The sequence below is a fragment of the Spirosoma profusum genome (genome assembly GCF_014699005.1).
GTDB lineage: Bacteria > Bacteroidota > Bacteroidia > Cytophagales > Spirosomataceae > Spirosoma > Spirosoma profusum.
This window is the reverse complement of sequence record NZ_JACWZY010000029.1, coordinates 1-57,671: the sequence shown is the minus strand read 5'-3', so window position 1 is coordinate 57,671 and position 57,671 is coordinate 1. Positions and strand designations below refer to the sequence as shown.

47 protein-coding genes and 1 tRNA gene (1 of these 48 running past the window's edge) are annotated in these 57,671 nt (G+C 47.1%); 17 read left to right on the top strand and 31 right to left on the bottom strand.

The window, feature by feature from the left end:
* Positions 1-869, top strand: partial view of a PVC-type heme-binding CxxCH protein gene (locus IC229_RS26530; RefSeq protein WP_190890636.1) — the end only. Its footprint begins 2,962 nt before the window's first position; only the last 869 of its 3,831 coding nucleotides appear in the window; its start codon lies beyond the left edge, outside the window; its stop codon occupies positions 867-869.
* A gap of 228 nt (positions 870-1,097) precedes the next feature.
* Here IC229_RS26530 and IC229_RS26525 read toward each other — a convergent pair whose 3' ends face one another.
* Both IC229_RS26525 and IC229_RS26520 read right to left on the bottom strand, forming a co-directional pair.
* Positions 1,098-2,897 (bottom strand): M61 family metallopeptidase, encoded by a 1,800-nt coding sequence (locus IC229_RS26525; RefSeq protein ID WP_190890634.1) that lies wholly within the window; start codon positions 2,895-2,897, stop codon positions 1,098-1,100.
* Between the two features lie 32 nt (positions 2,898-2,929).
* Entirely contained in the window at positions 2,930-4,489 is a 1,560-nt protein-coding gene (locus tag IC229_RS26520; RefSeq protein WP_190890632.1) for a M28 family metallopeptidase, read from the bottom strand.
* Positions 4,490-4,747: 258 nt separating this feature from the next.
* Here IC229_RS26520 and IC229_RS26515 point away from each other — a divergent pair, with 258 nt between their 5' ends.
* Positions 4,748-5,296: an NUDIX domain-containing protein gene (locus IC229_RS26515; protein ID WP_190890630.1), complete on the top strand. Its 549-nt coding sequence runs from the start codon at positions 4,748-4,750 to the stop codon at positions 5,294-5,296.
* Between the two features lie 172 nt (positions 5,297-5,468).
* Positions 5,469-6,107, top strand: coding sequence for a LysE family translocator (locus IC229_RS26510; protein WP_190890628.1), 639 nt, complete (start codon positions 5,469-5,471; stop codon positions 6,105-6,107).
* 48 nt (positions 6,108-6,155) lie between these two features.
* On the opposite strand, the gene IC229_RS26505 is transcribed toward IC229_RS26510, so the two are convergent.
* The 3 genes from IC229_RS26505 to IC229_RS26495 all read right to left on the bottom strand — a co-directional run bounded on the left by IC229_RS26505 (position 6,156) and on the right by IC229_RS26495 (position 11,119).
* Positions 6,156-7,712 (bottom strand): GH3 family domain-containing protein, encoded by a 1,557-nt coding sequence (locus IC229_RS26505; RefSeq protein ID WP_190890627.1) that lies wholly within the window; start codon positions 7,710-7,712, stop codon positions 6,156-6,158.
* Between the two features lie 95 nt (positions 7,713-7,807).
* Positions 7,808-8,584 (bottom strand): 5'/3'-nucleotidase SurE, encoded by a 777-nt coding sequence (gene surE / locus IC229_RS26500; RefSeq protein WP_190890625.1) that lies wholly within the window; start codon positions 8,582-8,584, stop codon positions 7,808-7,810.
* 171 nt (positions 8,585-8,755) lie between these two features.
* Positions 8,756-11,119 (bottom strand): ABC transporter permease, encoded by a 2,364-nt coding sequence (locus IC229_RS26495; RefSeq protein WP_190890623.1) that lies wholly within the window; start codon positions 11,117-11,119, stop codon positions 8,756-8,758.
* A gap of 256 nt (positions 11,120-11,375) precedes the next feature.
* On the opposite strand from IC229_RS26495, the gene IC229_RS26490 reads away from it, so the two are divergent.
* The 3 genes from IC229_RS26490 to IC229_RS26480 all read left to right on the top strand — a co-directional run bounded on the left by IC229_RS26490 (position 11,376) and on the right by IC229_RS26480 (position 14,693).
* Complete coding sequence (locus IC229_RS26490; RefSeq protein ID WP_190890621.1) at positions 11,376-12,359, top strand: phytanoyl-CoA dioxygenase family protein; 984 nt, start codon at positions 11,376-11,378, stop codon at positions 12,357-12,359.
* 158 nt (positions 12,360-12,517) lie between these two features.
* On the top strand, positions 12,518-13,423 hold the full coding sequence (locus IC229_RS26485; RefSeq protein ID WP_190890619.1) for a LysR substrate-binding domain-containing protein: 906 nt from the start codon (positions 12,518-12,520) through the stop codon (positions 13,421-13,423).
* A gap of 64 nt (positions 13,424-13,487) precedes the next feature.
* The gene (locus IC229_RS26480) at positions 13,488-14,693 is read left to right on the top strand and encodes a threonine synthase (protein WP_190890617.1); all 1,206 of its coding nucleotides are present in this window, start codon (positions 13,488-13,490) and stop codon (positions 14,691-14,693) included.
* Here the strand turns inward: IC229_RS26480 and trhO are convergent.
* Positions 14,688-15,659: an oxygen-dependent tRNA uridine(34) hydroxylase TrhO gene (gene trhO / locus IC229_RS26475; RefSeq protein ID WP_190890616.1), complete on the bottom strand. Its 972-nt coding sequence runs from the start codon at positions 15,657-15,659 to the stop codon at positions 14,688-14,690. The two genes, IC229_RS26480 and trhO, sit on opposite strands and share 6 nt — an antisense overlap.
* A 243-nt stretch (positions 15,660-15,902) precedes the next feature.
* Here trhO and IC229_RS26470 point away from each other — a divergent pair, with 243 nt between their 5' ends.
* Both IC229_RS26470 and IC229_RS26465 read left to right on the top strand, forming a co-directional pair.
* Positions 15,903-16,541, top strand: coding sequence for a deoxynucleoside kinase (locus tag IC229_RS26470; protein WP_190890614.1), 639 nt, complete (start codon positions 15,903-15,905; stop codon positions 16,539-16,541).
* Positions 16,542-16,691: 150 nt separating this feature from the next.
* A complete protein-coding gene (locus IC229_RS26465; protein WP_190890612.1) occupies positions 16,692-18,368 on the top strand; it encodes a sensor histidine kinase in 1,677 nt (558 codons plus the stop codon).
* A 161-nt stretch (positions 18,369-18,529) separates the two neighbouring features.
* On the opposite strand, the gene IC229_RS26460 is transcribed toward IC229_RS26465, so the two are convergent.
* The 5 genes from IC229_RS26460 to IC229_RS26440 form a co-directional block, all read right to left on the bottom strand.
* On the bottom strand, positions 18,530-19,786 hold the full coding sequence (locus IC229_RS26460; RefSeq protein ID WP_190890611.1) for an exo-beta-N-acetylmuramidase NamZ family protein: 1,257 nt from the start codon (positions 19,784-19,786) through the stop codon (positions 18,530-18,532).
* Positions 19,768-20,340 carry a biliverdin-producing heme oxygenase gene (locus IC229_RS26455; RefSeq protein ID WP_190890609.1) on the bottom strand — a complete coding sequence of 191 codons (573 nt, stop codon included), beginning with the start codon at positions 20,338-20,340 and terminating at the stop codon, positions 19,768-19,770. Before IC229_RS26455 ends, IC229_RS26460 begins: the two co-directional genes overlap by 19 nt.
* Positions 20,337-20,762, bottom strand: coding sequence for a response regulator (locus IC229_RS26450; RefSeq protein ID WP_190890608.1), 426 nt, complete (start codon positions 20,760-20,762; stop codon positions 20,337-20,339). Before IC229_RS26450 ends, IC229_RS26455 begins: the two co-directional genes overlap by 4 nt.
* Before the next feature lie 114 nt (positions 20,763-20,876).
* The gene (locus IC229_RS26445) at positions 20,877-23,126 is read right to left on the bottom strand and encodes an ATP-binding protein (RefSeq protein WP_190890606.1); all 2,250 of its coding nucleotides are present in this window, start codon (positions 23,124-23,126) and stop codon (positions 20,877-20,879) included.
* A gap of 167 nt (positions 23,127-23,293) precedes the next feature.
* Complete coding sequence (locus IC229_RS26440; RefSeq protein WP_190890605.1) at positions 23,294-23,830, bottom strand: T9SS type A sorting domain-containing protein; 537 nt, start codon at positions 23,828-23,830, stop codon at positions 23,294-23,296.
* 456 nt (positions 23,831-24,286) lie between these two features.
* Between IC229_RS26440 and IC229_RS26435 the strand changes: the two genes are divergently transcribed.
* Positions 24,287-25,789 (top strand): helix-turn-helix domain-containing protein, encoded by a 1,503-nt coding sequence (locus IC229_RS26435; protein ID WP_190890603.1) that lies wholly within the window; start codon positions 24,287-24,289, stop codon positions 25,787-25,789.
* A 60-nt stretch (positions 25,790-25,849) separates the two neighbouring features.
* Here IC229_RS26435 and IC229_RS26430 read toward each other — a convergent pair whose 3' ends face one another.
* The 4 genes from IC229_RS26430 to IC229_RS26415 form a co-directional block, all read right to left on the bottom strand.
* Complete coding sequence (locus tag IC229_RS26430; RefSeq protein WP_190890602.1) at positions 25,850-27,304, bottom strand: TolC family protein; 1,455 nt, start codon at positions 27,302-27,304, stop codon at positions 25,850-25,852.
* Positions 27,279-30,470 carry an efflux RND transporter permease subunit gene (locus IC229_RS26425; protein WP_190890600.1) on the bottom strand — a complete coding sequence of 1,064 codons (3,192 nt, stop codon included), beginning with the start codon at positions 30,468-30,470 and terminating at the stop codon, positions 27,279-27,281. The genes IC229_RS26430 and IC229_RS26425 overlap by 26 nt, the downstream gene beginning before the upstream one ends.
* Before the next feature lie 102 nt (positions 30,471-30,572).
* Complete coding sequence (locus tag IC229_RS26420) at positions 30,573-31,712, bottom strand: efflux RND transporter periplasmic adaptor subunit (RefSeq protein ID WP_190890598.1); 1,140 nt, start codon at positions 31,710-31,712, stop codon at positions 30,573-30,575.
* 162 nt (positions 31,713-31,874) lie between these two features.
* Positions 31,875-32,228: a hypothetical protein gene (locus tag IC229_RS26415; protein ID WP_190890596.1), complete on the bottom strand. Its 354-nt coding sequence runs from the start codon at positions 32,226-32,228 to the stop codon at positions 31,875-31,877.
* Between the two features lie 184 nt (positions 32,229-32,412).
* Here IC229_RS26415 and IC229_RS26410 point away from each other — a divergent pair, with 184 nt between their 5' ends.
* On the top strand, positions 32,413-32,943 hold the full coding sequence (locus IC229_RS26410) for a GNAT family N-acetyltransferase (RefSeq protein WP_190890595.1): 531 nt from the start codon (positions 32,413-32,415) through the stop codon (positions 32,941-32,943).
* A 53-nt stretch (positions 32,944-32,996) separates the two neighbouring features.
* Here the strand turns inward: IC229_RS26410 and IC229_RS26405 are convergent, their stop codons facing one another.
* Positions 32,997-34,079: an alpha-hydroxy acid oxidase gene (locus IC229_RS26405; RefSeq protein ID WP_190890593.1), complete on the bottom strand. Its 1,083-nt coding sequence runs from the start codon at positions 34,077-34,079 to the stop codon at positions 32,997-32,999.
* Positions 34,080-34,904: 825 nt separating this feature from the next.
* Between IC229_RS26405 and IC229_RS26400 the strand changes: the two genes are divergently transcribed.
* Positions 34,905-35,219, top strand: a complete 315-nt coding sequence (locus IC229_RS26400) for a hypothetical protein (protein WP_190890591.1) — start codon at positions 34,905-34,907, stop codon at positions 35,217-35,219.
* Between the two features lie 102 nt (positions 35,220-35,321).
* Here the strand turns inward: IC229_RS26400 and IC229_RS26395 are convergent, their stop codons facing one another.
* Entirely contained in the window at positions 35,322-37,604 is a 2,283-nt protein-coding gene (locus tag IC229_RS26395; protein ID WP_190890589.1) for an aconitate hydratase, read from the bottom strand.
* Positions 37,605-37,901: 297 nt separating this feature from the next.
* Between IC229_RS26395 and IC229_RS26390 the strand changes: the two genes are divergently transcribed.
* Positions 37,902-38,375, top strand: coding sequence for a CHRD domain-containing protein (locus tag IC229_RS26390; protein WP_190890588.1), 474 nt, complete (start codon positions 37,902-37,904; stop codon positions 38,373-38,375).
* A 75-nt stretch (positions 38,376-38,450) separates the two neighbouring features.
* On the opposite strand, the gene IC229_RS26385 is transcribed toward IC229_RS26390, so the two are convergent.
* From IC229_RS26385 to allB, 6 genes are all read right to left on the bottom strand, one after another.
* The gene (locus IC229_RS26385) at positions 38,451-39,686 is read right to left on the bottom strand and encodes a M20 family metallo-hydrolase (RefSeq protein ID WP_190890586.1); all 1,236 of its coding nucleotides are present in this window, start codon (positions 39,684-39,686) and stop codon (positions 38,451-38,453) included.
* 96 nt (positions 39,687-39,782) lie between these two features.
* Positions 39,783-40,118 (bottom strand): hydroxyisourate hydrolase, encoded by a 336-nt coding sequence (gene uraH, locus IC229_RS26380; protein ID WP_190890584.1) that lies wholly within the window; start codon positions 40,116-40,118, stop codon positions 39,783-39,785.
* Positions 40,115-40,621 (bottom strand): 2-oxo-4-hydroxy-4-carboxy-5-ureidoimidazoline decarboxylase, encoded by a 507-nt coding sequence (uraD, locus tag IC229_RS26375; RefSeq protein WP_190890583.1) that lies wholly within the window; start codon positions 40,619-40,621, stop codon positions 40,115-40,117. The genes uraH and uraD overlap by 4 nt, the downstream gene beginning before the upstream one ends.
* Positions 40,618-41,364, bottom strand: a complete 747-nt coding sequence (gene allE, locus IC229_RS26370) for a (S)-ureidoglycine aminohydrolase (RefSeq protein WP_190890581.1) — start codon at positions 41,362-41,364, stop codon at positions 40,618-40,620. Before allE ends, uraD begins: the two co-directional genes overlap by 4 nt.
* 36 nt (positions 41,365-41,400) lie before the next feature.
* Positions 41,401-42,645 (bottom strand): allantoate amidohydrolase, encoded by a 1,245-nt coding sequence (locus tag IC229_RS26365; protein WP_190890580.1) that lies wholly within the window; start codon positions 42,643-42,645, stop codon positions 41,401-41,403.
* Between the two features lies 1 nt (position 42,646).
* Complete coding sequence (allB, locus tag IC229_RS26360; protein ID WP_190890578.1) at positions 42,647-43,984, bottom strand: allantoinase AllB; 1,338 nt, start codon at positions 43,982-43,984, stop codon at positions 42,647-42,649.
* A gap of 113 nt (positions 43,985-44,097) precedes the next feature.
* Here allB and pucL point away from each other — a divergent pair, with 113 nt between their 5' ends.
* Positions 44,098-44,943, top strand: a complete 846-nt coding sequence (gene pucL, locus IC229_RS26355; protein WP_190890576.1) for a factor-independent urate hydroxylase — start codon at positions 44,098-44,100, stop codon at positions 44,941-44,943.
* 133 nt (positions 44,944-45,076) lie between these two features.
* On the top strand, positions 45,077-46,237 hold the full coding sequence (lepB, locus tag IC229_RS26350) for a signal peptidase I (RefSeq protein ID WP_190890575.1): 1,161 nt from the start codon (positions 45,077-45,079) through the stop codon (positions 46,235-46,237).
* Between the two features lie 10 nt (positions 46,238-46,247).
* Here the strand turns inward: lepB and IC229_RS26345 are convergent, their stop codons facing one another.
* The 6 genes from IC229_RS26345 to IC229_RS26320 form a co-directional block, all read right to left on the bottom strand.
* Positions 46,248-47,114 (bottom strand): hypothetical protein, encoded by an 867-nt coding sequence (locus IC229_RS26345; protein ID WP_190890573.1) that lies wholly within the window; start codon positions 47,112-47,114, stop codon positions 46,248-46,250.
* A 184-nt stretch (positions 47,115-47,298) separates the two neighbouring features.
* The gene (locus tag IC229_RS26340; protein WP_009282104.1) at positions 47,299-48,162 is read right to left on the bottom strand and encodes a sigma-70 family RNA polymerase sigma factor; all 864 of its coding nucleotides are present in this window, start codon (positions 48,160-48,162) and stop codon (positions 47,299-47,301) included.
* Between the two features lie 75 nt (positions 48,163-48,237).
* Positions 48,238-50,364, bottom strand: a complete 2,127-nt coding sequence (pnp, locus tag IC229_RS26335) for a polyribonucleotide nucleotidyltransferase (protein ID WP_190890571.1) — start codon at positions 50,362-50,364, stop codon at positions 48,238-48,240.
* A 290-nt stretch (positions 50,365-50,654) separates the two neighbouring features.
* The gene (gene rpsO / locus IC229_RS26330; RefSeq protein WP_190890563.1) at positions 50,655-50,930 is read right to left on the bottom strand and encodes a 30S ribosomal protein S15; all 276 of its coding nucleotides are present in this window, start codon (positions 50,928-50,930) and stop codon (positions 50,655-50,657) included.
* 117 nt (positions 50,931-51,047) lie between these two features.
* On the bottom strand, positions 51,048-52,553 hold the full coding sequence (locus IC229_RS26325) for an LptF/LptG family permease (protein WP_190890555.1): 1,506 nt from the start codon (positions 52,551-52,553) through the stop codon (positions 51,048-51,050).
* 151 nt (positions 52,554-52,704) lie between these two features.
* The gene (locus tag IC229_RS26320) at positions 52,705-53,097 is read right to left on the bottom strand and encodes an START-like domain-containing protein (protein ID WP_190890553.1); all 393 of its coding nucleotides are present in this window, start codon (positions 53,095-53,097) and stop codon (positions 52,705-52,707) included.
* Positions 53,098-53,209: 112 nt separating this feature from the next.
* Here IC229_RS26320 and IC229_RS26315 point away from each other — a divergent pair.
* A tRNA-Met gene (locus IC229_RS26315) sits at positions 53,210-53,283 on the top strand.
* Positions 53,284-53,511: 228 nt separating this feature from the next.
* On the top strand, positions 53,512-54,237 hold the full coding sequence (locus IC229_RS26310) for a pirin family protein (RefSeq protein WP_190890551.1): 726 nt from the start codon (positions 53,512-53,514) through the stop codon (positions 54,235-54,237).
* A 31-nt stretch (positions 54,238-54,268) separates the two neighbouring features.
* Here the strand turns inward: IC229_RS26310 and IC229_RS26305 are convergent, their stop codons facing one another.
* On the bottom strand, positions 54,269-54,754 hold the full coding sequence (locus tag IC229_RS26305; protein ID WP_190890549.1) for a RidA family protein: 486 nt from the start codon (positions 54,752-54,754) through the stop codon (positions 54,269-54,271).
* Between the two features lie 110 nt (positions 54,755-54,864).
* The gene (locus tag IC229_RS26300) at positions 54,865-56,151 is read right to left on the bottom strand and encodes an MFS transporter (RefSeq protein WP_190890547.1); all 1,287 of its coding nucleotides are present in this window, start codon (positions 56,149-56,151) and stop codon (positions 54,865-54,867) included.
* A 222-nt stretch (positions 56,152-56,373) separates the two neighbouring features.
* Here IC229_RS26300 and IC229_RS26295 point away from each other — a divergent pair, with 222 nt between their 5' ends.
* Positions 56,374-57,555: an acyltransferase family protein gene (locus tag IC229_RS26295; RefSeq protein WP_190890545.1), complete on the top strand. Its 1,182-nt coding sequence runs from the start codon at positions 56,374-56,376 to the stop codon at positions 57,553-57,555.
* Positions 57,556-57,671 lie beyond the last annotated feature (116 nt).

The window sequence follows — 57,671 nt, the reverse complement described above, 5'->3', positions numbered from 1 at the left end:
TACTGAAAGACGCTAAAACACCTATTGAAAGTCGACGGAAAGCGTTGCAGTCGCTGGCTTTGCAGCAACGGCCAGAGTTAATAAAAGAATTGCCGGAATTGCTCAATAGCAACGATTTACGGCTCGATGCCATCCGAGCCATTGCCAGTTATGACCATGAGCCATTTGGTAAACTACTGCTCGACAGATATGTTGGTTTTACTACGTCCGAGAAAAGAGAAGCGATTCAGACGCTGGCTTCCCGCCCAAAATACGGCTGGCAATTGACCCAGGCAATCGCCAAAAATATTATCCCAAAACGGGACGTACCGACTTTCGTAGCTCGCCAGTTGCGTCGGGTAGTGGGGAGCGGATTCGTGGAAGTATGGGGGCCTATCGACCACGTAGCAATGGATGAAAAAGCGTACACCCGTTACCGAAATCTGCTGACAGATGAGGTAGTTGCCAGCGCTAACGTAGTGAAGGGGCGCCAGATTTTTCAGAATACCTGTGGCCCCTGCCACAAAATGTACGGTGAGGGTGGCATCATCGGACCTGAACTGACGGGCTCCAACCGGGCCAATCTGGACTATCTGCTGGGCAATATTCTGGACCCAAGCGCCGAAATTCAGGACGATTACAAAATGGTGGTCGTGACCACTCGTGATGGGCGAACCTACATCGGCAACGTAGCCAAGGAAAACGAGCGACAGTTAACGCTACGTATCGTTGGGCAGGAAGCGGTGACCATCAACAAGGCCGATATTCAATCTAGAGAAGTAAACCCTGCTTCGATGATGCCAACCGGTCTACTAGACCCACTTTCGGAAACTGAAGTCAAAGATTTAGTGGCATTCCTACGCACCACGACACAAGTGAAAACGAAGTGATGTATGATGTATGAGGTATGAGTTGCACCAGACTCTCATACAGTATACGATCCTGTTTAAACTTTTGTTTAGAGGAGACTTTTGTCATTCTGACGAAGGAAGAATCTTAACGATTCCTAGCACTCCAGTAAGGAATCGTTAAGATTCTTCCTTCGTCAGAATGACAAAAACGCCCATTTTTGACCTATTCTCGAAAGGGTAAATACATCCTATATCCTACATCATTTTTCATTTCCCTCCCAGCCAGTTGTTTCTAAACGTCTGCATGTCAGTTGTTGCGCTGTCATTTAATTGAACCAAAATCGCTGGGTTTTCGGCTAATGTAACGGAAGCGGTTTTTGCCTCGCCACGGTGCAGGTACGCTACCTGAATAACATCGCCGGGTTTATGCTGGCTGAGAATGTTAGCCATATCAGCGGATTTTGAAACGGCCTGACCATCAACTGACGTTACTACGTCGTCAATATCAAGACCGGCTTTGTATAGTGGAGTATCGCGAACGGTACTGGCAGTAATAATTAATCCTTGGTCGGATTCGGAATAGCGAATTGTTCCAAACCAGGCTTTGCCTTCCTGCGATTTTTTGATCGATAATCCCGCCTTCGCCAGCAACGTAGCATAGTCGATGGATTCGTGCCCGTAGATGTATTTGCTAAAAAACGAACGCGCAAAATCAGGTGATGTGACCTGAGCCAGAACCGTTCGCAAGCCATCGACGGTATATGGCTGCTCTGTCTTTCCAAATCGTTTCCAGACCGCCTGCATGTAGGCATCGAGCGAGATGTTTCGCTGGCGCAATTCCAGATCAAGCGCCAGAGCCACGGCGGCTCCATAGAAGTAATAGGACGTAAACATATTGGCGTAGTTAGTCCGGTCAATCGATACGCCGGCATCCACAAAAACGGCGTGGCAGCTTGCATCAATAGGCGAATAATACGTACCGCCGGGCGTTTGTTGTTTGCTGGTAATGATCCCGGTGAGGGTATACATATACTCATTGACTGGAGTGAGTCCAGCCCGAACCAGCAACAGTTCGCCATAATACTGCGTAAACCCTTCGGCAAACCAGAGTTCGTAACTCATATTGCTTTTCTCGAAGTTGAAGGGTTCCAGCGTTTTGGGCCGAATACGCTCTACGTTCCAGCAGTGAAAAAATTCGTGGGCAAACACGCCTAATACGCGCTCAGGCCCGGTAAAGGCAATAGGCACGGCAATCATGGTTGAGTTGCGATGCTCCATTCCATCCCCCCGAACGTAGGGATTCAGGTTAGCCAGAAACGTGTACGTACCGTAGTCATACGTCGGAAATTCACCGTAAACCGCTTTTGCCTGATCGACAATCCGGGCGATTTTTTTCGTGAAACCATCGGCGGTTGAATCTGCTACGTTCGCTTCCAGCGCAACCCGGAACGTAACGGGCTTCCCATCAGTGTTGTTACGTTTCCATTCTTTGATATTCAGTTTGCCAATTTTTGTCGGCGAATCCATGAAGTATTGCAGGTCAGGAGCGGTATACGTAAAGCGGTCTTCCGTCGAAACGAGCTGTGTGGCCACTACGCCCATATTCTCGCTCGGCAGGTTGAATTTAACCTCAATCGGCCGCTTGTCGAATCCTTTGACCCACATGAACGTAGCAGGCATATTGAGGTGAATGCTCTGCGGATCGATGCCCATGTACGTTCCGTCCGGATAATTTCCGAACAGGGTGTAGGTTAGCTTTACCGTTCCTTTGTGCGTTTGTACGGTATATATATCGCCATCGGTGCGGGTGAAAGTCAGCGGCTGGTTTAGTTCATCGGTGGCTGTTACGTTGTACACGTTCTTGCCGAACTCATGCGTCGCGTAACGCCCCGGCGACGAACGACTCATCCGAAAAACAGCCGCCTGTTTCGGTAACTGCGTCACGGTGAGGCTTATCTGTGCTTCGTGATGAATAGCGTTTGGGAAAGAGACTTCGTAACGAATCGGCTGAGCATCAGCTAGCTGAAATAGAATTAAGGATAGGAAAATGAAACCGGCAGTTCTCATGCTGACAAAATTTCGTTGAAAGTCAAAAACAATTACCGCGCGGCCTGAGCGGTCGCTGCTTTACGAGGCAGTTTTTCGTCGCGCATGGCCGCGTTGTACACGAAACTGGCCACAACTGTAGCCGCCTGTTTCAGGTCGTCGGGTTGCAGATGGTCGTAGGTGTCCATGTTGGTGTGGTGAGTTCGCGTGCTATATTCAATCGGGTCCTGGATGAACTGGAATCCCGGTAAACCTATGCGGTCGAACGAAAGGTGGTCAGTGCCACCCGTGTTACGTGGCGTAATGGTTGTTGCACCCAAGTCATTAAACGGTTTCAGCCATTGGGCGAAAATGGGGCCAACCGCCTGATTACCCTGCAAGTAAACACCCCGGATTTTCCCCGTTCCGTTATCGACGTTGAAGTAAGCCGCAATGTTGTCACCTTCCTTCGTCAACTTGTTCGATTTGTCAACGAGATGATTGTTGACGTAGTTTTTCGAGCCGTGTAAACCTTGTTCTTCACCACTCCACAGCGCAATCCGAATGGTACGTCGCGGACTGACACCGATGGTTTTCAGAATCCGAACGGCTTCCATCATTACTGCGCTCCCGGCGGCATTATCGGTGGCGCCTGTTGCAGCATGCCACGAATCGAAGTGGGCGCCCAGCATCACGACTTCGTCTTTCAGCTTAGGGTCAGTGCCTGGAATTTCGGCTAATACGTTATATCCTTTGGTATCGTCGGTGAAAAATTTCGTTTTTACGTCAACATCCAGTTTTACCGGCACACCGGCTTTCATCAATCGGCAAAGTGTTAAATAATCCTCAACGGCAATGTTCACATCGGCCAGATCGTCGGGCGTAGCGCCCAGTGCGGCATTCGCATAATCACCACTCACGAATAACGTACCGTCGATGCTGTTCTGGGTGGTACTGAGCATACCAACAGCGCCTTCCTGTTTGGCTAATTTCCTCATTTTCTGATTAAAGGCGTTCTGGGTACGCATGGCCCGTATCCGGCTTCGGAACGTAGTATCGCTATCTGCCCGCTGACTGGGTGCCGCTTCGTTAGCCATTTTCTGCAACTCTTCGTCGGTAAAACGTGCAGCATCGGCCTTAAAAGTAGGCGGAATTTTGTACGATTGCTCGATCAGAATAACCTTGTTTTTCAACTTGTTCCGATAGCTTTCCAACGCAGTCGTATCGCTGGAACTGATGTAAAGCACCTCGGCCGATTGCAATTTGTTGGTACTACCGCTCCAGGCTCGGGGCACCGCAATGATGGACTTGTAATAGGGAGCTGTCATGGACAGATAGCACCGCTCAACCGCCCAGCCTTTGCCCCATTCGCCCCAGGACTCCAGACGGGAATTCTGAAGTCCCCAGCCAGAAAGCTTATCTTTCGCCCAATTGGCGGCTTTCATAAATCCAGGTCCCTGTAAGCGAGGGCCGTTTACATCGGTTAAGAAAAAAGCGGTTTCCATGACCTGCGAACGTTGCAGACCTTCAGCCCTGATTTTCTGGATTGTAGCTATATCCAGTTTTTCATCCTGACCATTCGCGAGCAGCGCACTGACCACGAACAGATAAGTTAAGAATAGTTTGTTGTGCATGTATTTAAGTTAATTGGGGAAGAACTCGAAGATAACCGATGGATGCAGAGCAACGAACGTATCAGATGTCTCTTCTGATTAAAATTCAATTAAGTGTATTTTGAATACAATTGCGTCTATTCGAAAAATCCAAAAAGAGTAAGATCGTTACGTATCCCCGAAAGCGGCTAACTTTGCAGTTCTGAAAGAGTAAGATCGCTTTCGATGGAACGTAACAATTTATTTAATAAGGAATTTTCTGCGGAAACTTCCGACCGTATGAACACAACCGAAAACCCCTGGCAGACACTGAATTCATCGGTCAAATACGAAAATCCGTGGCTGGCTATTCGCCACGAGGACGTAGTGACTCCCGCTGGAACTCCCGGAATTTACGGTGTTGTCAGCTTTAAAAATAAGGCTATAGGCGTAATTCCGCTTGATGATGAGGGAAATACGTACCTAGTCGGACAATACCGCTACCCATTAAACGAGTATTCGTGGGAAATTCCGGAAGGCGGCTCACCCCTTGGCACTGATCCACTCGAATCGGCCAAACGTGAGTTGAAGGAAGAAACGGGCCTGGAAGCCCGAACCTGGACAAAAATTGCCCGTATACACACGTCCAACTCGGCCACCGACGAAGAAGGATTTCTGTACATTGCCGAAGGACTGGAACAGGGCGAGCACGCTCCCGAAGAAACTGAAGATCTACGGGTCTGGAAGCTTCCTTTATCCGAAGCTGTCGAGATGGTAATGAAGAGTCAAATTACTGACTCTCTGAGTGTTAGCGGCCTGTTGAAAGTTGCTCGATTACGGGGCATCTAACAGTTATAATGTTATATAGTTGTAAGGTTGTAGTGTTTTAAAGTTAAAAGGTTGTACAGTTGTGAAGTGATAGGTTGTCATGATCTATTTAGACAACACCCTTAACCGTACGACTGACAATACTATGACTTTATAACACTACAACCTTACAATTTTAGAACTTTACTATCCTGTGTTTTTACCTATTCTCTTTGGTTTTTTACTCGGAGTTGCGCTTTGCCTGACGTTTGGAACGGTGTTCTTTGCGCTGATTCAGAATAGTGTTGATAATGGATTTTGGTCGGGCTTTAAGATGGTGCTGGGTGTTATTGCCGGCGATATTATTTTCGTCATAGCAGCTCTGATCGGCACATCATTCATTCCTAAGGTTCAGGGTTTTGAAAATATTATGGCCGTTGTCGGGGTCATTTTTCTGGTGGCTCTCGGTATCGTGAATATCACGAAAGGAACGCCCCGGCTCGCATACCCTAAAACCAGCTTTGGTAATTTCGTATACTATTTCACAACAGGTTTTTTTCTGAACGCTCTCAATCCGGTCAATTTTGTAGCCTGGGTAGCTATTGTAGCCTACATTCGTTCGCATCTGCATTATTCCGACGTACAGCAATATGCCTTTATGATAATGGCTTTAGTAGGTATTTTCGTTACCGAAAACACGCTGGCTTATTACGCCAATCGACTGAAACGTTTATTCACGCCCCGCGTCGTTAAAATCTTCAACCGCACCACGGGAGTAGTTTTCCTCATCGGAGCCGCCAACATCGCCTACAACCGCTTGCTGGAGCCACTGTCGAAAGCAATGAATTGGTAATTCAAAGCGCCAAAGAGTGAAAGAGCGATAGCCATCCGGCAGGCACTTTCATTCTTTCGCGCTTTCACTCTTTAAAAAATTATTCCACTCCAGAATCAACCCTTTCTTCAATACTCTCGGGAATTTGTTTTGTCCACCCATTTTGCCGCGCGATTTCATCCAGTCGTAGAATGTTTTGACGGGTAGTACCGTCACCGTAATTTCTTTCAGCGCGTGTCGACGTTCAACGGCATAATCGTCATTCAATTCCTTGAGTTTGGCGTCGATGCGGTTGCGCAGATCCTTGGCATCTACTTTGTCGTCGGTTCCGATATACCAATTGTGCGCAAACAACGTATCATGCGAAACTCCCGCTACCGTAAATTCACGTATTGAAATGCCCAATTCATCAGAAACCAATTCGATGGCCTTGTTCATGTTGTCGACGGAAAGATGTTCACCACAAAGGCTCAGGAAATGTTTGGTACGTCCCGTGATGACAATTTCTGCCCGTTTTTTATCCACGAATCGAATCGTATCGCCAATCAGATAACGCCAGGCGCCTGAGCAGGTCGACAGGAGAAGAGCATATTCCTTGCCTTCTTCGACGTTGTCAATCATCAGTGTTTCAGGGCTTTCTGTAACTTCACCATCGGGTGAGAAGTTACGGTCGTTGAATGGGATGAATTCAAAAAACAGCCCGTTGTTGAGTACCAGTTGCATCCCTTCAGCATTCGGATGGGTTTGGTAGGCGATAAATCCTTCGGAAGCCAGATACGTCTCGATATACGTAATAGGGTGGGCGAGAAGCTTCTCAAAACCTGCCCGATACGGTTCGAACGATACCCCTCCATGGCAAAACACCATTAGATTCGGCCAGATGTCATGGATGGTTTTAACATTATAACGGGCAATGATTTTCTCCATCAGCAACTGAATCCAGGCCGGAACCCCCACTACGTAACCAATGTCCCAGCTAGCTGCCTGTTCCGTAATTTCATCCAGTTTTAAGGCCCAATCCTTCTCCTGAGCAATGTCGCGGCCGGGTTTGTAAAATCGCTCGAACCAAAGGGGAATTTTGCTGGCTGTAATGCCACTCAAATCGCCTTCGTAGTGGCCTTCGCGGGCGTTGAGGTCAGTACTGCCGCCGAGCATCAGGCATCCCTTTTCGTAGAGGGTTGGGGGGAGATTCTGGTATTTGCCCAGTGTCAGAATTTGCCGGACACCCGTGCGCTGAATGGCTTTGTACATCGCTTTGGTAACCGGAATGTACTTGGAGGCCGCTTCGGAGGTTCCCGAACTAAGCGCGAAATATTTTACCCGACCTGGCCACGTAACGTTACGTTCGTTGGCCAGGGTCCGTTTCCACCAACCCTCAAACATCTTATTGTAATCATGGATGGGGACGAACTCTTTATATTTTTCGTAGTATTCCTGTTCGGTGCCAAACTCGACGGCACGTAGTAAATCATTGAAACGATACGTTGTTCCAAAATCCGTAAACTGTGCTTTCTGAATTAGTTTACGGAATGCTTTACGTTGTTGACGAACAGGAGACGCTTTCCGCAATCGGACGGCGTTCGTCAGCCGAATTCCGTTTTTAAGCAAACTGCCTAAGAGAGCCATGTTTGAATGATGAATTATGAATGATGAATGATGAATGACGGCTGGAGCTATGGAATTCCATTCATCATTTATCACTCATCATTCATCATTAATAATTACAGTTTCCAGTTTTTCAATTCGTCTATCATGCTGTAGGCGGTCAGGTCGTATTGACAGGGGACAACAGATGTATAATTGTTTGCCAGAGCATATTCGTCGGTGTCTTCGGCGTGAGCGTCGAAATTAACGAAATCACCGGCCAGCCAGAAATAACGGCGGCCATGCGGGTCGCGTCGTTCGTCGAATACTTCCTGCCACTTGGCGTTGGCCTGCCGACAGATGCGAATACCTTGCAGTGGTTCAGCAGCCCGAGCCGGAAAATTTACGTTCAGCGCCGTTCCGGGTTTTATACCCTGTTCCAATACATTACGGGTAATGGACAGAATATGTTCGTGCGTATGCGAAAAATCAGGTTGCCGCGTGAAATCGCTCAGCGAAAAACCAATGGCAGGAATGCCTTCGATGGCTGCTTCAATAGCCGCCGACATCGTACCTGAATAGAGAATGCTTATTGACGAATTACTGCCGTGGTTGATACCACTTACCACCAAATCAGGGGCGCGGTCTTTGAGCACGTGATGTTTGGCTAATTTCACACAATCAGCCGGCGTGCCGGAGCATTCATAGGCGGGAATATCGCTGTAAATATCAGAGGGATAGAGCCGTATTGGATTGGCAATCGTGATGGCGTGCCCCATACCCGACTGAGGGCTGTTGGGGGCAACGACTACCACCGTACCCAGTTGCTGCATCAACGCTACGAGCGTTCGAATGCCATGGGCGGTAATACCATCATCATTCGTAACTAAAATCAGGGGTTTCTGATCAGACATAAAAAATTAGTCGATAGTCGTCAGTCGCTAGTCAACAGTCGTCTAACTTCTAATTGTTATTGATTGACGACTATCGACGAACAACTTTTCTTTGCAATACTACGCAATTCGCGGGAAGGCGTAGATGAAATTTGTGTTCACACTACCCGCTAGGGAAGATGACAATGGTTATTATTCGGCCTTCAGTATTCTGGCTGGATTGGTTTGAGCTGCTTTCCATGAAAAAAATCCCACGGCTCCAATGGCAACTCCAATAACGATTGCCAATAAAAAGGACAGTATTAAATAACCTATTCCATTGTTGAAAATAAAAAAACTATTCATGAAGTATCCTATAGCTATTCCTAATGGGATGGCTATAATTGTGGCAATTGCTAGTAATTTAATAAAATCATTGGACATCAATTTTATTACTTCGAACGTAGTGGCGCCAACTACTTTTCTTATACCAATTTCTTTGGTTCGTTTTTCTAAACTGTAAATAAGAATACCAATCAACCCTAATATAGCAATGACGAAAATAACTATACTCTCCATACCCATAAACTGCATGTCTTCGTAAGGGTAATAGCGTTCATATAGGTCGGAATCAAGCCACACCGTATTCATCTCCAGATATGGATTGTGTTTTGCCCAAAGACTTTTTATTGACGTTTCTAATAAGTCACGATCACGTACGGAACTTGCCCTTATGCACATTACTTTAAATAATGAAGGCTGGTACTGAAAAATAACTGGCTCAATTTTTTTTTCATAATCATAGTGACAAAAATTGCTAACGACTCCTATAATTGTCGCTGGAATAGAATCTTTAAGAAAGATAAGTTTTCCAATCGCTTCCTGATCTGTACCGAGATTTAATTTTTCAACAGTCTTTTGATTTACCACGACCAGAGGAGATGGTTGTTCTGAACTGCTGTTGACTAGATTTTTCCCTGCAACAAATTTTAAACCCATACTTTCGATAAAGCTATTATCTACTGCATAGTAAAATGCTGAATTTGGTGATAAATTTTTTGCATTTTTTATACTTACCTGTGTAGGCATATTGCCAAAACTAAGCGATGTATACCCTACGCTTTGTACATCTTTTAAGGTACTGATATCAGCAACAAGGGGTTGGTATTTACTATTCGGTAGATTTATGTTGAGTATATCATTACGATGAAAGTTTTCATTGTCATTAGCCATATACGTTATTTGATGGTAAGCATGTCCAATAAAAAAAATGTAGACCAACGCGATCACAAATTGAACAATAATTAAGGTTTTTCGGAAACCTATTTTACCAAAACTCGCTGGGGAAATAGCTCCCTTTAATACTTTTACAGGCTGATAAGAAGATAAAATAAGACTAGGAGATATCCCCGCAATTAATCCCAGAAATAGATTGAGAAGGAAAAATAATAGAAGCAGATAGCCCCAGTGATCAATATCCCAGGTGATCCAGGAAACATGAATCTGACTCTTTATAAACCATAGTAATAATAAACCAATACCGAGTGCTATATAGGAAATCAAAATCGACTCGATCAGAAATTGAAGAACAAGCTGAGATTTTGTTGCGCCAGCTACTTTTCTTACACCTACCTCACGGCCTCTATTGATTGCCCGTGCAAGTGTCAGATTGATGTAGTTTAAGGATGCGAGTAAAATAATAATCAATTGAAACCCAAAATTCAACGCAATACTTCTAATGTCCTGAACGTAAGGGTCGTTTTCTAAAATATCTTTCGACGGGGAGATATCAGCGAGGAATTGGGCTTTGAAATGCAGGCTTTTTCTACTGGAATCCGTTTCAAGCAATTTATTGATTTGTGTCGACGTATTTTCTAATTGTTTAGTAAGCCCGCTGGGTTCGCTCCCCTTTGCAACCTTTATAAATGTATGGGCAATTAGTGATGACCAGTCACTGGTTCTTCTATTGTTATTTTGATAATCAGTCAGAGGTATAAATACATCTGTTTTGAACTGCGTTTTTTCACCATTGAAAGGTTTTAGCACCCCAACAATTTTAAAACTCCCATATTTTGGATTTTCCAAAATACTCCCAATCGGATTGGCATCTCTGAAGAACCATTGGGCAGTTTCGTGAGTTAAAACAATTGTGTTAGGAGTAGTAGGGTACGACCCGATAGATAAGGGGAAATTAAATAACTCAAAAAATGATTGATCGGTATAAATTGTATTCAGATTTTTGGTTTTAATACCATTGCTTAATACCCAACGAGAATCTCTAATTACTGTTGTAGAATTTTCAATTCCTACAATATTGTCTTTAACATAGTTAGCTAAAGGAACTGGACTTGATGCCCAATTTGTAATTTTGCCATCAACCTGTTTTTCGTCAGTTATTAAACGTATTATTCGCTCGCCATCCTTGTGAGTCTTATCGAATTCATAATAATTTACAATCTGAATCAATCCCATCAAGGCCGAGGGAATAGCCAGGCTCAGACCAATTATATTAATGAATGAAAAAAGCTTGTGTTTTAGAAGATTTCTCCAGGCAATTTTGAGGTAGTTGAATAGCATAGCGGTATAGTGAAGTTGTTTAAGAATAAAAAACGGAGCAATATCTTCCTTAAAATCTAGTGCTCATTTAGTTCAGAAAGATTGATTTTATGAAGTGTGGCCGAAATTGTTTATAAATGGTAGGGACTCATATCTATTACGTTCAACCAAACACTTCGTAGTAAAATAAATAAAATCTAAACGGATACGTATTGGTATATAAATGGTCTGCTACGTTCGACTAACTTTGTTTAACTAGACGAAACCCTCTAAACCTATGGAAATGAAGCAACCTACGATGGCTCCGACCATGATTCCTGATAATGCCCACAAAGATATTCCAGGAAATCCTTCGACGGCTACAAGTAGCAAAATTAGCCTAAACGACCGCTCAAATAACAAACCGCTACGTTTATTATCGGAAGAAGACTGGCAGTTTTGGAAACATAATGGTTACATCATTATTAAGCAGGCTGTTCCTAAAGAGCAGGCCAAACGATTGGCTGATTTTCTGTGGGAGTTTGAGGAAAAAGACCCTAACGATCCCACCACCTGGTATGCGCCACCTCGGGCTGAAATCCAGATGAAAGAGCTGACTAACAGCGGCATGGTAGAACTCTATAACCATCAGTACGAATGGGATAACCGGCAATACCCGCGTGTGTACGACGCATTTGTAGACATCTGGGGAACCGAAAAACTGTGGGTGACCATCGACCGGGCCAACCTGAATTTTCCGGTACGTCCCGACCATGAATTTAAGGGATTTATTCACTGGGATTACGACCCTGAAACACGCCCGCAAAACGTGCAGGGCGTAGTGGCATTGGCCGACCAGAATGACGAAAATATGGGTGGTTTTCAGTGCATTCCTGAGCTATATCGTACCTATGATACATGGAAATTAACCCAACCCGCCGACCGCAATCGATTCAAGCCAGACACAACGGGATTTGAATTCGACAAAGTGAAAATGGAAGCGGGAGACCTGTTGATTTTCAACAGCACCCAGCCGCACGGTATCCGACCGAACTTGTCGAAAGACAAGGTACGTATTGCTCAGTATATTTCGATGATGCCCGCTCAGGAAGAAAACGAAGCGTTACGTCAGTGGCGTGTTACGTCCTGGCGCGACCGGCAGGCTCCCGAAGGGTACGCGTTTCCCGGCGATCCCCGCAACTGGGAAAAAGAGCGTTACCTAACCGCCGAACTTTCTCCGCTGGGCCGCAAATTGCTGGGATTGGATAGCTGGGAAGTTTAAAGAGCGAAATCGGACCGCCGAAGCGGAGTGAATGAGTGAAAGCCAACCGGCATATAAGCGTCCAGCAAGTACTTTCGTTCTTTCACTCATTTCACTCCGCTTCGGCGGTCCGATTTCGCTCTTTAATACTTGTCAGAAACAAATATCTTTGACGGATTATGCTATCAACTCGGCATCAAATTTTTCTTGAGGTGGCTCGTTTGCTGAGTTTTACAAAAGCTAGTCAGACATTATTCCTGAGCCAGTCGGCCATCAGCAAACACGTTAAATCGCTGGAGTATTTCTACAAAACGGGCTTGTTTGAACGGCATGGTACGACTATTAGTTTAACCGCAGCCGGGAAAGCATTGTATAATAAGTTGCTGGATGCGAGTCAGTTGCAGGAGGACTTACACCAGGAGATTCAGCAACTTAACGAAAACTTTTTGCCGCCCACCAAGCTTGCCGTAGGAGCCAGCACAACCATAAGTTTATATGTATTGCCCCCTGTTCTTTCGGCTTATCTGCGACGATACAGTCATATCCAGGTCAACGTACTGAATCGCAATTCGAACAATATTCAAAATGCCTTACTGGAACACCATATCGACGTTGGTATTGTGGAAGTTATGAAGCAGGTTAACACGCTAACCTACACGCCGTTTATGACTGACGACGTATTGGCCGTTTGTTCAACCAAAAGCCCATTAAGTGGCCGGACGCTGACAGTAACGGATTTGCCAACTATTCCACTGGCTTTGCGGGAGAATGGTTCTGGAACATTGGCCGTGGTTGAAGATGCCCTGGAGCGACAGGGCGTTAATCTGGCTTCGTTACGTATTTTGATTCGGCTGGGCGGAACGGAAGCGTTGAAAAATTTTGTACTGGCCGATACCTGTCTGGCCTTTCTCCCCAAGCGGGCCATTCTCAAAGAACTGGCAACTGGCGAGTTAGTTGAAGTGCCCATCCATGATCTGAAGCTTCGGCGAACGTTCTATTTTATCCAGCGAAAGGGTACTGAGAACAATAAATTGGTGAGTACTTTTATTCAATTTACACAACGTCACTATTCCCAAAGGGAATAACTCATCTCAAAACGGTATTTGCTTCATGCGTTGATAACCGGGACTTTTCGGGAAAAATACAACCATGAATCTTACCATCACTTCATCACTTTTAGGAAATCTGCATTGTTCGAGATGCGGAATCGTTCACGACCCATGTGGCCGAAAGACCTTGTCGACATGTTGCCAGGCTCCTCTACTTTGCCAGTACGTTCTTGACGTAGGCAGCGTGCTCCTGTCTGATTTACAGGCCCGTCCCAAATCGATGTGGCGTTATGAGGAACTGCTACCCGTTATCCAACCGCAAAACCAGGTTAGTTTAGGGGAGGGTTACACGCCCATTCTTACACTCAATCGACTGGCAAGTAGATACAATCTGAACCATATTACACTAAAAGACGAAGGGCTTAATCCAACAGGTTCATTTAAAGCCAGAGGGTTATGTATGGCTATATCCAAAGCGAAGGAAAACGGCGAACGGGCCTGCATTATTCCAACGGCGGGAAATGCGGGGGTGGCGATGGCAGCTTATTGCGCTCGGGCGGGACTGGAAGCAGTTGTCGTAATGCCGCGTCATACTCCGGATGCGTTCAAAGAAGAATGCATCGGGTACGGGGCCCAATTGATTGAAGTCGATGGATTGATTAACGATTGTGTCGCTAAAGTCCAGGAAATCAATCAGTATGACGCTTATTTCGACGTATCGACGTTGAAGGAACCTTACCGGCTAGAGGGAAAGAAAACGATGGGCTTTGAAATCGCGGAACAGTTAAACTGGCAATTGCCCGACGTGATCATGTATCCAACCGGCGGAGGTACGGGCCTGATAGGTATCTGGAAAGCCTTTCACGAAATGAAAGCGTTGGGGTGGCTTCCTGGTAACGTAGCACTTCCACGCATGGTTGCCGTTCAGGCCGAGCAGTGTGCGCCTATTGTTGCTTCGTGGCAGGGTGAGCAGGTAAATAGTAAGCAATACGTTGGCCGACCCACCGTGGCTAACGGATTAGCTGTCCCTCGCCCGATTGGCGAACCGCTCATTCTCAATACGTTGCTGGAGTCCAGCGGTACAGCCATATCCGTATCGGAAGATGACATGCTGGAAGGCGTGAGCGAACTTTGCCGCCATGAAGGCGTTTTTGTTGCACCCGAAGGTGGAGCTATCTGGGCCGCCACGAAGAAATTGCTACGTCTGGGCTGGCTACGTCCAGACGATCATATACTGTTGCTCAATACGGGGTCTGGGCAGAAATACCTGGACAATATCAAAGGAAAGTGGGAGCGGAGTTTATAAGTTCACTTCCGTTTTCTGGCCTTGCCGGGTTTTAAAACCAAGTAGCGGTGAGTAATTCTGAGTTACTTTCCCATAGTAACCCGTCCCGTCATATTCACGGAGATTCGGGTCGTTTTTGCATTCGTCGGTACAGGTTCCTCCATGCTCCAGACCGCAGGCTTCGCACATTGTAATGTGGTTATTACAGGTTGGACTGGCGCAATTTATCATCCGACTCGTAGCCGTACCACAACGGTAACAAGTCGATACAATAGCCGGGTTTACGTGGTTGACGGGCACCGTTACGCGGTTGTCGAATACGTAGCATTCGCCGTCGAAATCTTCACCACCAGCTTCTATACCGTATTTGATGATGCCGCCGTGAAGCTGGTACACATTTTCAAAACCCTGCTTTAATAGATAGGCTGACGCTTTTTCGCATTTGATACCGCCTGTGCAATACGTAATGATTTTCTTGCCGGAACCTTTCAGATGTTCTATCTCAGCAATATGATCGGGGAGTTCGCGCAGGTTTTCCATGTCGAACGTAACGGCCCCTTTAAATTTACCGACCGAGTGCTCATAATTCGAGCGCATATCAACCAGCACTACGTCTGGATCATTTTTGAGTTGCCGAAATTCCTCCGGTTCAAGGTGAATACCGGTTTGTTCCAGTGGATTGACCGGTAAATCTGAATGGACAATTTCGGGTTTCACACGCACGTGTAATTTCTGAAACGCATGCCCATCTGATTCATCTACTTTAAACTCAATACCGGCAAAACGCGGGTCATTACGTAGCGTATCCATATAGACCTCGCAATCGGCAGTCAGGCCCGAAACGGTTCCGTTGAGACCTTCGGGAGCAACGATGATACGTCCGAGCAGATTCAGGCGCAGGCAAAGCAGATGATGCTCTTCCCGGTATTGCTCCGGATATTCGATGGGCGAATAGATATAGTATAAAAGAACGCGGTACGGTTTCATAATAAAAGAGCGAAAGAGCCAAAGAGTGAAAGTGCGAACAAGGCCGCTCGACATCTCCTTTGTAATTAGAATTTTGCAATTAGAGATCTCTAATTGCAAAATTCTAATTACAAAATTAAACTAAAACAGTCGATAGTCGTCAGTCGTTAGTCAAAGAGTGAATAAGGGAAAGATTGCTTGCACTAGCTATTTGCTCCGCTCCGGCGGCCCGGTTTCGCTCATGCACTCATTCACTCTTTAAGTATGCATATCGCTATAACGGGAAATATTGGCGCTGGTAAAACGACACTCGCCCAAATGATGGCTGCTCATTACAAGTGGGACGTACTGTATGAAGCGGTTGAAGGAAATCCCTACCTCGCGGATTTTTATGCCGACATGCGCCGGTGGTCATTTAATCTGCAAATATTTTTTCTGAATAGTCGCTTTGCGCAGATGAAAAAAATCGTCGACAACCAGCAGGTTTCGAGAGAAAAGGCTATTGAACCGACGCCGATGATTCAGGATCGTACCATTTATGAGGATGCGGCCATCTTCGCCCGAAATCTCTACCAGCGTGGCGACATGAGCGAGCGCGATTACCTGACGTATCGGCAGGTGTTCGAAAACATGATGAGCCTGGTACGTCCCCCCGACCTGATGATTTACCTGCGGGCCAGCTTGCCCCGACTACGTCAGCGTATACAGAAGCGAGGGCGTAACTACGAACAGGCCATCAGTGATACGTATCTGGCGGATCTCAACCAGCTTTACGAAGAATTTGTGACAACGTATCAACTTGGCCCACTCTTGATTCTAAACGTTGATACGTTGGATTACGTAACACACCCGTCTGATTTTGATGCAATTCTTCAACAGATTGACGCAAAACTAACACGTTAGTCAGTTCAATTTGTAAGCTTTTTAAGGATAAAATAATGCTTCTGATGTGTTGAATACGTATTTTGCGAATGGTGTCAACCATAAACCGCAATGTTGATTTATAGTTAGTATTGGAAGATTGATTAACGAGGGCAAAGGGTATTCAGTCAAGTGAACGAAACGCAGCTACCAATTAACTTATCCAGGAGTGCTTCCGAGGAGTCGGAACGGTTAAAACTCATTATCGAAGCTGCTCAGGTTGGCACCTGGGATTTTGATCCGATTACGAGCGTGCTTATGTGGGATAGCCGATGTAAGGCGCTGTTCGGCCTGCCCCCCGATGCTAAAATCGACTACGATGTATTTCTAAGTGGCCTGCATCCTGACGATCGGGAGATCACAGATCAGGTGGTTCAGGAAGCGCTACGGCCAGGAAGCACCGGGCGTTACGACATCAACTATCGTACAATTGGCCTTGAAGATCACCAGCTTCGCTGGATTCGGGCGAATGGTCGGGCGTTTTTCGATGAAACGGGACGAGCTCATCGCTTTATTGGAACGGTGATCGACATTACCGAAAGTCATCGTCAGCAGGAGGAGTTAGAAAAGTTAATAGCTGATCGTACGGAGGCACTCCAGCAGGCAGTGCAGACCAGCCGCCAGCAGGAAGCCCTGGCCCGACAACGTAGCAAAGCCCTCGAAGTCGTGCTGGAGAGTATGCCAATCAGCATGGTTATGGTGAGCGCGATACGTAGTGAAGATAATGAAGTTCTTGATTTTCAGATTTTATCAGCCAGTAAACTAACGGTTGATCTGCTGGGTAGGTCATTGGATGAACTGATTGGCCAGCATTTAGACAAGATTTATCCAGATTACCAAAAGACAGATTTATTTGGGGAATTGGTGAAAACGCTGGAAACGGGTACCCTGTTTCGTACTGAACTTGCTTATTCGCAGAATAATATCGATAAGTGGTTCGACGTATCAGCGGTGAAACAGGACGATGGACTGATAATTTTGCAATTGGATATCACCGACCGTAAAAACGCGAACTTACAGATACAACACCAGTCTGAAGAGTTGCGACGTAGCAATACCGAACTCCGGCAAAGCAACGATAATCTCCGCCAGTTTGCTCAAATTGCCAGCCACGATTTGCAGGAGCCACTGCGTAAGATCCAGACATTCAGCGACGTACTTCAGAACCAGTTTGTAGATAATCTGGCCGATGGTGAACGCGATATGGTACGTCGTATCCAGAAATCAGCCCAGCGGATGCAGATGCTGGTGAAAGATTTGCTGATGTATTCCCAATTAGCTACCAATCGCGATGTTCCGGTTCCGGTGAATCTGTCAAGTGTCATTACGGATGTAATCAGCGACCTGGAAGTGGCCATCGCCGAGAAGAAAGCCATTATCGATATAGGCGCCCTACCTACGTTGCCCGGTAGTGCCACGCGACTACGTCAACTGTTGCAAAATCTGGTGGCGAATGCGCTGAAATTTGGACAGACTGACTCAACTCCTGTCATTACGATTCGCTCGAAACGAGCGCAGTCGAACGAGTTACCCGAATCACTCCAACAACGATCTAATGCCTTCTGGCTCATTACGGTGGCTGATAATGGTATCGGATTCGACGAAAAATACAAAGACAAGATTTTTCACCCGTTTCAGCGATTGCATGACGCAAAATCGTATGGTGGTACGGGCATTGGTCTTGCTATCTGCCAACGGGTTGCCGAAAGCTACGGGGGCGCCATTGATGTTACCAGTCAACCGGGAGTTGGTTCAACGTTTAAAGTTTTCTTACCAGTTTTCGAATCACGCAACGTTGTTATTTCTTAATACTGAAATTCTTCACACTTTGACTGGTTTTTTGTCATCCTGACGAAGGAAGGATCTTAACGTCTCCTAACACCCTAATAAGGAAACGTTAAGATCCTTCCTTCGTCAGGATGACAAAAAATACAATTCTAGTTAACTAATGACTATCGACTGACGACTATCTACGGATAGATCAGATACTTTTGGCGCATTTTTTTATAGTTCGACAAACCTGGCTCCCAGCTTTTGCGGATTTCGGCTTCGGATGTACCATCGATAATTTGCTGTTTCAGCAGCTCATTTCCGACCAGCTTGTTAAAATTGCCAATTTCTTTACTCTGACTGGCATCAAAAAAGCGTTCCTTATCCGGATAAGCTTTATATAACTCAGTTAACCAGCTTAAATTCAATTGCTTACTTCTGCGAAGTTGGCTGGTGTCATAGTTTCGCAAGTCGAGTCCATAGCAGTCTGTGTCCTGATGGAGAGGGGCTTCTTTCATCCCTTTGATACTGATCGGACGAAACGAAAAGGCGTATTTGCCTTTTAACGCTGGGGCGCCGAGCACGGTAAACGGAATGTATGTTCCACGTCCCTGGCTAACAATAGTGCCCTCGAATAAACAAATGCTCGGATAGAGTAGTATGGATTGAGCCGTGTTCAGATTGGGCGACGGGGCTACTGGAAGCGTATAAGGCGTATCGTGCGTATAATTAGCAACTTTCACGATGCGAAGTTTGCATTTTTGCCCATTTGGGAGCCATCCTTCGCCGTTGAGCATCTGAGCGAATTCGGCAATAGTGAGTCCGTGCGTTATTGGAATACGGAACATACCAATTCCCGACTTGAGATGATCTTCCAGAATTGGCCCATCCACAACGTAGCCGTTAGGATTAGGCCGGTCCAGAATCAGCAGTTCTTTATTGTTTTCGGCGCAGGACTCCATCACATGACTCAACGTATTGATGTACGTGTAAAAGCGAGCCCCTACGTCCTGAATATCATAAATCAATACGTCGACATCAGCAAGTAGCTCGGCGGAAGGTTTGCGATTTTTGCCATACAGTGAAATAATGGGTATCCCTGTTTTCGGGTCAACGCTGTCATCAACTTTCATCCCATTGCTGGCGTTTCCTCTGAAACCGTGTTCCGGTCCGAAAATCCTCACTATCTTAATTCCAAGTTGAAGCAGACTATCGACGCTGGATTTGTTGCCAATGATGGACGTTGGATTCACAACCATCGCCACACGTTTGCCTTTCAGATACGGCACGTACTGGTCAGTCTGGTCGGCGCCTGTTAACAGTGAAGCTGCTCGTTTGGTACGTCCGGTATCGTTACTGACACCCGTGGAACGTAACGAGTCGATGGGAGAGATCGTGAAACTGGTTAACGAAACGAACGTAACGAAGACGAATAAGCTTATTTTCCGGCAGTCCATCTAAATAGGTTTTGGTACGTAAGAAAAGCCTGACGAGCCCCTTCAACTACTTCATCGGGCTTATCGGCGCCTTGCTGCGTCAGAAAAGCCCCGAAATCGCGCCATTGCTGACCCGTATCGGCGCCATAACCCTTGTAAAAACGAGCCGTTGGTAATAAAGAAGCCAGCGCCGAACTCTGCTGAAGCAAATGCCAGACCGTTTTTCCGCCAAGCATCGACCCTTCGCCAACGTAAGCTGCACCTAGTAATGCAAACGGCGACCAGTTGGTAAACTCGTTAGCTGGTAACGTAGTATCGGTTAACGTAGTACCGATGTCGGCCAGTAACCAGGGCGTTTTTCGACGGCTGTCGGGACGATATTGCTCAAAGAAATCAGGATGTTGGTCGATGGCTGTTTCCAAAGCCTGATGATACGCTAAATGAGTACGTAGCAAGTGCTGATACTGACTGGCCGACAACGTACCGCTACGTAGCGATTCAGAATAGAGCAACTGCTCTGTTTGTTCGTGTAAAGGACGTGTTTCGGACTTGAGCCGTTCCGGCAATGAGGTCATTGGAAGTTTAACAGCGTATTGTTTTCCAGCCAAAATCGGCACAAATGCTGAAGCAGTTCGCGGGTTGCCTGATAGTTCCCTGGTTTTACAACGTAGGCGTTGATGCCGGCTGCATAAGCTTCCCGAATGTCGTTGGGATTATCCGATGTACTGTACGAAACAATGGGTAACCAGCGTGTATGGTCGGCCGCACGTAGTCGTTTCACTACGTCGAAGCCACTTAAACCTACCAGATTGAGGTCGAGCAACAAAAGCTTGGGAAGTGTTCTACGTTGTTGACCGTCTTTACCAGTTAGATAGTCAATGGCTTCAGAGCCACTTTCCAGAATGGTATAGGTAGGCGACTGTTCAAATTTGGTAACCAGGCGACTGAAGATATCCGCATCATCCGGATTATCTTCTACATAAAGTATATCAACCATAGGGATAGATAAATCAATTCAAAAATACTGACTTGCGTAATTGGATGAAAACCGCTTATCGTACGATTTGAACGTAACAAGAGGTAATCTTACTATAGCTTGAAATATATTTTTTTAATTCCCAGCAACATCAGTCGTCGTTGGGAATGAAACAAAAAAAGTAGCGCCCCGGTTTGGCTCGCTCAGGTACCAGATTTTGCCCTGATGCCGATTGATGATACGTTTCACAATGGCCAGGCCAACGCCAGAACCTTTAAAAGGACGGGCATTTTCCAGTCGTTTGAACAACTCGAACATACGTCCTGCTTCTTTCATATCAAACCCAATGCCATTATCGCTTACCGAATAAATTATATCCTGCTCAGTACGTTTTCCACTAACCTGAATTCGGGCGTCGGGATTATTGCGCGTGTACTTAGCCGCATTCGATACCAGATTACTGAACAATTGAAGAGCCATCGTCGGGTCGGCTTCCAGCGAAGGCGTCTCGCCCAGGTCGATCGTTAGCGAACGGCCTTGCTCCGTCACCAGGATTTCTTCCCGAATCTCCTCCAGCAATTTTTTCATGTCGATAGGCTCGGTACTAACTTCGTTTCGGCCCATGCGCGAATAGAACAGAATGTGGCGGATGAGTGCCCGCATTCTGTCGGTCGAATCCATGATTTTCTGAAACAGCGCGAGCGCATCCGGATTAAACTCCTGACCGTATTCTTCGAGCAAAATTTCAGAATAACAACGAATCGACGAAAGTGGCGTCCGTAAATCATGCGACACCGTATAGCTGAATGCATCCAGTTCTTCGTAGGCCGCCTGAAGTTTTTGATTCAACAGACGCACCTGGTTGGCCTGGCGAGTAACCACCTGTAAGATATCTTCACGAAGTTTTACGGCGGCTGCTACGTCGGTTTCGGTCCAGCTGTCAGATGTATGCCGGACAAGTTGTGTCCAGGCCGCAAAACTTTTACGTGGACTTATCCGTATCTGGTCATCGTCAGTAACGGTCACGGCTTTCTCCGGTTGGCCGGCCCACGTAACCTGCTGAATCTGTTCGGGTTTAAACCAAAGCAGGTATTCATTCAATTCCTTCGACAACACAATGGCCAGCATACCGGATCCAACCGCACTGAACGATTCGGCTGGTGCATACAGACTTGATAATTGACTGGTTTCCAGAAAAGTGTCGATGGAGGCCTTGTTAAGCCATTCGACGAGCTGGGTTACGGCAGCTTCGTCCGGTACGTTGCCAAGCCGATACTGATGGTTGTTGAAAACCAGTACAGCTCCTGTTCCTGACGTAACGTCAAGAGCCGTAGTCGAATGCCGGGTTAGTGCCCGCGCTACGTCCTCATCGGCCAGCAGTTGTTCCTGAAGGGCTTGCCCTTTTTCGAGACTTTGCTGACGTAGCGTCTGGTCTTCGCTATCACGCCGAAATTCCAGGGCGGCCGACAAAAGTTGACTAACAAATTTTGCAGTTTGTCGGGCAGCGTAATCGACAAAACGCGGAGTATCGTGGTGGCATGAAATCAACCCCCATAACTCACCCCGATAAAGCAGCGAAATACTCATGGAAGCCTGAACGCCCATATTTTTCAGGTACTCGATATGAATGGGCGAAACAGCCCGCAACCCCGCATGGCTGAGGTCGAGGGGTTTGTCATCGGGCCAGCCGGATTGAGATAAAATGGGTGAGGGCGTGCTATCGACGCCGGCAATCAGGCGAACCAGATTTTTTTTATAAAGTTCGCGGGCTTGCCGGGGTATGTCGGAGGCTGGATAATGTAGCCCCAAAAAAGGCTCCAGATGGTCTGCTTTCGCTTCGGCGATTACATGGCCATGCCAATCAGCACTAAATCTGTAAACCATTACGCGGTCGAACCCGATAATATCTTTTACTCGACGGGCCGTATTCTGAAATAAATCGGAGAGTTGCCGGCTGGATTGAACTTCGGTGAGGGCTTCGGTGATCAGGCGCTGATTGACAGCTTCCCGAGGTGCCGAATCGACAGGTTCCCATTCGAGCAGAATCAGCCCATTATATTCATGACAAATCAGATTCCAGGGTTTTCCGTCGATCTGCAGCCGATAGGGACTAAGTGTATCCCAGGAGTTATTCCGATGCCCTACGTTCAAAAGCTCAATGAGCGTAGCCGCCGGTAAATCTGTTTTGTGCAGTAACGTATCAACCGATTTGCCGAGAATACCCTGAACCGGTTGCCCGATGAGATGAGCGAGATTGGCACTCGCATGAACGATGGTGTAGGTATCGGGTAAAATAGCAACCAGGTAACCATGGGATTGAATATGACCTAGAATATGAATGGGCTCCTGGTCACAATTGGTAATGTCGACGCTGAGTTTAGGCATTTAAAACAGAGAATTTCGTGTATGCTGGAGTGGGTCTGTGTAATAGATATGCAATATAATTGTTCCCGACAAAAGTTATCGGGTAGGATGGCTATAAAATGAAAACCCTTGCCAAGTGCTGTTACTTGGCAAGGGTTTGAAATCGGCTGTATTAAAGCAACTAAAGCTTACGGTTGCTTGATCAGACGGATGGTTTTTTGCTCGGTGCCTGCCTGAATCTGGTAGATGTACGTACCAGCTGGCAGCTCATCGCCTGACAGATCAACCTGGTGACGACCGCTTTCCTGCCATTTGGCGTCTGAAGGCATCGTAACAACCTGTCCTTGCAGGTTTGTCAGCACGCCCTTAACCTGGGTAGCTTTTGGCAGTGAATACTCAACACGAGTTTGCGCACGGAACGGGTTAGGGTAAGCGATCAACGAAAGTTGACCGGCTGCCTCATCGCCCAAAACAGGCTTGACAGCAATGCTGGCTGTGAATACAGAACCTGCCTTCGCTGAGAAGCCGGGTTGTAACGTAACAGATCCGCCAGCTGTGTAGATGGCAGATGCCCGTTCGAAGATCTGGTTGCGCGCTGACAGATAGGTAGCAGCATGTTCAGTTTCCTGTTGGTTAGCCTCTACGTTTTTGGTAAGGATAGTTGGAGCCTGGCCGAAAGCGGTTGCTGATGCCAACAATGCAATAGCTAGAGATAGTTGTTTCATCGGTGTATAGGCAATTATGGTTCGTGTCGAAAAACGATTAACTGACTGCAATATATAATTTAATTTGATTACAAAAATACTCAAATGTGTAAACGGTCGTTTTTATGCGATAAATTCTGATTAATCGGTACAAAAACAGTGTTTACACGTCCATTTCTTTAAAAAAGTAGCTGTAACTCCAGCGTTTCTACTACTCTACGATTCGCTTTTGTGCAAGTTAGTACACTCCAGACGTACTACTAACCGGGTTATTACGTAAAAAGTTATTTTTTCACCATTTGTTACGTTAAAAGTTGACTGTGTAACGCGAATCGCTGAAAAATTCCTTTCCCGGATGCAAAAACGATAACGTTTTCAATTCAATGTAGTTTTGTATTTTTACCCGATCGTAACAGGCAACTGAATCCTGTTTCGGACTCTCATAGTTAATTTTCTGACCCTCTACGCGTTAACTTCTTGAACCTCCCTGCTGATCATATTCGCTTACTGTTTGGACTGAAATTACGTCAGCTTCGACTGGATAAAGGACTGTCTGTTAGTGAGCTGGCCCAGCAGTCGGGCTTGTCAATTTCGTATGTAACAGAAATTGAAAAAGGACGCAAATACCCCAAAGCTGACAAAATTTCGGCACTGGCCGACGCTATGCAGGTCGATTATGATTCGCTGGTATCGCTGAAGCTGAGCAAGAAACTGGAGCCTATTTCTGACCTGTTACGTTCGAAATTTCTGACCGAAATTCCGCTTGAACTATTTGGTATTGACCCTTCCGATCTGCTCGAATTACTGGCCGAAGCACCGGCCAAAGTCAGCGCCATGATACGTACGTTTATGGATATTGCACTGAGCTATAACATGAGCGTAGAGCGTCTGTATCTGACCATGTTACGTTCGTATCAGGAAATGCACGACAACCATTTTCCGGAGATAGAAGCCGACGCGGGTTATTTTCTGAATGAATTCGCTCCTCGAGGTGAGCAGGCCGTCGATGAAGCCCTACTCACGAACTTACTTAAGACACGTTACGAGATTCGTATTCAACAGTTTGATCCAATTTCTCAGCCGGAATTGATTGCGCTACGTTCAGTTTTTCGCCCGGAACAGCATACCTTGCATTTAAACGCGGGACTGTCTGCAGAACAGCGTTTGTTTATCCTGGCGCGCGAAGTCGGCTTTCAATTCCTGAATCTGAAAAATCGTCCTTATACGTACTCCTGGGTCGAAGCGGAGTCGTTTGAACAAATCCTGAATAACTACAAAGCGTCGTATTTTGCGGGAGCGATTCTAATTCGTCGGGAAGCACTTGTTGAAAAATTGCGCGATTTATTTGCCCGTGATACGTGGAGTAATGATGCTTTTCTGGACCTGATTACCCACTTCAACGCCACTCCTGAACGATTTTTCTACCGGCTTAGTAACGTACTGCCCAGCGACTTTGGGATTGATCAGTTGTTTTTTTACCGCTTCAACCATACGCCCGGTCAGACTACGTTTCAGCTTACTAAAGAGATGCACCTGTCCCGGAAACAGGGCCCACGTAGTATTGTAGATGAGCATTTTTGTCGGCGGTGGATAGCCTGGACCATTTTGCAGGAACTTCAGTTTTTGCAGCAGCATAAGGCTTTCGATGGCACACTCAGTCGGGCGCAGCTCTCCGAATATGCCGATTCTGGGCAGCAGTACCTGATAATCTCGGTGGCGCATCCGTTTCAGCCTCAGTTTCAGCAGAATATGAGCGTGTCGATGTGTTTTGCCGTAAACGATACGTTACGACGAAAGATGGCATTTCTGGTTGAGCCGAAAGACATAAAAAATTTGCCCGATATACCCTTTCGGATTGTGAACCAAACCTGTGAACGCTGCGGTATTTTCGACTGTCGCGAACGCGTTGCGGCCCCTTCCGTACTACAGACAAAACGTCAGTTTGAAGCCACGCGGAAGGCGATGGAGAAGCTGAAATAGGATGTATGATGTATGGAATCAGCTACAGTTCCGTTATCCATACATCATACATTACATACATCACTTCGTTCCTCCGCCCAACGCACGATAAAGGCCAACCAGCGCCAGAAATTGTGACCGTTTGGTGGTAATGAGGGATAGTTCCGCTTCCAATACGTTCCGTTGGGCGGTAATGACTTCCAGATACGTAGCGTAACCGTTGGCAAATAACTCATTCGACGTAGTGGTGGCCTGACGTAACACGCCGACTTCCTGTCGTTGCAGATTCGCTACGTTGCGGTAGTTATCCAATCCTTTCAAACTGGTCACCACTTCCGAAACACCGACCACAATAGCCCGTTGGTAAGCGTAATAGGCCTCTCTGCTCTGGGCATTCGTGATGGCCAGATTGCCTTTTAAAGCTCGTCGATTGAACACGGGAGCGCCCAGACCACCCAGTATTCCCAAAGCCAGCGACTGCGGATTCACTAGCACTTCGGGCCGGAAGGCATTGAAACCCAGGTAGGGAGTCAGGTTTAACGAAGGTAGAAATTCAGCTTGGGCCACCGCTACGTCGATATGGGCGGCTTCCAGCTCGCGTTCTGCCTGTCGAACATCGGGCCGACGACGTACCAACTGAGTAGGCAAACCGGCTGAAATGGCCGTTGGTAACGACTGCTTCTCGATGGAGGCACCGCGAGGAATGGGCTGAGGATAACGCCCCAGCAGAGTGTTGAGCTGGTTTTCCGTGTCTACAATGTCCTGTTGTACACGGCCTTCCAGTCCGCGCGTGTTTAGCAGTTGGGCTTTAAACTGCTGAACCGCTAACTCCGTAACCCGGCCAGCTGCTTTCTGAACTTCCACTAACTCAACGGCTTTCTGCTGCAATTCAACGTTTTCACCAATAATTTCCAGTTCAGCGTCAAGAGCCAGGAGCGAGTAATAGAGCCGTGCTACGTCGGACGTGAGGGCAGTTGCGATCAGATTCCTGCCCTCCTGAGAGGCTAAAATGCGTGTGTAGGCCGCCCGACGACGATTGCGGAGTTTGCCCCAGATGTCGATTTCCCAGGATGAACGTAGTCCCAGAAAATAATCGGGTGTTGGATTGGGTATCAGGCTGGTGCCTGATACGTTGCCCGACAGGTTCGTATCAAAATTACCCACACCGTTAAGCGTATACCGGCCGTACCGGTCGACGCTGGCCGTGGCTACAGCATCGATACGTGGCGCCAAAGCTCCCTGGGTGATCGTGTAATTAGCTCGGGCCACATCGATACGTTGCAACGCAATTTTTAAATCCAGATTACGTGCCAGCGCTGTGTCGATGAGCGCTACCAGATTAGGATCGGTAAACAACGTCTGATGCGGCAATTCGCCAACATTGGTCGAATCAGTACGTCCGATATAAGATTGCGGAACCGAAATTGTGGGTACTGGAGCGGGTGTATGGTGAATCCGGCAACTGCTGAACGTACCTACCAGACAAGCACTAACTAGTAAAGAAAATGTATTAAGATTCCTGAAGAACGGCACCATTTGCATTCGTTTTGGTAGATACTGAGTCTGAAGAGTCGTCGTCGGACGGTTGTTTGGGACCAAATTTTTGAGCGAGTTTAGCAAACAGAACGTAGAGCCCTGGTACCAACACCAGCCCAAAGATCGTTCCGATGAGCATGCCCCCGGCGGCCGCTGTACCGATGGAACGGTTGCCCAAAGCGCCAGCCCCCGATGCGATACAGAGCGGAATCAAACCTGCAATAAACGCCAGTGAGGTCATGAGAATAGGGCGTAAGCGCGTAACCGCTCCTTCGATGGCGGCTTTCAGAATGGGTACACCTTCCTGCTGACGCTGATTGGCAAATTCAACAATCAGGATAGCGTTTTTACCCAGCAAACCGATGAGCATAACCAGCGATACCTGAGCATATATATTGTTCTGAAGACCAGCTAGTTGCAGGCATAAAAAGGAGCCGAAAATGCCAGCAGGCAGCGACATCAATACGGCAAGTGGCAAGAATAAACTTTCGTACTGCGCAACCAGAAGCAGATAGACGAAAACCAGGCAAATCAAAAAGATAAAAATAGCCTGATCGCCCGACAGGACTTCCTCGCGCGACATACCCGACCAGGCAAATGAGTAGCCCTTGGGCAACGTTTTGTCGGCCACTTCCTGCACAGTACGTAGCGCATCGCCACTGCTGTAACCGGGTGCCTGCTCGCCGTTCATAAGGGCCGAGAAATACATGTTATACCGCGTAATCTGCTCCGGACCGTACACACGTTTCAAACTCACAAAGTTGGAGTAGGGGACCATCTCGCCCGCTTCGTTCTTCACGCGCAGGTTCAGTACGTCCTCCGGCTTGGCGCGGTATTCGGGCGATGCCTGTACCATCACTTTGTACATCTGCCCGAAACGGATAAAATTTGAGGCATAATAACTGCCCATCAGCGTTTGCAGCGTACTCATGGCGTTGTCAATAGACACCCCTTTCTGTGCGGCTTTATCCTGATCGACCTGGAGTAAATATTGTGGAAAACTAGGGTCGAAGCTGGTAAATACGTCGCCGATTTCAGGCCGTTTTTTTAAGGCAGCGATGAAATCATCCGCTACTTTTTTGGTTTTCTGAAGATCGCCGGAACCAGTTCGGTCGAGTAGACGGAGTTCAAAACCACTGGCGTTTCCGAAGCCTGGTACGGTAGGTGGCGGGAAAAACTGAACGCTGGCATCCTGCACCGACTGGGTTTTTTCCTGTAGCTCTTTAATAATATCGTCAAGCGTCTGGCTACGTTCGCTCCAGTCTTTGAGGTTAATCATACCCATACCGTACGACGCGCCTACACCATCGGTCATCAGGCTATAACCCGCCAGCATCGATACGTTATCGACGGCCTCCATCTTCGACGCTATCTGCTGAATTTTATCCAGTACGTCCTCTGTCCGCTTTAACGTAGCACCAACGGGCGTAGTGACGCTCACGTAAATCATGCCCTGATCTTCAGTCGGAATGAAACCACTCGGCAGAATCGTACTAACGCCCCAGGTCCCTGCAATAAACAGGGCCAGCATAGCAACTGTAACGATGCCGCGGCTCAAAACCCGTTTCAGTACCTTCTGATACCGACCCGTCAGCGCTTCAAAGCCCCGGTTGAAGCTGGCAAAGAACCGGCCCAATAATCCAGTAGACTGATGACCGTGCGTCGGACGTAGCAGCAGCGCACATAAAGCGGGCGTGAGCGTAACGGCATTGATACCCGAAATGACAATGGCAACGGCCAGCGTCAGCGAAAATTGCCGATAGAAAATTCCGACCGGACCCGTCATGAAAGCGACCGGCACAAACACCGCCGACATCACCAACGTAATGGCGATAAGCGCTCCACTGATTTCCTTCATGGCGGCAAACGTAGCAGCTCTGGGCGCCAGATGTTCTTCGGTCATTTTCGCGTGAACGGCTTCGACGACCACAATGGCGTTATCGACCACAATACCGATGGCGAGAACGAGTGCAAACAAGGTGAGCAGGTTAATCGAGAAACCAATTGTGCTCATGAACGCAAAGGCACCTACCAGCGCAACCGGCACCGCCAGCGCACAAATCAGCGTTGATCGCCAATCCTGTAAGAACAGAAAGACCACCAGGAATACCAGCACAAAAGCTTCGATCAGAGTACGTATCACTTCGTGAATCGACGCATCCAGAAACCGCGATACGTCATAAGCGAAGTTATACGTCATACCGGGCGGGAAATTGGTTTTCTTCAACTCTGCCATCCGGGCTTTTACGTTGTTGATGACGTCGCGGGCATTGGAGCCGGGCCGCTGTTTGAGCATGATCGAAGCCGAGGGACGACCGTCGGTTTTCGACAATACGTCGTAATCAAGCGAGCCGAATTCAATGTCTGCTACGTCCTTCAAGCGAAGAATTGCCCCCTCAGGTTCAGCACGTAGCACCAGGTTTTCGTATTGTTTTGGATCGAAAAATTTGCCGCTATAACGTAGTACATATTGCAGCATTTGGGGTGTACGGTCGGCACTTTCACCGGCTTTTCCGGGAGCGGCCTCTACGTTCTGTTTGCGGATAGACGCAATAATTTCATCGGGCGAAATGCCGTAAGAAGTCATACGGTCGGGTTTGAGCCAGACCCGCATCGAATATTCCCGCGACCCCATGATGTCGACAAAACCAACGCCGTCGATACGTTTCAATTCGGCTAATACATTGATATCGGCGAAGTTGTAAATGAATTTCTCGTCGACACTGGGATCGTCGCTGAAAATATTGAGGTAAAGCAGCATACTGTTTACCTCTTTTTCGGTCGATACGCCCGCTTTGATAACCTCTTCGGGTAATTCATCCAGCACCGTCGTTACGCGGTTCTGCACACCCATCGCGGCCAGGTCGGGGTCGGTTCCTACGTTGAAAAAGACCTGGATCAACGTACTGCCGTCGTTTCCCGACACGGAGTTCATGTATACCATGCCCGGTACCCCGTTGATAGCCCGCTCCAGCGGCATGGCTACAGCTTTGGTGGCCACTTCGGCATTAGCACCGGTGTATTTGGCCGTTACCGTTACGGAAGGTGGAACAATGTCGGGAAACTGCGTTACAGGTAACCCCATAAGTGCCAGCACACCCAGCAACGTAATTAATACCGAAATAACCGCTGAAAGCAGCGGACGTTTTATAAATAAATCGAACATGAGAAAAGCGATTCAAAGTCTAAAGAGCGAAAGAATGAAACAGCGAAAGGCTGACGCAAGCTATTCCGCTGAATGCTTTCGCTGTTTCATTCTTTCGCTCTTTTATTGTTGAGCAAGTGTATTCTGGGTTGACAGGCTATCGCCGATCGTAATGGCTTCCGGGATGATTTCGTCCCCATCGCGAACGTTCTGAATGCCTTCATATACCACCCGGTCGCCGGGTTCCAGACCTGACCGCACAATGTAATTCAGACCCACGCGGGCCTGCGGGACGAAACTCCGCGATTTTACCTTATTGGCCTTATCGACCACGTAAACGTAGTTTTTGTCCTGTACTTCAAATACAGCTTTTTGTGGAACCAGCAGTGCATCGCTAACGATATTCGGTAGCCGAACTTTACCCGATGAACCGTGCTTCAGCACCTTCTGCGGATTCGGAAAACGCGCCCGAAACGCAATTGTGCCGGACTCTTCAAACACGCTTTCCATCGTTTCGATACGTCCTTTGTGCGGATATGTCGTTTCATCGGCCAGCATCATTTCCACTTCCTGACCGCCCTTCCCCACTAATTCGGGATGGCGTTTCAGAAAACCCAGGTATTCTTTCTCCGATACGTCGAAATAAGCGAATACTTCGTGCAGGTCCGAAACCTCGGTCAGCAGAGCGCCTTCTTCGATGAGGCTGCCGATTTTATATGGAATCCGGTTGATGATTCCGTCGAAGGGTGCACGTATACTCGCGTGGGCCAGCCGCAGAGAAGCCGTCGACTGAGCCGATTCCGCTTCCTGGATCAGGGCGCGGGCGGCATCCAGTTTCGCTTTCGCCAGATCTAATTCAGAGGGTGAAATAATTTTTTTATCGACCAGTAATTTCACCCGATCTACTTCAACCTCAGCGGTTTTGGCGCCTGCAATTGCGCTACGTAGTGCCGCCTGAGCTTTGTCCAGATTGACCCGATATTCGGCCGGATTCAGTGTAAATAATAATTGCCCTTTATGAACTGGCTGGCCTTCATCGACATAAATTTTATCCAGAAAACCAGATACACGAGCGCGAATTTCGACGTTGCGTACGGCTTCCATGGTGGTTACGTATTCGCGTTGAAGAGTCGTCGATTTCCGGCTCAGCTTCACGACAGGCAGTTTTAGTTTTTCGGTCTCCTCGGTTTTCGTTTCGGTGCCCGAACAGCCCACGAGTAACGCGCCGAAGAAGAGGGTGGGGAGTATGTACCTGGTTTTCATAGCTATAGAGTAGTATGTAGGTATGCCTCACTAAAAACCGTTTAGATTTTAGTGAAGATATTTCAGTAAATAAATTTTATTTTTAGTTGGCTAAAAAGCTGATATACAGCATAAGTAGCCGGGTGAACTTAGCTAAGATGACGTAACGGTTGCTCGTTACGTTCAGGCTATAGGTTGAGGGGGCGGAGCGTTAATTTCTGGTACGTATACTAAAAAAGACTCCGGCCGAAACAGAATGTTGCTCGTTGTCAGAAACTGAACGGTAGATAGCAACAGATCAAATAAGAATAGGTGAAAGCAATCGTAATCAGCTTCAAGTTCAGTGAGTTCAGAATCCTCATCGGGGCTATCCTGTTCGGGAATGGCATCGGAGAAACCAAGCCAGTCTTCAAGGATTAACTCGCTAATACTTTCGATTTTGTTAATAGATAAATCTTTGTGATACGTACATGATCGGTTGAAAAGTGCGGACGTATCCCGGACTGTCATGCCTAAATTGATGGTATTCAATGCCATCAGGATGCATATCAGTCGAAGAACCCAAAATTTGTATTGCCGTACGTTCATGTCGTTCACAGACCAAATGTAATCCAGAACTGATATAGGCGCAACTAATTCCCAATCAGATAGTTATAATACTTAGATAAAGATAATTTCATCTAAGAAGGATTAAATTTTGGTTAAAATTAAGAAAAATTTTATGACTTTTTTCAGAATCACAAAACCTCATCTTTATCTGGAAAGCATAAAAATCTGGTATGCAGATGCATTTCCTATCGACGAACGACGCGAACCGGATGATTTACAGAATCTTTTACAGCAGACAGATATGCACCTGTGTGCACTCCTTTCTGCCGATGAACTTGTTGGTTTTATAATTTATTGGCAGTGGGACGACATTGTTTTTGTCGAACATCTTGCCATGGCGCCCAACCAGCGAGGGAAGCAGTACGGTCAGCAGGCTATGCTAGCGTTGATTCGGCTGAATTTCCGCTATTGCCTGCTGGAAGTTGAGCGACCTGACGATGAACTACGCCAGCGACGGGTTCGGTTTTATGAGCGGCAAGGGTTTTATCTGAATCCGTACGACTACAGACAGCCGCCTTATCAGCTGGGAATGAGCGAAGTACCAATGCGTTTACTATCGATACCAGCCATTGAGAGTGAAGCAACGTATCAGCAGTTGAGTAAGCTCATCAGGGAGAAAGTTTACGAGCGATTTTACGTTTGAACGTAACACTATTAATTGCCTGATACGTCGATTTTTTCAGACAGAGGAACACTCTAGTTATCTGGTTTTTCCCAAAGCACAGACCTGTCGATAGCTGGTACTGAGGCTTTACCCAGCAGTATCATAGCCAGTTCCAGCTCTTCGCGAAGGATAGTCAGCACCCTGGCGACACCCGGCGCCCCCGCACAGGCCAGACCGTAGCAGATGGGTTTGCCAATCAGCACTGCTTTAGCTCCCAATGCAATGGCTTTCACTACGTCGGTGCCTCGTCGGATGCCACCATCCATCAACACCGGAACACGACCATTGATACGTTCGGCGATGTAAGGAAGCACCTCAATTGTAGCAGGAACAGTATCGAGATTTCGACCGCCGTGATTGGAGACAATAACCCCAGAAACGCCAGCCTGAATCGCTAGTTCAGCATCGTTCGGGTTCATAATCCCTTTCACCAGAACCGGAATGTCGACAAGCGATTGAAGCCACTCAATATCCTTCCAGGTCAGCGGATTTTTTTGCGGGCCGGGGGCCAGCATATAGGGGGCCACTACGTCGGCGGGTAAGCCGAAGTTGATACGTTGTTCGCGGTTGCGCACTCCACCCACGGGCGTATCGACCGTTACGCAAAGTGCCTGAAACCCCAGAGCCTGCGCTTTTTGCACAAGGTCTTTGGTGAACTCCCGGTCGTCGCGTACGTAAAGCTGAAACCAGAGCGGCTGTGTTGCTGTGTCTGCAATTTTCTCTAGCGGTGTAGTCGTAAACGAACTCACTACGTAGGTAGCCGATGCCGCACTCGCTCCACGTGCCGTAGCTAGTTCGGCCTCAGGATGCATAATTCCATGATAGGCGGTTGGGGCAATCAGAATGGGATAGAGAAGCTCATGCCCAAACAACGTAACGCGGGTATCGGGTTTTGTTACGTCTGTCAGAACCGTTTGGTTGAGTTTGAGGTTGTCAAGTGCCTGCCGGTTCCAACGTAGCGTAAGTTCATCAGCTGCGCCACTTACTACGTATTCGTAGGCCAGGTTTGACATGGCCTGTGCAGCTTTGGTCTCAAAGTCGAAGAGATTGACGAGGCCTGACAAATCAATGAACGCTGTCGCTGATGACATTTGTGGTAAGAATTCCTGCTGCATAGTATCACTATCGGCTGTCTGGATTGGCTATTATTTTATCGTTTCCAGACTATCATATTAGTTTAAAACTTCAATTGTATCGTTTTCCGTAAGCTGAGCGGTTAGCAGCTTATCCTTTATTTAATTTGTTGCTCAGAGAGATAGGAATACAAGAAAAATAGCAACCCTTAACTCAATTGTAGGTATAAAAAGTGACTTAGCATTTTTCATAATAGAATCTGGTAGCGTATGGATTCACCTGCATGAACCAAAGCGTTTATTTATAATCCTTTACTACGTCCCCAATTCCGCAGTTAAAAAATGAGCGATTCCACCTGATGTGTCTAATAACGCCATACAATAAATTTAATGCATCGACCAAAGGGGTAATACGTTGGTACGGAAATAGATTGTGCCATGAGAACAATCTTACTATTTTAACGTGAGTTAAGGATAAAGTAAATAGGCTGATTAACAATATGTTGCTGACGCTATGGGCTTCGACAGGCTCAGCCTGACAAGTCAGCTTGAGTCGACAAAGTTAAGTAGCCTGTCAGGCTGAGCCTGTCGAAGCCCATAGCGTCAGCAATACGTTCACTCATCCATAATTCACGTTATTTTACTTGCTGAGTATCTCTAGCCAGGCGCAAAAAGTAATTCCTCTAAAATCGATTTAATTCTGAATTGGCAGGAAAAAGTCGGCAAAACGGATGCTTCCTTTCACTTTGATCGAGGCCAGTATCAGGGTCAGCTTGGACTAAACTATTTATTTTAGAAGTCGATTATTTTCCAACTCATCGATCAATTTAAAGGTCTTTATGGCATCTACTTTAAGTGAGAAATGACATGAAATCTTTCTTTAGTACCCTACTTATCCTCTACATTGCGGTTGCCTGTAAAAAAGCCGAAACCTTCCAAACGGGGTGCAATTGCCAAGGCCCATCGAACTTTATTCTGAAGGATGAATTAGCCGTATATGGAAATGAATCCCTGCATATACTATCGAAGCAACTTGATCCGACGTATTGTAACCCTGCCTTCCTGCAAGGAAAAATAGCAGAAAATGATACGATTTATGTGAGCGGAATCATTAGAGGCAGTTGTGGAAGCAGCGATATCTATCTTCCTCGACTTGAAGTCACCGACTTTAGAAAGAAGTAAAGAGCTAGTTTTGGGGAAGTGCGTCATAGATCGGTATAAAAAATTCGGCCAACTGTCAGAATAACAGTTGGCCGAGTCGAATAATGATACGTAGTAAAAAGCTTACGCGTCTTGCTTCATCCGAATGATGTTCAGCGCGGCACCTGCTTTAAACCACTCAATCTGTCCTTCGTTATAGGTGTGATTCACCGGGAATTTGTCTTCGCTGCCATCCGCGTGGTGAAGCACGATTTCGAGAGGTTTACCTGGAGCAAATTCAGTTAGACCATTGATGTCGATTACATCGTCTTCCTGAATTTTGTCGTAATCTGCCGGATTAACGAACGTAAGAGCCAGCATTCCCTGCTTTTTCAGGTTCGTTTCGTGAATCCGGGCAAAGGAACGTACCAGAATAGCCCGAACACCCAGGAAGCGAGGTTCCATAGCCGCGTGTTCGCGGGATGAACCTTCGCCGTAGTTTTCGTCGCCCACAACAATCGAACCGATACCGGCGGCCTTATAAGCACGCTGCACTGCCGGTACCTCGCCGTATTCACCGGTCAGTTGATTTTTCACTGTGTTGGTTTTCTCGTTGTAGAAATTCACAGCGCCAATCAACATGTTATTCGAAATATTGTCGAGGTGCCCACGGTATTTCAACCAGGGACCCGCCATTGAAATATGGTCGGTCGTACACTTGCCTTTTGCTTTGATCAGAAGCTTCAAGCCTTTAATATCGGTACCTTCCCAAGCCGGGAACGGAGCTAACAGTTGCAAACGATCAGAAGTTGGGCTCACGATAACCTGAACACCCGAACCATCTGCGGCTGGAGCCTGATAGCCTGCATCATCAACAGCGTAACCTTTTAGGGGTTGCTCAATACCTTGTGGTTCATCGAGTTTCACCTGTTCGCCATTTTCGTTGGTCAACGTATCAGTCATTGGATTGAACGTCAAGTCTCCCGCAATGGCTAAGGCCGTAACGATTTCAGGGGAAGCCACAAACGCGTGCGTACTGGCGTTACCGTCGTTACGTTTAGCGAAGTTCCGGTTGAACGACGTAATGATTGAGTTTTTGCGCGTAGGATCGTCCATATGACGCGCCCACTGACCGATGCAGGGACCGCAGGCATTGGCCAGCACAACCCCACCGATTTCTTCGAACGTATCAAGCAGCCCATCGCGCTCCGCTGTGTAACGTACCAGTTCAGAACCGGGTGTTACGGTAAACTCAGCCTTAGCTTTCAGATGCTTAGCTGTTGCCTGAGCCGCCACCGAAGCCGAACGGGTCATGTCTTCGTAACTGGAGTTCGTGCACGAACCAATCAGACCAACTTCCAGCTTTTCGGGCCAGTTATTTTCTTTAACTGCTTTGGCAAAGTTCGACAGCGGCCACGCCAGATCCGGGGTGAACGGGCCATTGATGTGCGGCTCCAATTCATTGAGGTCGATTTCGATAAGCTGGTCGTAATACGAAGCTGGGTCAGCATACACTTCGTCATCCGAACGAAGGTGTTCCTTCACAGCATCAGCGGCTTCAGCGATGTCGGCACGGCTGGTGGCTTTCAGGTAATTGGCCATCTTCTCGTCGTAAGCAAAAATCGACGTAGTAGCACCGATTTCAGCACCCATGTTGCAGATGGTTCCTTTACCCGTTGCCGACAGACTTTCGGCTCCTTCACCAAAATATTCAACGATGCAGCCAGTACCGCCTTTTACGGTCAGAATACCCGCTACACGTAGTATTACGTCTTTAGCAGAGGCCCAGCCGCTTAGTTTGCCAGTAAGTTTTACGCCAATGAGTTTTGGCATCTTCAATTCCCAGGCAAGGCCGGCCATAACGTCGCAGGCATCGGCACCACCCACGCCAATGGCGATCATGCCCAGGCCACCCGCGTTTGGCGTATGCGAATCGGTACCGATCATCATACCGCCGGGGAAGGCGTAGTTTTCAATCACAACCTGGTGAATGATACCTGCGCCGGGCTTCCAGAATCCAATCCCGTATTTGTTGGAGATGGACGACAGAAAATCATAAACCTCTTTGTTTTTGCTTTTAGCGATATCCAAATCCTGCTCGGCACCCACTTCGGCCTGAATCAGGTGATCACAGTGAACCGTGGATGGAACAGCCACTTTAGGGCGACCCGCCTGCATAAATTGTAGGAGCGCCATCTGAGCAGTTGCGTCCTGCATGGCTACGCGGTCGGGCGCGAAGTCCACGTAGGCTTTTCCCCGTTCAAATGCCTGAGTCGGTCGGGACGCCGAACCGGATCCGGCAAAGAGGTGACTGTATAAAATCTTCTCCGACAGAGTCAGCGGTTTGCCCACTGCCTGCCGGGCTGCTTCGACGCGTTCGCCAAGGTTGGCGTACACACGCTGAATCATGTCTAAATCAAAAGCCATAGCAAAGGAGGATAACGTGTTACTAAAAGGTATCGTACTATATAGACAACCAACGAATTTTAAAAATGGATTCCGGTTAGTGTGCCAAAATTAGAAGATTCTGATTCGTTTTGGAAATATTACCGTTTTACGTAGATAAAACCAGCTTAAAAAGCGGCTAATTAAGCCCGTTTGCTCTGATTATGAGTAGTTACTGGTACAAAATATAGAATCAATCTATCTTGTAGTCGAAAACCGAATAGCACTTTTCCCCGTTATTACTACGATTACAAGAGCTATTTTAATCTACTAACTCTCATGAACACAAGAAATTCACTATTATCCGTTGCCGCAGTGCTGGCGTTTGGAATGACATTTTTCGCATGTAAGGAAGATAATCCAACGACAACGACGCCAACGCCCACCACAACCAGGCTGACGGCTACCTTAAACGGGGCCAGCGAGAAACCTACTGCAACTACGTCAACGGCAACCGGTACGTTCGCGGGTGTAATCGATGAATCGACCCGTACGTTAAGTTATACCGTTACGTATACCGGACCATTTACGTCGTCACTAACCGCTGGGCACCTGCACCGTGTTACCAATTCAACTGCATTGACGGGTGGCGTTGAAATCCCATTTACAAGCCTGACATCACCCATAATTGGGACATTTCAGCTACTGAACCAAGCTCGGGTCGATAGTATGAAAAATGGCTTCTATTACGCCAATCTGCACACTACGATTTATCCAGCCGGAGAAATTCGTGGAGATATTAAAAAGCAATAAGGGGTGATGTATGATGTAGGATATATGATGTATAAAGTGCATTGGTGGTGAGCTACGTACATCATATATCCTACATCATACATTTACCATTTTCAAAATCGTCTGGTAAAGCACTTCACAACCTAAAGCCAGGTCTTCGTAGGAAGCATATTCGAGCGGATTGTGGCTGATGCCGTCTTTGCAACGGACAAAAATCATCCCGTAATCGCAGGTTTCCGACATCACTAGGGCGTCATGAAACGGCCCGCTCACCAGTTCTGGCGCATCCAACCCTAGTTCCTGACAACTTTCCCGAATGGTGTCTTTTATCCAATCAGCACAATAGCTTGATTTAATGTCGGTATCGACCGTTAACTCGTACGTCAGATTATGTTGTTGAGCGATGGCGGCAATGGCTTCCCGGAGTTGGCTTTCGCAGGTGTTACGTCGTCCCATGTCGATATCCCTGAATTCAATCGTCATACGTACTGACTCGGGAATAATATTCCGCGACGATGGAAAAACATCCAACGTTCCGACGGTGCCCACCGTTGGCGCAGGCGTAAACTGAGACGCTATCTCATTGACAGCCACCACTACTTTCGAGGCACCCAGCAAGGCATCTTTACGTAACGGCATCGGTACCGACCCGGCGTGACCGGCCATGCCTTTCAAACTTAGACTTAGCAGAAGCGGCCCGGCAATACCACTCACAATACCAACGGGTTTGTTAAGTTTTTCAAGCACCGGACCCTGTTCGATGTGCAACTCCAGAAAACTGCCAATGGTGCCTGGCGCGTATTCGTCGTCCTTGAACCTGGTGATATCGCAGCCAAAATCACGTAGCGCCTGCTCGCGGGTGATACCGTCTTTATCAGTACGTTGCAGTTCACCGGGCTCCAGTTTGCCCAGAATGCCCCGCGACCCAAACAAGCCTTTATTGAACCGCCAGCTTTCTTCGTCGGCAAACGCAATGACGTCGATGTTAGTCTCGGGTACGATCCCTTGTTCAGCAATTGTACAAACCGCTTCGATGGCGCATAAAACCCCGGAAATACCGTCGAAACGGCCGCCGTAGGGTTGCGTATCCAGATGCGAGCCCGTCATCAGGATGGGAGCATCCGGGTTTTTACCAGCCAATCGCCCGATTAGATTCCCGAAACTGTCAATACGTACCGTCAGACCGGCGGCCTCCATCCAACCTTTGGCGTGCATAAACATTTCTTTTTCGAGAGCCGAATGAGCGGGTCGGCACATACCGGTTTCGCCAATTTTTCCGATGCCACTCGATACCTCAAAATAGTGCTGAAGACGGGATGGGTTGATGTTCATAGTGAGTGATAAGTGATGAGCGATAAGTGATGAGTGATAAACGATAAGTGAATCTGCTTTGAGATGGCACTCATCACTTATCATTTATCACTCATTTCATGACCCTCGATACGTCGAATAACCAAACGGATTCAATAGTAACGGTACGTGATAATGTTCGCCAGTGGTGACGGAGAACGTAATTTCGACAAATGGATAGAACGTAACAACGTTGAGTTGACTAAAATAAGCGCCCGTTTCGAAACAGATTTTATACGTACCGGTTGGCAATACTACGTTCCTGTTCAGCAAATCGCCGATGCGTCCATCGGCGTTGGTGATACCCCGCGCAATTTCGGTCCATTGACGTTGCTGCTGGTACAGAATAACGCTGATACCTTCGGCGGGTTTTCCCTGCGTGGTGTCGAGAATGTGGGTTGTAATGGCACTCATAACTGCAACAGTTTTTTCAATCGTATTCGTGTAATTTTATCCTGTTCCTGAGCCGCAAGTAGGATTTCATCTTCCGGTCGGTTGGGTAATCGGGAACGTAGTATCGCCAGCATTTCCTCCGCCGATTTGCCCGTGGCGCAGACAATAAATATATACCCAAATTTTTCTTCATACTGCCTATTCCCGTCAGCCAGTTGTTCCAATACGTCCTCTGATGCCGCCGATACACCCGCTTGCTCGCCCGATGCCCAACTGCGGGTATTGGCAAATTTCACGCGTAACGAATCAACATCGCCGATTTTTGGGTGGTGCGAAAAGGCTTCCCGCCAATCATATTCGGAGCAGGCAAACCAGATGACTTCGGCCTGCTCGAACAACGTATTGGTACTCTCGACCGGGAAAATCTTATCCATTTCCGCCACCCAGGCCGACGAATCGCAGCAGGTCGAAAGGGCCGCTTTCCGTTCGGCCGAAGTTATTTCGTTTAACTCGGGAAGGGTCATATAGTTGTAGGAAAGCGGTTCACGTTCTTATAATAAATGTAAACGGCAGGCTCTTTGCCCATCGCCGTAAACCATTGCTGGCAATACGGAGCCATCCAGATAGAGTCCCCCTTTTTAATAGGATACCACTGTTGGTCAAGCATATACACGCCCTGCCCCTGCAAATACGTCAGTCCGTGTTCCATGATGTGCGTTTCCACGAAGGGAAGGTGGCCGCCGGGATCGTAGGTGAAAATGTTGACGGCCATGTCGAAATGAAACGTATCGGGCAATAATACCTGAAGACGTAGCGCCGGATCACCCAGATACGTTGGTCCATCGATATTGGCGGCATCGCCGAAGATAATCGGCGGTACGTCGTAGCCGTCCAGTTTTTCGTAGATTTTCTGAAACGTAATCAGTTGGGTTCCCGGCGACGTGTTTTCCACCTGATACGTCTGCCCAATGGGAATATAAACGTAGTGGCCAGATGTCACTACGTTGGTTTCGGACGAAACCGTTACCTGACATTGCCCCTGTACGACGTAGAAAAAAAGTTGCGATTTCTCTGTTTTGCCGACCAGTTTCCCCGCTTCCAGGAACGTAACGAGCGTCTGGCACAGATGCGCCCCCATTTGCTCGTTGATAATAACGTTGACCGTACAGTTATCCCAGCCTGGTACGCGGCTGTTGATATAACCGTCGGGACTGATAATCGCGTGGGTACGAGTGACAACGGAACGGGTAAGTGCAGAAATTTCCATAAGAATCTTTATTTACGAACGTAGCATTCGAGACGTTCAGGATGTGTATTGGTCAATTAACTGAGTAAGGAACGTATCGCCAACTTGTAACGCAGCCGCTACGTCGTTCAGCTCTACGTTTTCGAGGGGGTTGTGGCTGATGCCTTTAAAACAGCGCACAAACAACATCGTCACGGGTGCTACGTTCGAAATGGGTACTGCATCATGCCCGGCTCCACTGACCAGTTCGATGAGGGAATAGCCAGAGTCCAGTATGGATTGGGCTAATGTCGCGTTCAGGTTTGCATCACAGGCAACGGGGGCAGTTTCCTGAACTAGCGTCCAGGTAGTTTCCACGCTGCGTTTCCAGCCAATCGATTCGCAAACATCCTGAAGAGCCTGATACGTATGATTCAAAAGAGCCCCGTCGTTGCTACGTACATCCAGACTGCAATTGACTTCACCCGGTATTACGTTGCTGGCTGCGTTCGTTACGTTCAGTTTGCCCACCGTAGCCACCAGATTTGGTTGATTGGCAGCCAGTTGCTCAACAGCCAGAACAAACTCGGAAGCCGCGCACAAAGCATCCTGACGCATCGTCATGGGTACCGTTCCGGCATGACCGGCCATTCCCTGGAACGTAACATCGATACGTTTCTGACCAGCAATGCCTAGCACAACGGCAACCGGTACGTTACGTTCATAAAGAACGGGCCCCTGTTCGATATGTATTTCAAAATAACCAAGCCAGTTTTCGGGCGCTATGGCATCTTCGGCCAGGTTGATTGTCGAGCCACCCATTTCCGATATAACTTCTGCCAACGTAGCACCGGACGTATCACGTTTTGTGAGCAATTCGGAGTCAAAAGAACCAGCTACTACCTTGCTGCCCAGATACGTTGTATGAAACCGAAGGCCTTCTTCATCACTAAACGCAATCAACTCAATATGAAATGGCAACGGCTTATCTGATTGTATTATTTGTTCAATCAGGTTAAGCGACATAATGATACCCAGTGGGCCGTCAAACTTCCCGGCGTTGACAACCGTATCCATATGCGAAGCCAGCACGAAGGTTTTTGCGTCGATGTTGGCGCATTCCAGGCGTCCCCGGACATTGCCAATTGAATCAGTACGTGTTTGCAAGCCAATGGACAGCATCCACTGCTGAATCAGGGCACTTCCCCGCAGAAAAGCGCCGGTTCCAAAGGTACGTGTGATCCCCATACTGTCTTCACTTATCGACGCCAACTGATCGATTCGGCGTAGTACGTTCTCCGCACGTTGTCTATAATCACTCATGTCAATGGCGTTTGACGATTTGACCGGCGTTCAGTTTCTGGAACTGCCCATTTTCAAAAACGGGTACGCCACCCAGATATGTTTGTTCGACGGTTCCAACTAACGTAGCGTTCAGATAAGGCGTCATTTTATGGCGATGATGCAGCATTTCTTCACTGACAATAAACGATGTATCAGGATTCCAGACCAGCAAATCAGCGTCGTAACCAACAGCGATACGTCCTTTTCGATGCGATAAACCAGCTAGTTTGGCCGGGTTTTCACACAACCATCGGGCCATATCTGCTACGTTACAGCCCCGTTGTCGGGCAGCCGTCCAGAGAATCGGAAGGGAAAGTTGCAGCGACGCAATTCCCCCCCAGGCGCTCATGAAATCACCGCTATCGATCTGCTTTAGGTCAGGTGGGGCGGGGGAGTGGTCGGTGGCGACAAAGTCGATCAAGCCTTCTCGCAGGGCTTTCCATAACTGGTCGTTATTAATTTTTTCGCGGATGGGTGGCGCACACTTATACTGGGTTTGGCCGTCCATAATTTGTTCGGCGTTGAAAAACAGATAATGCTGCCCCGTTTCGACAGTTAGCGGTAATTTCTTTTGTTTAGCTTCGGCAATGGCTTTGAGCGAATTCGCCGATGATAAATGGACAATATGCGTTCGACAGTTGTACTCTTCACACAACCGAATCATCAACGTAATGGCTTCATCTTCCCACGATTTGGGACGAGAAGTGAGGTAGTTTTGATACGAGCGTTTACTGCCGGTTGCCAGTAATTCATCGGTCGATAACTCACAATGAACCAGAAGCGGCAGGCCATGCATTGCCAGAATGGGCATGGCTTTTCGTAGATCGGCTTCTGTTACGTTTGGGAAATCGTCTATACCAGAATGCGTCAAAAACGCCTTAAAACCCAGTACGCCCTGCTCAATCAACGGCTCAATGTCGGCAGTATTTCCCGGTACGAGCCCACCCCAAAAGCCACAATTCGTGTGCAACTTCCCTGACGTAGCAGCTATTTTTTTTGTAAATGCCCCAACCGTAGTCGTAACCGGCGATGAATTCAGCGGCATATCGACCAGCGTAGTTAGCCCACCGGCGATTGCAGCACGTGTCGCCGTATCGAAACCTTCCCAATCCGCCCGGCCTGGCTCGTTGATATGTACGTGTGGGTCAATGATGCCGGGCATCAATACGTTGTTATTAGCATCGATTATGGGATAGTTATAGCCTTCCGGTACGTCTGATCGAACGTCGGTAATCAGGCTATTCGATACCAGCACTACGGCCGGTTGGATGCCTTCTGGCGTAACCACATTATCTCCTTTAATGGCAAATTCAGGCATAATAAGATTGTCCGGCCTACTGTCGATACGTAGTGCCTAACGCAGTGTTGACCAAAATAGAAAATTTATAGCTATACTAGCTTCTAATAGTTCCGAAAACAACCGAAATGGCTATGAAACTCACCCTGAAAAAAAATGCATATGGAAAAAATGCCGTAAATCTGTCGAAAGTTATTCGGCACGCGGATTACCATGAATTCAGGCAGATTTCTGTCAACGTATCGTTGGAAGGTGATTTCGAAACGGCGCACACGCTCGGTGATAATTCAAAGATTCTGCCAACCGATACGCAGAAAAATACTGTCTATGCTCTTGCTAGAGAGCACTTTGTCGATTCAATTGAAAATTTTGCCCTTATCCTGGCGAATCATTTTATTCAATATAATTCGCAGGTAACGCAAGTGAACGTTGAGATTATGGAATATCCCTGGCAGCGCATGGTTTTCGACGAAAAGCCGCACCATCACGCGTATGTAGGCGGATCGTCTGAAAAGCATACAACAAGTGTTGTGCAAACGGCTGATGGTGTGCAGATTACCTCTGGAATTAAAGAACTATTGATACTGAAAACGACGGATTCGGGATTTGAAGGTTACATCAAAGATCAATTCACTACGTTGAAGGAAACTGCCGACCGGATTTTTTCAACGCAATGTGAAGCCACCTGGGATTACGTGAGCGCAGATTTAGATTTTACAAGCCTGTATACGCAAATCCGTGAAACGCTGCTGAAAACGTTTGCTCACCACAAGAGCTTATCCGTTCAACAGACGTTACTGGCGATGGGGACTACGGTGCTGGAAAACCATGCGGAAGTGAGCGAGATTAGTTTGAAACTGCCGAATAAACACCACATTCTGTTCAATCTGGAACAGTTTGGCATAGAAAACAAAAACGAAATTTTTATCGCTACCGACGAGCCATACGGCTACATCACTGGGACTGTGACCAGGGAATAAAGTACGTCGTAGTTTGCTACGTTGAGCGAAGTGATTTCTTTCAGCCCGATACAGAACCGTCTGTGTAAAAACAGATGCTACGTATGAAGCGGTCGTACTATATTTCTGATCTGGTTTTTAGCTTATTAGCAATATGTTCAAGGCACGAAAAAAGGCGGTTAGTACGTCTAAAAAATCACCTCTTCGGGAATGGCTCGATTCATTATTGTTTGCGGTCATTGCCGCTACACTTATTCGGTTTCTGACATTTGAAGCCTTCGCTATCCCGACGCCCTCAATGGAGAGTAATTTAATGGTGGGCGATTATCTGTTTGTCAGCAAGCTTCACTACGGTTCACGAACACCCAAAACGCCTTTACAGGTCCCGCTTACGCATCAGAAAATCTGGGGAACCAATATTCCATCGTACAGCACGGCTATTCAACTGCCTTCGTTCCGCTTGCCGGGTTTTACAACGGTGAAAAATGGCGACGTAGTAGTTTTCAATTATCCACCTCCGAAAGCCGGTGAACCCGATTATCCCACCGATTTACGAACGAATTTTATCAAACGCTGTATCGGAATCCCCGGCGACGTAGTGGAAATACATAATGAACAGGTTTACGTCAACAAGAACGTAATGGCATTGCCCGCCCGCGCGCAGACGACCTATTTTGTAAAAACGAAGGAAGTGCTTGATGACCGTTTCTTTCGAAAGTATGACATTGTTAACGACTATAAATCGGAAGAAGGGCCTTTTATCAACTGGCAACCCCTTGAGGCTTATGATGATAGCACCAAAGCTCCTGTTTTGGTCGGATACAGAGTTAATACACTACCGTCGGTTATTGCGAAATTCAAAGAATTTGATTGGGTAACGGGTATTGAGCCAATGACTGAACCTGCCGGTAATTCGTCGCCGGGAATTTACGGCGGTTCGGCTTATGCCTGGAATCAGGACAATTTCGGGCCGCTTACAGTGCCCAAAAAAGGCATGACCGTGCCGCTGAATAAACAGACCATCGCTGTATATGGGCCAATTATCAGTCGTTACGAAGAGAACGAAAACGTAACGGTTGCAGCGGATGAGGTGAAACTAAACGGCAAGTCTATTACGTCGTATACGTTTAAACAGGATTACTACTTCATGATGGGCGATAACCGGCACAATTCTGAAGACTCGCGGTATTGGGGATTTGTGCCAGAAGACCATATTGTTGGTAAGGCCGTATTTGTCTGGATGTCGATAGATCCCGTTCCGGCTGATATTTGGCACAAAATCCGCTGGAATCGCCTGTTCCGGGTGATAAACTAGGTCGGCTTCGTTACTGAGCAGGTAATGCTTTTGGTTCTTCCTGTACCAGCACAAATGCTTTAACCTGTTTCAGGAAACGAGCGTAGGCGTCGGTGTAGGTTTTCTCGCTATGCGGAAAGGTCAAGCCACTCCGAAAAGCCCCTGCCAGCAGATTATGAGCTTTTAAAGCATCGCCATTGTCGTAAAACTGCCCTACCCAGGTGCGCGGAAGTTCATTGGGGTTGAATAAGCCCATACCGCCACTATAAAACTGGAAGGGTGAATTCAGGTGGCCCGTATTAAAATAGGTCTGTTTTTTCTTATTAGTCAGTTCAAAATAATCAATCATATAAGTAAGTTGGTCGATGAGCCGTTTTTGGATGGCTCGAAACGATTCGGGTTGTAAAGGTTTATTGCGCCACTCGTTACGGGTTGGTGCCAGCAAGTCAATGCTACCTTCCTCGTATTCAGGATTCGGACGAAGTGTTGCTGAAACGTGTCCTTTTGTTACACTTTTGTTGGTTAATTCCGACAGTGTCAGATTGGTACCATCCCGTTCGATTTGATAAAATTCACGGGTTTTACCATTGATTATGGCGAGCTGTCCCGTGCTTTCGTTTAACTCCCACCGTTTAACACTGTAATGATATTTTGAAAGCATGGCACAGGTTCCATTCGGGTAAAATCGCCAATTCGTTTCGGTGACGCTACCACTATTTTTGAGAAACTGCCGGAATTTCTCTCGTGCACTTTCATTCTCTGCGCTAGCCAGCTTTTCCTCATATTCGGGACTTATATTGAAGCCGTCGAATTTCCATGCTTGACAAATTGTGTCGGGGAGTGATCGCTGACATGATGCCATCAACAGCAGGATCAGGGTAGGGAGGAAAAGGCGCATTAGATGAATCTAAATCTACCTGACGTGTAAAAAGATACAGCCAACAAGGTTGTGGAATGGGCTGATAAATCGGTACAGTCAAGTGTTAATTTTTTATTTGTGACAATAATACCTGACCACTGCTGGCATTGCAACAAAAAAGGCCCCTATTTTCACAGGAGCCTTTTTTGATGATCTATTTTTCTTAACCCAGATACGTCTTCAACGCTTTTGAGCGCGAGGTATGACGTAAGCGACGGATAGCTTTTTCTTTAATTTGCCGAACCCGTTCACGAGTCAAATTGAACTTCTCGCCAATTTCTTCGAGCGTCATGGCATGTTCGCCGTTCAGGCCAAAGTACAACGTAATGACATCGGCTTCGCGCTGGGTCAGGGTCGACAGGGCGCGCTGCACTTCCTTACGTAGCGAATCGTTAATCAGACCCGAATCCGGTTTGTCTTCGCCATCATTTTCGAGAACGTCGAGCAGGCTATTTTCTTCACCTTGCACGAATGGTGCATCCATTGATACATGGCGACCTGAAATCTTCAACGTATCAACAACTTCAGCTGCCGAAATCTCCAGCACAGCGGCCAGCTCTTCGGGCGAAGGTTCCCGCTCGAATTTCTGTTCGAGATCGGAGAATGTCTTCGAGATTTTGTTGAGCGAACCAACCCGGTTTAATGGCAAACGGACAATACGCGACTGCTCGGCTAATGCCTGAAGAATCGACTGACGTATCCACCAAACGGCGTATGAGATGAATTTGAACCCACGCGTTTCATCAAAACGCTGAGCGGCCTTAATAAGCCCTAAATTCCCTTCGTTGATTAAATCGCCCAGCGAGAGCCCCTGATTCTGGTACTGTTTGGCTACAGAAACCACAAAGCGAAGGTTGGCCTTCGTTAAACGTTCCAGCGATAATTGGTCGCCTTCGCGAATTTTCTGGGCCAAAGTTACTTCCTCGTCAGGTGTAAGCAGGTCCACTTTACCAATCTCCTGTAAGTACTTGTCTAACGACTGACTTTCACGGTTGGTAATCTGTTTAGAAATTTTTAGCTGTCTCATAATACGTTGTTCCCGGTGGCGCGACTGTATAACGTTAGTTTTAGACGTTCCATTACGCAAAAAAGTAACAATATCCTAAGCATTTTTGTTCTCTGGCTTCGGTAGCAATACTTTCCGTGACAATCGGTACTTACCTGTCTTTTTATCAATATCAATCAATTTTACTGTCACTTCTTCACCTACCTGAAGTACATTATCCATGGTCTCCAGGCGCTCCCACTTAATCTCGGAAATGTGTAATAAGCCATCCTTCCCTGGCATGAATTCGATGAAGGCTCCGAACGGCTGAATGGTTTTAACTTTACCGACGTATGTTTCGCCTACTTCCGGAACAGCCACAATACCTTTTACACGTGATACAGCCCTGTCCATACTTTCTTTGTTGGTGGCAAAGATGCTGACCCAGCCCGCGTTGTCGCGCTCGTCGATGTTAACTACTGCACCCGAATCCTTCTGAATGTCCTGCACAACCTTCCCACCGGGGCCGATAACGGCACCAATCTGGTTCGTATCGATTTTGATAACAATGGCGCGTGGAGCGTGAGGCTTGAGATCAGGACGTACGTCGGCGATGCCTTTCTTCATCTCATTCAAGATGTGCAACCGACCAACACGAGCCTGTTCCAATGCCTGAGCCAACACTTCGTAGGATAAGCCGTCCACTTTAAGGTCCATCTGGCAGGCTACAATGCCTTTTTCAGTACCGGTTACCTTAAAATCCATGTCGCCCAGATGATCTTCATCACCCAGAATATCAGACAGTACAGCGTATTTTTCACCATCGGAGATAAGGCCCATGGCGATACCAGCTACGGGTGCCTTGATTTTAATACCAGCATCCATCAGGGCCATCGTACCTGCACAAACCGTTGCCATCGACGACGAACCATTCGATTCCAAAATGTCAGATACAATCCGGATAGTGTATGGGTTATCGGCGTCGGCAGGTAATACTTTTTTCAACGAGCGATGGGCCAGATTCCCGTGTCCAATTTCGCGCCGACCAGCTCCCCGATTGGGTTTTACTTCTCCCGTTGAGAAACCTGGGAAGTTATAATGCAGGAGAAACTTATTGTAGCCCTGATACATGGCCTGGTCAACAATCTGCTCGTCGATTTTCGTACCTAACGTAACAGTTGTTAACGATTGCGTTTCGCCACGGGTGAACAGTGATGAACCGTGCGGGCCTGGTAAAAGGCCTGCTTCGGTCGAAATAGGACGTATTTCATCCAGTTGACGACCGTCCAGACGAATGCGTTCATCAAGCACTAACCGACGGGCAGCTTCCCACTCCAAATCGTGCAAATAAGTTTTTACCAGCGTAGGGTCAACTTCGGAATCATCTCCGAACGTAGCAAGATATTCTTCACGAACAGATTTAAAGCCTTCGGAACGCGCTTTCTTGCTTGGATTCCGTCCCTGAGCAACTTTATAGATTTTTTCGTAGGCATAGGCACGTGTTGCTTCACGTAGTACTTCGTCATGGGTTTCATGACTGTACTGCCGTTTTTCGGTTTTACCTACTTTAGCCTCCAGTTCTTTCTGAGCTTGGCATTGTACTTTAATGGCTTCGTGAGCAGCTTTCAGGGCTTCCACTACTTCGGCTTCTGAACATTCGTCCATTTCGCCTTCTACCATGCAAATATCCTTTTCTGTTGCCGCCACAATCAGATCGATAGTAGCACGCTCAAGATCGGCAGTTTTAGGGTTTATTTCGTATTTGCCGTCAATTTTGGCAACCCGCACTTCCGAGATAGGTCCGTTAAAAGGAATATTGGAAACCGCCAATGCCGATGAAGCCGCTAAAGCTGCAAGGGCGTCGGGCTGAACTTCGGGGTCAGCAGAAATCAACGTAATCATTACCTGCGTATCAGCATGGTAATCGTCGGGGAAGATAGGACGTAGCGCCCGGTCAACTAATCGACTAATCAAAATTTCGTGGTCGCCTAATCGGCCTTCCCGCCGTTGGAAACTGCCTGGAATACGTCCAGCAGAAGCGAATTTTTCCTGATAATCAACAGAGAGGGGGAGAAAATCGACGCCCGCTTTGGCCTCTTTACTGGATACTACAGTGGCTAACAACATCGTGTTGCCCAACCGTACAACTACCGCTCCATCGGCTTGCCGGGCCAATTTCCCGGTTTCAATAGTAATTTCCCGCCCATCGGGCAACGCAACAACTTGCGTGGTGATTTCAAACATACAGCAGATTTTGAATACGTCTTCGTTCAGCTTTAAACCGCTTAGGTGACAACAGATTAATGGTTCACCCTTATTTACTCTACTCAAACAGACTTCTTTTAGTTCGGTACGTTCGAATAAGTCAACATTTCACATTCTTTTGATTGGTAAATCAGACGAATGTGTGAACAAAAAGAAGTTACTAATAAAAAGAAAATGGTGTTGTTTTAAGAATAGTTGCTCTCAGGTGTATAAACAACAAAAATGAGGGAATCTACTATGAGCAGATTCCCTTTTGTGATGTAGCCCGATTACTTCCGTAATCCGAGTGCGGCCAGAATAGCCCGATACCGTGTGATATCTTTTTTCTGGAGGTAGTTCAGCAAACGCCGACGCTTACCTACTAATTTTAAAAGACCCAGTTGGGTGCCGTAATCGTGCTTGTGGACTTTCAGGTGCTCGGTCAAATGACTGATCCGGTAGGTAAACAGCGCGATCTGGGATTCGGCCGACCCGGTGTCAATTGCACTTTTGGCGTGACCCGAGGTGGAGAATATCTCCTGCTTTTTTTCGGTCGTTAGATACATCTTCAGACAGCTTTTTGTTGGAAAAATAAATTCGGGTGCAAAGGTAGTAAAAAGAGTTGTTAGTCGCTAGTCCTCAGTCAATAGTTTATTATAGCTCTATTGACTGACGACCAGCGACTAATGACTAACAACTGTTGACTGTCCTCGATAAGTGGCCCATTTGCGTTTCAACCGCTCCCACGCAATAATATATACGTCTTTATCGAACAATCGCGAGTCGTGCCGGGCGCGCTGCATCAGAAACAGGCCAATAGGAAACAAGACCAGATTAGCCATCCAGGCACCCAATGGTACCCATAACAGCCCGTCTTTGGCGTATTTGTCGCCCATGAGAGTTAGTACGTATAGGAAGATAAAAAAGACAATCGATACCAGCACAGGAAGGCCAAAACCACCTTTTTTAATAATAGCACCCATAGATGCACCAATCAGAAACATCACAAAAATGGCAATGGCCTGCGTAAATTTGTGATGGCTCTCCAACTGATACCGCCAGACACTTTTCTCTTTATCAGTCATATAAGTAATATTCGACGTAGCATACGACAGAATATTCTGTGCCTGCGCCAGGGCGGCCTGCGCCAGTTCGGGTGGGGCGATGGCTTTCTTCTTCAGTACTGAATCGACCCATTTGCCGTCTTTCACGATTTTCTGCTTCAGCACGGCATCCGACTTGAACTGATACGTATAATACTGCTTCGACGTACTTGCTACGTTCAGACTAGTTTTCGTGTACTCTTTCTGGAGCGAATCCGTCAATGCAGATAGCTCCTTCAGATTTTTCATGTATTCGTGATATTCAAACTGATTTTCGTCGGTACGTTTAATTCCGAACGATTCCAGACTGATAACCAGCCGATAATCTTTAAATGTATTCCTAACAAACTGAGCACCACCGTTGACAGACGCGCTGCTGGCAAAATTTACGCTAGCATTATCTGAATATTCCTGATAGTCGTTGCCGTTGAAAAGCTGAAAAACCAGGTAGGTTCGATCTTTATCGGTATACATACGTCCAGAATCAGCCAGAATAATTTCACGATTTCCTGAGGCAACGCCACTCATAGGGTGTTTATAAATAACCAGCCCTTTCAGCAATTCACCCTTTGCGCTATCCAAAGCGGATTTTACCTTTTCGTCGACCTTAATACTATAACCCGGCAGGTCGTTATAAAAAATCCCTTCTTTAAGATTCAGCGTTGCTTTAGCGGTTTTGATGTCATAGAGCAGACTGTACCCTTTGAGATTGGCCCAGGGCGATACGGAATTGTTGAACCAGAATGAGAAAGCGCTGATACCGATGGCCACGATGAGCAAGGGTCGCATGGCCCGTGTCAGCGAAATACCGGCACTTTTCATGGCAGTCAACTCAAAGAATTCGCCCAGATTACCAAAGGTCATCAGCGACGAAAGCAGTACGGCAAGGGGTAGGGCCGTTGGGATTGTTAGCAAGGCAAAGTAGAAAAGGAGTCGGCCAAACGTGGCCATGTCGAGGTCTTTGGAGACAAAATCGTCGATGTAAAACATCAGCAGCCGCATCAGAAAAATAAAGATGACGACCGCCAGGGTTAAAAAAAACGGCCCCCAAAACGAGCCGAGTATTAACTTATCAATCCTTTTCATTCCAAATTGGAAGTTATAAAACGATCCGCCGTTGCGGTTGTAGGGTTATAAGGTTATAAAGTTGCGAATCCACACCGGGGCTGACGCGCTCATGAACTTTACAACTCTATAACCCTAAAACTTTATAACTTTCGTATGTGATTAAGCTTTTTTAACTGCCCACTATTTCCTTCAACTTATCCATTAACCCATCCCATAGGTCTTTAAGTTCGTCTTCATCGGTGGTCGATGAATAGTCGGTAATGCGTAGGAACGTTGACTGAGTCAGTTCGCTCTGATCAATGCGGAAGTCTATATAATTATTGTCAGAGCCGTTCTCGGCTGTATCCAAAAATTCAAAACGAACCCCTTTATTTTGTCGCATCGATACCTGTCTGGCGAAATGGCTCTCGTTATCCCACTGAAAATCAAACCGCTGTTCAGGCATCATATTTACTTTGGCCGCAAACCACTGCGACAGACCCGATGCCGTACTGATATACGGGAATAGCATTTTGGGGGATGCCCGGAGCTCATATTCGGCGATGAATTTGTGTTTTTCCATAGACGTTCCTGTCAGAAAAGGGGGCTATTGGCAAAGGTAAACGATTTTTTTTGCGAAAGTCAACGCTGTTTTTTGAGCCCAGCCAATTTTTCATTACTTTTGTGGTAAATCCGGCGGGGTAGCTCAGATGGTTAGAGCGTAGGATTCATAACCCTAAGGTCGGCAGTTCGATCCTGCTCCCCGCTACTCTGATTATCAAGTCGTTACGTTTTTTTTACGTAACGGCTTTTTTTGTTAGATACAATATAGGTAATACATTTTCATTTTCGATATCTCCGTTTAGTAACTGTTTTTATATAATTCTCTTGTTCTACTCCCGTAATTTACGTTCTGCTACTATTTAGGCAGAGATGATCGTTAACACAACTATACAATACCTTACTCGTAGCGTTTCGAGGCCTATATTTACCCTACATGGATAGACAGACGCAAGCTCAAATTTATCTGGCCGACCAGCGTGGCCAGTCGCAGGTCGACTTTTTTAACAGTTTTCACAGTTTTAATTTTGGTCAATACGTAGCTGAAAGCCGGGAACCCTTCGGCGCGTTACAGGTTCTTAACGATGATCAGTTGAAACCCGGCCGAAGCATAGGCTTAACCGTTGAGCAAAATACGGAGGTAATTATTCTACCACTTGTGGGAGGCCTCGAATACAAAAGCGATGTCGGTAATGGATTTCTGGAAACTGGGCAGGTTCAGGTATTTTCATTAACGGGTGGCATGAGTTACCAGATCAGCAATCCCTACGATACGGAAGTAATCAATTACATTGTAATCTGGCAGTCAAACGCTTCTCCTGATTTTCAACCGGGTTTGCAGACCATTAATTTTGACTTACAACAGGAAAATCAACTGCTGCCCCTTTTTGATGTAAACGCCAATCAGCGAACGAGTCCGCTAAGTTTTCATGGTTATATTGGCCGTTACGTGGGGCGAGCTGAGGACATATATCACCTGGAACGGGCGAGCGACGGCACCTTTATTTTTGTGTTGAGCGGTGCCTTTGAAGTACAAAACCGACTGCTTCATGAGCGGGATGGACTGGCTCTGAGCAATATAAAAGATCAAACCATCGATTGGGAAGCCTTGTCGAACAATGCCCTGCTGTTGTTATTGGAAGTGCCACTGGATAAGCTATAATCCGAAAATCTAGCTGTTGAATTTTGCAGCCTTATTTTCCCTTAGGAATAATAGCTGTTGCCTCAACCTCCGCTAAAATATCATCGCGAAATAATTTACTGACTTCAACAGCTGTACTTGTCGGTGGATGCTGGTGATTAACGTATTGATCACGTACGTCCCGAAACAACTGTACATGGGACATATCCCGAAAATAAACAGTCAGTTTAACCAAGTCTTCCATTTTACCACCTGCCGCAGTGACAAGAGCCTGTAAGTTTCGGAAGATTTGCTCGAACTGCGCTTTAGGATCGCCTTTACCTACTACGTTCCCCTGAACATCCAGCCCCACCTGTCCGGCAATAAGTACCATTTTCGCCGTGCCTAAGTCAATTTCTGCCAAATGGCTATACCCCCTTGGCGTAGCTACCGTAGGGGGATTTGATAATGTTACGATTTGTTTTGCCTGCTGCCCAAACGACGTTGAAAGGATCAGGAAATAAGTTGATAATGAGATAAGTGACAGAAGTGTATTCATGGGTTTCCTGAAGGAACGTAGCAGTAAGCAGGTCAAAATAATCGGTTGAAGTACAGTTCAGTCAACCGCTAAAACGATGGCCTGATACGATGGATATGCTCAAAAAGTTGTTACTCCTGTAAAATTGGAGTGCCGGGTTCGGGCATGGACGTGGCGGCTGGCTTTTTAACAGCGATTAACGTAATGATTGCTGATAGGAGCAGGGAACCCGCCATGAAAAGATAAGATGCGCCAAAACCGCCGGTAGTTCCGTTTAAATACCCCACAAGTAAGGTGCCCAGGAAAGATCCCAGCGCGCCAAAGCTGTTGATCAGTGCCATAGCGCCACCCGCTACGTTCTTTGGGAGTATTTCTGGGATAATGGCAAAAAATGGCCCATAAGGCGCGTACATTGCCCCACCAGCTATGATTAGCAGCACGAACGAAAGCCAGAACTGATTCACACCGATTAAGTACGATGCATAGAAGGCAATGGCACCAAGTAGCAGAAAAGGCCATACAAATGCCTTGCGGTTCTGGGTTTTATCGGAAAAGTAGGAAGCGCTCAACATACCGATGATCGCTAGTAGATAAGGAACCGACGACAACCAGCCCGTTTTAACAATGTTCATATTGGGCGCTGCATTCAGAATCGTCGGAAGCCACATGACAAACCCATAAACGCCGATACTCCATAGAGCGTATTGTAAACTGAGCAGGATAACCACCCGCGATTTGAACGCTTCTCCGTAATTTTTAACGGGTTTAATACCCTGTTGTTCCTGTTGTAACTGGTCGGTAACCGCCTGCTTTTCAGCATCGGTCAACCACGTAGCGTCCTGCGGCTTATCATCCACCAGACGCCACCAGAAAAAGGCCCAGATAATGGCTGGTAGTCCTTCAATGATAAACATCCACCGCCAGCCTACTGCCTGCACCAGATAACCCGATAGCACCGACATCCAGAGAATTGTCGCCGGATTACCCAGAATCAGGAACGTATTGGCCTGCGAACGTTCGGCTTTGGTAAACCATCGGCTCAAAAACAGTAGCATCGCCGGCATAACCGCACTTTCGACAACGCCCAACATGAACCGAATCACAATCAGCGCATAGACGTTGCTGATAAGGCCTGTGGCTGTTGCAAGACCACCCCAAAGGATTAATGACCAGAAAATGAGTTTTTTAGCGCTTTTCTTCTCGGCATAAACGGCTCCCGGAACCTGGAAGAAAAAGTAACCCAGAAAAAACAGCGCCCCCAGCAGTGACGACATGGTGGGGGTAATCTTCAAATCGGCTGCCAGACCGCTGGCAGCACCAAATCCATAATTCGCCCGGTCGAGGTAGGCCAGACTATAGGTGATAAAAGCAATGGGTAACAGACGGTACCAGCGGGATTTCGCGAGGGTGGCGTTCATGCAGATTGAGTACGAATTCGAAAATTAGTTGATGTTTGCTACGTTCTAAAGACTTTCGTTTAGTTGGCTCTACTGTGTATCTTATTCATTCGATTAGCAGTAATTGACTAATATGTAGCATGCCGTGGATTGTCGGGCTAAATTAATGCAGATACTAACGTAGCATGCAGCTTTCGCGTTTTTTTTGCTTCATTGACGCGATAAATACGTATCATCAACTGTATGGAGACTGAAAAGACGCGGATGGTTTGGCTGGATTACTTACGGGCGTTTGTTACGTTGCTGGTGGTGGCGCATCATGCCGCGCTGGCTTACCCTACGTTTGCTTACTTTAATCCGGCTCATTACATCAGTTCCACCGCGCCGATTGTCGATGAACAACGTTGGGCCGGCATGGATACCCTGATTGGCTTCAATGATATTTTTTTCATGCCGCTCATGTTTTTCATCAGCGGACTGTTTGTCTACCGTGGGCTTACTAAAAAAGGCGTGAAGTCGTATCTGAAAGACCGGCTGCTACGTTTAGGACTTCCATTTTTGGTGGCTGAGGTAGTGCTTATTCCGTTGGCGTATCTTCCTACGTACTACGTAGCTACGCACGATACGTCGCTCTCTGGTTTTCTGAATGATTACATTTTCACGCAGGAATGGCCGGTGGGACCACCCTGGTTTATCTGGCTGTTGCTGGCGTTCGACGTAGTAGCCGCACTTATTTTCAGTGAGTGGCCTACGTTTTTTACCCGTGTTGGGCAATGGCTGACCCACCTGAGTGAGCAACCGCTACGTCTGGGAGCCGTTCTCTACGTAGTGGTTGCCCTAAGTTTTATTCCGCTGAGTCTATGGGTGGGGCAATATACCTGGATCGGTAATTGGGGACCGTTTGATTTTCAACTCAATCGGGTAATTTTCTATCTCTTATTTTTTCTACTGGGTGGTTGCCTCGGTGCTACGTTCTGGCAAAACTACTTTTTCCACAATAACCGACTCTTCGGTATCGGCTGGCCGTTCTGGCTCGGAGTAAGCCTTGTGTGCTACGTTCTGATTCGCCTGGTTGCAGAATTTGGTGCTGAACAAGTAAAACAAGGAAACTGGACAGAAACAATAGGCTATTTATTCTTCGATTTAGCATTTATTGCGAGTTGCCTGACCAGTATCTGCGCCTGCTTAAGTGTCTTCCGACAAACTATTTTTAAACCGAATCTCATCTGGCAAACTCTTTCCGCAAACGCCTATGGTATATACGTAGTACACTACTGCTTTGTGACTTGGCTTCAGTTTGCGCTGTTACGTTTGGACGTAGTAGTTTCTTTAAAATTCACGTTCGTGTTTATTGGAGCACTGGGTTTGAGTTATCTGAGCAGTCGTTTGTTACGTCAGAACATATCAGTGGCGAAGATTTTGTAAAGTTTTAGTAGCTACGTCGAGATTTTATAAACCAATATCCGGTAGTGGCTTAACTGCGTTGATTCAAGCATCTTTGTGAATGGTCTTAGAAGCAGTCTCCTGTAAGCATTGTGGGC

Coding starts and splice junctions, on each gene's coding strand:
- IC229_RS26525 (WP_190890634.1), bottom strand. CDS start 2,897: ATGAGAACTGCCGGTTTCATTTTCCTATCCTTAATTCTATTTCAGCTA.
- IC229_RS26520 (WP_190890632.1), bottom strand. CDS start 4,489: ATGCACAACAAACTATTCTTAACTTATCTGTTCGTGGTCAGTGCGCTG.
- IC229_RS26515 (WP_190890630.1), top strand. CDS start 4,748: ATGAACACAACCGAAAACCCCTGGCAGACACTGAATTCATCGGTCAAA.
- IC229_RS26505 (WP_190890627.1), bottom strand. CDS start 7,712: ATGGCTCTCTTAGGCAGTTTGCTTAAAAACGGAATTCGGCTGACGAAC.
- surE (WP_190890625.1), bottom strand. CDS start 8,584: ATGTCTGATCAGAAACCCCTGATTTTAGTTACGAATGATGATGGTATT.
- IC229_RS26495 (WP_190890623.1), bottom strand. CDS start 11,119: ATGCTATTCAACTACCTCAAAATTGCCTGGAGAAATCTTCTAAAACAC.
- IC229_RS26490 (WP_190890621.1), top strand. CDS start 11,376: ATGGAAATGAAGCAACCTACGATGGCTCCGACCATGATTCCTGATAAT.
- IC229_RS26485 (WP_190890619.1), top strand. CDS start 12,518: ATGCTATCAACTCGGCATCAAATTTTTCTTGAGGTGGCTCGTTTGCTG.
- IC229_RS26480 (WP_190890617.1), top strand. CDS start 13,488: ATGAATCTTACCATCACTTCATCACTTTTAGGAAATCTGCATTGTTCG.
- trhO (WP_190890616.1), bottom strand. CDS start 15,659: ATGAAACCGTACCGCGTTCTTTTATACTATATCTATTCGCCCATCGAA.
- IC229_RS26470 (WP_190890614.1), top strand. CDS start 15,903: ATGCATATCGCTATAACGGGAAATATTGGCGCTGGTAAAACGACACTC.
- IC229_RS26460 (WP_190890611.1), bottom strand. CDS start 19,786: ATGGACTGCCGGAAAATAAGCTTATTCGTCTTCGTTACGTTCGTTTCG.
- IC229_RS26455 (WP_190890609.1), bottom strand. CDS start 20,340: ATGACCTCATTGCCGGAACGGCTCAAGTCCGAAACACGTCCTTTACAC.
- IC229_RS26450 (WP_190890608.1), bottom strand. CDS start 20,762: ATGGTTGATATACTTTATGTAGAAGATAATCCGGATGATGCGGATATC.
- IC229_RS26445 (WP_190890606.1), bottom strand. CDS start 23,126: ATGCCTAAACTCAGCGTCGACATTACCAATTGTGACCAGGAGCCCATT.
- IC229_RS26440 (WP_190890605.1), bottom strand. CDS start 23,830: ATGAAACAACTATCTCTAGCTATTGCATTGTTGGCATCAGCAACCGCT.
- IC229_RS26430 (WP_190890602.1), bottom strand. CDS start 27,304: ATGGTGCCGTTCTTCAGGAATCTTAATACATTTTCTTTACTAGTTAGT.
- IC229_RS26425 (WP_190890600.1), bottom strand. CDS start 30,470: ATGTTCGATTTATTTATAAAACGTCCGCTGCTTTCAGCGGTTATTTCG.
- IC229_RS26420 (WP_190890598.1), bottom strand. CDS start 31,712: ATGAAAACCAGGTACATACTCCCCACCCTCTTCTTCGGCGCGTTACTC.
- IC229_RS26415 (WP_190890596.1), bottom strand. CDS start 32,228: ATGGCATTGAATACCATCAATTTAGGCATGACAGTCCGGGATACGTCC.
- IC229_RS26410 (WP_190890595.1), top strand. CDS start 32,413: ATGACTTTTTTCAGAATCACAAAACCTCATCTTTATCTGGAAAGCATA.
- IC229_RS26405 (WP_190890593.1), bottom strand. CDS start 34,079: ATGCAGCAGGAATTCTTACCACAAATGTCATCAGCGACAGCGTTCATT.
- IC229_RS26400 (WP_190890591.1), top strand. CDS start 34,905: ATGAAATCTTTCTTTAGTACCCTACTTATCCTCTACATTGCGGTTGCC.
- IC229_RS26395 (WP_190890589.1), bottom strand. CDS start 37,604: ATGGCTTTTGATTTAGACATGATTCAGCGTGTGTACGCCAACCTTGGC.
- IC229_RS26390 (WP_190890588.1), top strand. CDS start 37,902: ATGAACACAAGAAATTCACTATTATCCGTTGCCGCAGTGCTGGCGTTT.
- IC229_RS26385 (WP_190890586.1), bottom strand. CDS start 39,686: ATGAACATCAACCCATCCCGTCTTCAGCACTATTTTGAGGTATCGAGT.
- uraH (WP_190890584.1), bottom strand. CDS start 40,118: ATGAGTGCCATTACAACCCACATTCTCGACACCACGCAGGGAAAACCC.
- uraD (WP_190890583.1), bottom strand. CDS start 40,621: ATGACCCTTCCCGAGTTAAACGAAATAACTTCGGCCGAACGGAAAGCG.
- allE (WP_190890581.1), bottom strand. CDS start 41,364: ATGGAAATTTCTGCACTTACCCGTTCCGTTGTCACTCGTACCCACGCG.
- IC229_RS26365 (WP_190890580.1), bottom strand. CDS start 42,645: ATGAGTGATTATAGACAACGTGCGGAGAACGTACTACGCCGAATCGAT.
- allB (WP_190890578.1), bottom strand. CDS start 43,984: ATGCCTGAATTTGCCATTAAAGGAGATAATGTGGTTACGCCAGAAGGC.
- pucL (WP_190890576.1), top strand. CDS start 44,098: ATGAAACTCACCCTGAAAAAAAATGCATATGGAAAAAATGCCGTAAAT.
- lepB (WP_190890575.1), top strand. CDS start 45,077: ATGTTCAAGGCACGAAAAAAGGCGGTTAGTACGTCTAAAAAATCACCT.
- IC229_RS26345 (WP_190890573.1), bottom strand. CDS start 47,114: ATGCGCCTTTTCCTCCCTACCCTGATCCTGCTGTTGATGGCATCATGT.
- IC229_RS26340 (WP_009282104.1), bottom strand. CDS start 48,162: ATGAGACAGCTAAAAATTTCTAAACAGATTACCAACCGTGAAAGTCAG.
- pnp (WP_190890571.1), bottom strand. CDS start 50,364: ATGTTTGAAATCACCACGCAAGTTGTTGCGTTGCCCGATGGGCGGGAA.
- rpsO (WP_190890563.1), bottom strand. CDS start 50,930: ATGTATCTAACGACCGAAAAAAAGCAGGAGATATTCTCCACCTCGGGT.
- IC229_RS26325 (WP_190890555.1), bottom strand. CDS start 52,553: ATGAAAAGGATTGATAAGTTAATACTCGGCTCGTTTTGGGGGCCGTTT.
- IC229_RS26320 (WP_190890553.1), bottom strand. CDS start 53,097: ATGGAAAAACACAAATTCATCGCCGAATATGAGCTCCGGGCATCCCCC.
- IC229_RS26310 (WP_190890551.1), top strand. CDS start 53,512: ATGGATAGACAGACGCAAGCTCAAATTTATCTGGCCGACCAGCGTGGC.
- IC229_RS26305 (WP_190890549.1), bottom strand. CDS start 54,754: ATGAATACACTTCTGTCACTTATCTCATTATCAACTTATTTCCTGATC.
- IC229_RS26300 (WP_190890547.1), bottom strand. CDS start 56,151: ATGAACGCCACCCTCGCGAAATCCCGCTGGTACCGTCTGTTACCCATT.
- IC229_RS26295 (WP_190890545.1), top strand. CDS start 56,374: ATGGAGACTGAAAAGACGCGGATGGTTTGGCTGGATTACTTACGGGCG.